This window comes from Amycolatopsis keratiniphila subsp. keratiniphila (genome assembly GCF_001620365.2).
Taxonomy (GTDB): Bacteria; Actinomycetota; Actinomycetes; order Mycobacteriales; family Pseudonocardiaceae; genus Amycolatopsis; species Amycolatopsis keratiniphila.
The window spans coordinates 139028-195356 of the sequence record NZ_LQMT02000012.1 but is presented as its reverse complement, the minus strand read 5'-3'; the positions used below and the strand labels follow the sequence as shown (position 1 = coordinate 195356).

56 protein-coding genes (1 of these 56 only partly in view) are annotated in these 56329 nt (G+C 70.0%); 19 read left to right on the top strand and 37 right to left on the bottom strand.

The window, feature by feature from the left end; all coding sequences use genetic code 11:
* Positions 1-634, top strand: the 3' portion of a protein-coding gene (locus AVR91_RS12565; protein WP_063273777.1) for a TetR/AcrR family transcriptional regulator. 116 nt of this gene lie to the left of the window's left edge; only the last 634 of its 750 coding nucleotides appear in the window; the start codon falls outside the window, past its left edge; the stop codon is at positions 632-634.
* Between the two features lie 84 nt (positions 635-718).
* Here AVR91_RS12565 and AVR91_RS12560 read toward each other — a convergent pair whose 3' ends face one another.
* From AVR91_RS12560 to AVR91_RS12465, 20 genes are all read right to left on the bottom strand, one after another.
* Positions 719-1555, bottom strand: a complete 837-nt coding sequence (locus AVR91_RS12560; protein WP_063273776.1) for a cell division protein FtsQ/DivIB — start codon at positions 1553-1555, stop codon at positions 719-721.
* Between the two features lie 2 nt (positions 1556-1557).
* A complete protein-coding gene (gene murC, locus AVR91_RS12555) occupies positions 1558-2967 on the bottom strand; it encodes a UDP-N-acetylmuramate--L-alanine ligase (protein ID WP_063273775.1) in 1410 nt (469 codons plus the stop codon).
* Positions 2960-4087: an undecaprenyldiphospho-muramoylpentapeptide beta-N-acetylglucosaminyltransferase gene (gene murG, locus AVR91_RS12550; RefSeq protein WP_063273774.1), complete on the bottom strand. Its 1128-nt coding sequence runs from the start codon at positions 4085-4087 to the stop codon at positions 2960-2962. The genes murC and murG overlap by 8 nt, the downstream gene beginning before the upstream one ends.
* On the bottom strand, positions 4084-5562 hold the full coding sequence (gene ftsW, locus AVR91_RS12545) for a putative lipid II flippase FtsW (protein WP_063273773.1): 1479 nt from the start codon (positions 5560-5562) through the stop codon (positions 4084-4086). The genes murG and ftsW overlap by 4 nt, the downstream gene beginning before the upstream one ends.
* Positions 5549-6952 carry a UDP-N-acetylmuramoyl-L-alanine--D-glutamate ligase gene (murD, locus tag AVR91_RS12540; protein WP_063273772.1) on the bottom strand — a complete coding sequence of 468 codons (1404 nt, stop codon included), beginning with the start codon at positions 6950-6952 and terminating at the stop codon, positions 5549-5551. Before murD ends, ftsW begins: the two co-directional genes overlap by 14 nt.
* Positions 6953-6955: 3 nt before the next feature.
* Positions 6956-8041, bottom strand: a complete 1086-nt coding sequence (gene mraY / locus AVR91_RS12535) for a phospho-N-acetylmuramoyl-pentapeptide-transferase (protein ID WP_016332673.1) — start codon at positions 8039-8041, stop codon at positions 6956-6958.
* The gene (locus AVR91_RS12530; protein WP_063273771.1) at positions 8038-9558 is read right to left on the bottom strand and encodes a UDP-N-acetylmuramoyl-tripeptide--D-alanyl-D-alanine ligase; all 1521 of its coding nucleotides are present in this window, start codon (positions 9556-9558) and stop codon (positions 8038-8040) included. The genes mraY and AVR91_RS12530 overlap by 4 nt, the downstream gene beginning before the upstream one ends.
* Positions 9555-11060 carry a UDP-N-acetylmuramoyl-L-alanyl-D-glutamate--2,6-diaminopimelate ligase gene (locus AVR91_RS12525; protein ID WP_063273770.1) on the bottom strand — a complete coding sequence of 502 codons (1506 nt, stop codon included), beginning with the start codon at positions 11058-11060 and terminating at the stop codon, positions 9555-9557. Before AVR91_RS12525 ends, AVR91_RS12530 begins: the two co-directional genes overlap by 4 nt.
* A gap of 533 nt (positions 11061-11593) precedes the next feature.
* Positions 11594-13522, bottom strand: coding sequence for a peptidoglycan D,D-transpeptidase FtsI family protein (locus AVR91_RS12520; RefSeq protein ID WP_063273769.1), 1929 nt, complete (start codon positions 13520-13522; stop codon positions 11594-11596).
* Positions 13522-14229 (bottom strand): hypothetical protein, encoded by a 708-nt coding sequence (locus AVR91_RS12515; protein WP_063273768.1) that lies wholly within the window; start codon positions 14227-14229, stop codon positions 13522-13524. The genes AVR91_RS12520 and AVR91_RS12515 overlap by 1 nt, the downstream gene beginning before the upstream one ends.
* Complete coding sequence (gene rsmH, locus AVR91_RS12510) at positions 14226-15185, bottom strand: 16S rRNA (cytosine(1402)-N(4))-methyltransferase RsmH (RefSeq protein ID WP_063273767.1); 960 nt, start codon at positions 15183-15185, stop codon at positions 14226-14228. The genes AVR91_RS12515 and rsmH overlap by 4 nt, the downstream gene beginning before the upstream one ends.
* A 203-nt stretch (positions 15186-15388) precedes the next feature.
* Positions 15389-15820: a division/cell wall cluster transcriptional repressor MraZ gene (gene mraZ, locus AVR91_RS12505; RefSeq protein ID WP_005156436.1), complete on the bottom strand. Its 432-nt coding sequence runs from the start codon at positions 15818-15820 to the stop codon at positions 15389-15391.
* A 618-nt stretch (positions 15821-16438) separates the two neighbouring features.
* The gene (locus AVR91_RS12500) at positions 16439-17017 is read right to left on the bottom strand and encodes a hypothetical protein (protein WP_228709193.1); all 579 of its coding nucleotides are present in this window, start codon (positions 17015-17017) and stop codon (positions 16439-16441) included.
* Positions 17010-18068: a WXG100 family type VII secretion target gene (locus tag AVR91_RS12495; RefSeq protein WP_063273766.1), complete on the bottom strand. Its 1059-nt coding sequence runs from the start codon at positions 18066-18068 to the stop codon at positions 17010-17012. The genes AVR91_RS12500 and AVR91_RS12495 overlap by 8 nt, the downstream gene beginning before the upstream one ends.
* On the bottom strand, positions 18065-18388 hold the full coding sequence (locus tag AVR91_RS12490; RefSeq protein ID WP_063273765.1) for a type VII secretion target: 324 nt from the start codon (positions 18386-18388) through the stop codon (positions 18065-18067). The genes AVR91_RS12495 and AVR91_RS12490 overlap by 4 nt, the downstream gene beginning before the upstream one ends.
* On the bottom strand, positions 18385-18903 hold the full coding sequence (locus tag AVR91_RS12485; protein WP_063273764.1) for a YbaB/EbfC family nucleoid-associated protein: 519 nt from the start codon (positions 18901-18903) through the stop codon (positions 18385-18387). Before AVR91_RS12485 ends, AVR91_RS12490 begins: the two co-directional genes overlap by 4 nt.
* Before the next feature lie 51 nt (positions 18904-18954).
* Positions 18955-19707: an ESX secretion-associated protein EspG gene (locus AVR91_RS12480; protein WP_063273763.1), complete on the bottom strand. Its 753-nt coding sequence runs from the start codon at positions 19705-19707 to the stop codon at positions 18955-18957.
* Positions 19704-20282 (bottom strand): PPE domain-containing protein, encoded by a 579-nt coding sequence (locus AVR91_RS12475; protein WP_063273762.1) that lies wholly within the window; start codon positions 20280-20282, stop codon positions 19704-19706. The genes AVR91_RS12480 and AVR91_RS12475 overlap by 4 nt, the downstream gene beginning before the upstream one ends.
* Positions 20283-20290: 8 nt before the next feature.
* Entirely contained in the window at positions 20291-20824 is a 534-nt protein-coding gene (locus AVR91_RS12470; protein WP_076857333.1) for a DUF3558 family protein, read from the bottom strand.
* Positions 20825-20828: 4 nt separating this feature from the next.
* Positions 20829-21182 carry a hypothetical protein gene (locus tag AVR91_RS12465; protein ID WP_037343168.1) on the bottom strand — a complete coding sequence of 118 codons (354 nt, stop codon included), beginning with the start codon at positions 21180-21182 and terminating at the stop codon, positions 20829-20831.
* A gap of 271 nt (positions 21183-21453) precedes the next feature.
* Here AVR91_RS12465 and AVR91_RS12460 point away from each other — a divergent pair, with 271 nt between their 5' ends.
* The 3 genes from AVR91_RS12460 to AVR91_RS12450 are packed head-to-tail and all read left to right on the top strand — an operon-like array spanning position 21454 to position 26339.
* The gene (locus AVR91_RS12460) at positions 21454-22533 is read left to right on the top strand and encodes an AAA family ATPase (protein WP_063273761.1); all 1080 of its coding nucleotides are present in this window, start codon (positions 21454-21456) and stop codon (positions 22531-22533) included.
* Positions 22534-22554: 21 nt separating this feature from the next.
* Entirely contained in the window at positions 22555-23829 is a 1275-nt protein-coding gene (locus AVR91_RS12455; protein ID WP_016332661.1) for a DUF58 domain-containing protein, read from the top strand.
* Positions 23826-26339 (top strand): transglutaminase family protein, encoded by a 2514-nt coding sequence (locus AVR91_RS12450; RefSeq protein WP_063273760.1) that lies wholly within the window; start codon positions 23826-23828, stop codon positions 26337-26339. Before AVR91_RS12455 ends, AVR91_RS12450 begins: the two co-directional genes overlap by 4 nt.
* Positions 26340-26481: 142 nt before the next feature.
* Here AVR91_RS12450 and AVR91_RS12445 read toward each other — a convergent pair whose 3' ends face one another.
* The 3 genes from AVR91_RS12445 to AVR91_RS12435 all read right to left on the bottom strand — a co-directional run bounded on the left by AVR91_RS12445 (position 26482) and on the right by AVR91_RS12435 (position 29197).
* Complete coding sequence (locus tag AVR91_RS12445; protein WP_016332659.1) at positions 26482-26898, bottom strand: DUF3040 domain-containing protein; 417 nt, start codon at positions 26896-26898, stop codon at positions 26482-26484.
* A 197-nt stretch (positions 26899-27095) separates the two neighbouring features.
* Entirely contained in the window at positions 27096-28313 is a 1218-nt protein-coding gene (gene dinB, locus AVR91_RS12440; RefSeq protein WP_063273759.1) for a DNA polymerase IV, read from the bottom strand.
* 149 nt (positions 28314-28462) lie between these two features.
* A complete protein-coding gene (locus tag AVR91_RS12435) occupies positions 28463-29197 on the bottom strand; it encodes a methyltransferase domain-containing protein (protein WP_016332657.1) in 735 nt (244 codons plus the stop codon).
* 109 nt (positions 29198-29306) lie between these two features.
* Between AVR91_RS12435 and AVR91_RS12430 the strand changes: the two genes are divergently transcribed.
* The 4 genes from AVR91_RS12430 (at position 29307) to AVR91_RS12415 (ending at position 33068) form a co-directional block, all read left to right on the top strand.
* Positions 29307-30164, top strand: coding sequence for a ParA family protein (locus AVR91_RS12430; protein WP_063273758.1), 858 nt, complete (start codon positions 29307-29309; stop codon positions 30162-30164).
* Positions 30165-30170: 6 nt separating this feature from the next.
* A complete protein-coding gene (locus AVR91_RS12425) occupies positions 30171-30974 on the top strand; it encodes a DNA-formamidopyrimidine glycosylase family protein (protein WP_063273757.1) in 804 nt (267 codons plus the stop codon).
* Between the two features lie 123 nt (positions 30975-31097).
* Entirely contained in the window at positions 31098-32147 is a 1050-nt protein-coding gene (gene add / locus AVR91_RS12420) for an adenosine deaminase (protein ID WP_063273756.1), read from the top strand.
* Positions 32148-32507: 360 nt separating this feature from the next.
* Positions 32508-33068 (top strand): GNAT family N-acetyltransferase, encoded by a 561-nt coding sequence (locus AVR91_RS12415; RefSeq protein ID WP_063273755.1) that lies wholly within the window; start codon positions 32508-32510, stop codon positions 33066-33068.
* Here the strand turns inward: AVR91_RS12415 and AVR91_RS12410 are convergent.
* On the bottom strand, positions 33065-33967 hold the full coding sequence (locus AVR91_RS12410; protein WP_228708337.1) for an SDR family NAD(P)-dependent oxidoreductase: 903 nt from the start codon (positions 33965-33967) through the stop codon (positions 33065-33067). The genes AVR91_RS12415 and AVR91_RS12410 overlap by 4 nt on opposite strands.
* A gap of 46 nt (positions 33968-34013) precedes the next feature.
* Here AVR91_RS12410 and AVR91_RS12405 point away from each other — a divergent pair, with 46 nt between their 5' ends.
* Positions 34014-34607, top strand: coding sequence for a TetR family transcriptional regulator (locus AVR91_RS12405; RefSeq protein ID WP_228709192.1), 594 nt, complete (start codon positions 34014-34016; stop codon positions 34605-34607).
* A 29-nt stretch (positions 34608-34636) separates the two neighbouring features.
* Positions 34637-35686 (top strand): quinone-dependent dihydroorotate dehydrogenase, encoded by a 1050-nt coding sequence (locus AVR91_RS12400; protein WP_063273753.1) that lies wholly within the window; start codon positions 34637-34639, stop codon positions 35684-35686.
* Here the strand turns inward: AVR91_RS12400 and AVR91_RS12395 are convergent.
* The 4 genes from AVR91_RS12395 to AVR91_RS12380 form a co-directional block, all read right to left on the bottom strand.
* A complete protein-coding gene (locus tag AVR91_RS12395; RefSeq protein WP_063273752.1) occupies positions 35646-37280 on the bottom strand; it encodes an amidase family protein in 1635 nt (544 codons plus the stop codon). The two genes, AVR91_RS12400 and AVR91_RS12395, sit on opposite strands and share 41 nt — an antisense overlap.
* Positions 37281-37676: 396 nt before the next feature.
* Positions 37677-38660, bottom strand: coding sequence for a phage shock envelope stress response protein PspM (gene pspM / locus AVR91_RS12390; protein ID WP_063273751.1), 984 nt, complete (start codon positions 38658-38660; stop codon positions 37677-37679).
* Between the two features lie 73 nt (positions 38661-38733).
* Positions 38734-39576 (bottom strand): PspA/IM30 family protein, encoded by an 843-nt coding sequence (locus tag AVR91_RS12385; protein WP_007029352.1) that lies wholly within the window; start codon positions 39574-39576, stop codon positions 38734-38736.
* Between the two features lie 194 nt (positions 39577-39770).
* Positions 39771-40652: an RNA polymerase sigma-70 factor gene (locus AVR91_RS12380; RefSeq protein WP_063273797.1), complete on the bottom strand. Its 882-nt coding sequence runs from the start codon at positions 40650-40652 to the stop codon at positions 39771-39773.
* Between the two features lie 174 nt (positions 40653-40826).
* Between AVR91_RS12380 and AVR91_RS12375 the strand changes: the two genes are divergently transcribed.
* Entirely contained in the window at positions 40827-41306 is a 480-nt protein-coding gene (locus AVR91_RS12375) for a carboxymuconolactone decarboxylase family protein (protein WP_063273750.1), read from the top strand.
* Positions 41307-41362: 56 nt separating this feature from the next.
* On the opposite strand, the gene AVR91_RS12370 is transcribed toward AVR91_RS12375, so the two are convergent.
* The 4 genes from AVR91_RS12370 to rimO form a co-directional block, all read right to left on the bottom strand.
* Complete coding sequence (locus AVR91_RS12370) at positions 41363-41812, bottom strand: helix-turn-helix domain-containing protein (RefSeq protein WP_043847994.1); 450 nt, start codon at positions 41810-41812, stop codon at positions 41363-41365.
* A gap of 101 nt (positions 41813-41913) precedes the next feature.
* On the bottom strand, positions 41914-42375 hold the full coding sequence (locus AVR91_RS12365; protein WP_063273749.1) for a CinA family protein: 462 nt from the start codon (positions 42373-42375) through the stop codon (positions 41914-41916).
* A complete protein-coding gene (gene pgsA, locus AVR91_RS12360) occupies positions 42372-43013 on the bottom strand; it encodes a CDP-diacylglycerol--glycerol-3-phosphate 3-phosphatidyltransferase (RefSeq protein WP_063273748.1) in 642 nt (213 codons plus the stop codon). The genes AVR91_RS12365 and pgsA overlap by 4 nt, the downstream gene beginning before the upstream one ends.
* Positions 43010-44458 (bottom strand): 30S ribosomal protein S12 methylthiotransferase RimO, encoded by a 1449-nt coding sequence (gene rimO, locus AVR91_RS12355; protein WP_063273747.1) that lies wholly within the window; start codon positions 44456-44458, stop codon positions 43010-43012. The genes pgsA and rimO overlap by 4 nt, the downstream gene beginning before the upstream one ends.
* A gap of 88 nt (positions 44459-44546) precedes the next feature.
* Between rimO and AVR91_RS12350 the strand changes: the two genes are divergently transcribed.
* Positions 44547-45074, top strand: a complete 528-nt coding sequence (locus AVR91_RS12350) for an amino-acid N-acetyltransferase (RefSeq protein WP_063273746.1) — start codon at positions 44547-44549, stop codon at positions 45072-45074.
* Here the strand turns inward: AVR91_RS12350 and AVR91_RS12345 are convergent.
* Positions 45071-45598, bottom strand: a complete 528-nt coding sequence (locus tag AVR91_RS12345; RefSeq protein ID WP_063273745.1) for a CGNR zinc finger domain-containing protein — start codon at positions 45596-45598, stop codon at positions 45071-45073. The genes AVR91_RS12350 and AVR91_RS12345 overlap by 4 nt on opposite strands.
* Before the next feature lie 58 nt (positions 45599-45656).
* Here AVR91_RS12345 and AVR91_RS12340 point away from each other — a divergent pair, with 58 nt between their 5' ends.
* A complete protein-coding gene (locus AVR91_RS12340) occupies positions 45657-46502 on the top strand; it encodes an alpha/beta fold hydrolase (protein ID WP_063273744.1) in 846 nt (281 codons plus the stop codon).
* 11 nt (positions 46503-46513) lie between these two features.
* Positions 46514-47155, top strand: a complete 642-nt coding sequence (locus tag AVR91_RS12335; RefSeq protein WP_063273743.1) for a nitroreductase family protein — start codon at positions 46514-46516, stop codon at positions 47153-47155.
* Positions 47156-47276: 121 nt separating this feature from the next.
* On the opposite strand, the gene AVR91_RS12330 is transcribed toward AVR91_RS12335, so the two are convergent.
* The 4 genes from AVR91_RS12330 to AVR91_RS12315 form a co-directional block, all read right to left on the bottom strand.
* Positions 47277-47738, bottom strand: coding sequence for a hypothetical protein (locus AVR91_RS12330; protein WP_063277178.1), 462 nt, complete (start codon positions 47736-47738; stop codon positions 47277-47279).
* 44 nt (positions 47739-47782) lie between these two features.
* Positions 47783-48358, bottom strand: a complete 576-nt coding sequence (locus AVR91_RS12325) for an RloB family protein (RefSeq protein ID WP_083737523.1) — start codon at positions 48356-48358, stop codon at positions 47783-47785.
* The gene (locus tag AVR91_RS12320) at positions 48355-49596 is read right to left on the bottom strand and encodes an AAA family ATPase (RefSeq protein ID WP_063277187.1); all 1242 of its coding nucleotides are present in this window, start codon (positions 49594-49596) and stop codon (positions 48355-48357) included. Before AVR91_RS12320 ends, AVR91_RS12325 begins: the two co-directional genes overlap by 4 nt.
* An 85-nt stretch (positions 49597-49681) precedes the next feature.
* Positions 49682-52009, bottom strand: coding sequence for a DNA translocase FtsK (locus AVR91_RS12315; protein WP_063277179.1), 2328 nt, complete (start codon positions 52007-52009; stop codon positions 49682-49684).
* 297 nt (positions 52010-52306) lie between these two features.
* On the opposite strand from AVR91_RS12315, the gene AVR91_RS12310 reads away from it, so the two are divergent.
* The 5 genes from AVR91_RS12310 to AVR91_RS12290 all read left to right on the top strand — a co-directional run bounded on the left by AVR91_RS12310 (position 52307) and on the right by AVR91_RS12290 (position 56295).
* Positions 52307-53116 (top strand): lysophospholipid acyltransferase family protein, encoded by an 810-nt coding sequence (locus AVR91_RS12310; protein ID WP_063277180.1) that lies wholly within the window; start codon positions 52307-52309, stop codon positions 53114-53116.
* 48 nt (positions 53117-53164) lie between these two features.
* A complete protein-coding gene (gene wrbA, locus AVR91_RS12305) occupies positions 53165-53779 on the top strand; it encodes an NAD(P)H:quinone oxidoreductase (RefSeq protein ID WP_063277181.1) in 615 nt (204 codons plus the stop codon).
* Positions 53780-53849: 70 nt separating this feature from the next.
* A complete protein-coding gene (locus AVR91_RS12300) occupies positions 53850-54140 on the top strand; it encodes a hypothetical protein (protein ID WP_063277182.1) in 291 nt (96 codons plus the stop codon).
* Positions 54140-55675, top strand: a complete 1536-nt coding sequence (locus tag AVR91_RS12295; protein ID WP_063277183.1) for an alpha/beta hydrolase — start codon at positions 54140-54142, stop codon at positions 55673-55675. The genes AVR91_RS12300 and AVR91_RS12295 overlap by 1 nt, the downstream gene beginning before the upstream one ends.
* A 71-nt stretch (positions 55676-55746) precedes the next feature.
* Positions 55747-56295 (top strand): hypothetical protein, encoded by a 549-nt coding sequence (locus tag AVR91_RS12290; RefSeq protein WP_063277188.1) that lies wholly within the window; start codon positions 55747-55749, stop codon positions 56293-56295.
* Positions 56296-56329: the final 34 nt, after the last annotated feature.

The following is a 56329-nucleotide window of genomic DNA, read 5'->3' as shown; positions in this document are numbered from 1 at the left end:
GCTCGCCGACCGGGCGGGCGAGGCGACCGTGTCGATGAGCCAGATCGCCAAGGAACTCGGCGCCGGCACGATGACGCTCTACACCTACGTCCCCGGCAAGACGGAACTGCTCGATCTCATGGTCGATTCCGTGCTCGCCGAACGGAACCTTCCCGGCCCCGGCGATCCGCGGCCGGACGGCTGGCGCGAGCAGGTGCGGCTCTACGCCGAGCGCACCCTGGCCGTGTTCCGGGCGCATCCGTGGCTGCGTTCGACGTCGATGGTGCGGCCGGTGCTCGGCCCCGGGCTGATGGCGGGCCAGGAGTACGTGATCGCGGCGGTGTCGGATATCGGGCTGGAGCCGCGCAAGGCGGCCGCGGCCGCGAACAGCATCGAGATCTACGTGCAGGCCAACGCGACACTCTTCGCCGAGACGGCGCAGGTCGAGCAGGAGACCGGGGAGTCGACGGACGCCTGGTGGGGGCAGCGGTCGGTGTTCTGGGAGAAGTACTTCGACGTGGCGCGCCATCCGGCGATGACCCGGATCTGGGAGAGCGGCGGCTACGACGCGGACACCTGCGAAGCCGCCGACGAGACCTTCGCGTTCGGCCTGGAACGCATGCTGGACGGTATCGAAGCCCTCGTCACCCGCTGAGCGCGCCCCGAAGTGTCATGAAAGGGTCGTTCAGGACAAAAGATGTCCTGAACGACCCTTTCATGACACTCGCGCGACAGGGAGTCAGGAGACGGTGGGCAGATCGGGGGCCGAGACGTCGAAGACCTTGCCCTCGCGGGTGAGCAGCGCGGCCAGGACCTTCGCCTTGCGCTCGGTGTCGGCCGAGGTCCCCCACCGCACGGTCTTCCCGTCGGCCAGCACGAACTCGACGCTGCCGGGGGTCTTCGCCGTCGCGGTGGTGACCTGCTTGAGCAGCTGCTGCGGGATCACACCGAGGACGCCGGTCACCGCGCGGGTCACCGGGTCGTCGGCCGACACCAGCGGCAGCTTGAGCTCGGGCAGCCCGGCGGGCCGTTCCTTGACGGTCTTGAACACCACTCCCCCGCCGTCGACGAGGTGCACGCCGTCGCCGCCGGGCCCGCTGTCGAAGAACGCGATCGCGTTCCGTTCGGTCACGGTGATCTCGAGGGTGCTCGGCCACGACCGCGAGACGTCGACGGTGGCGATGCCGGGCATCTGTGCCACCTTGTCCCGGATCTCGTCGGTGTCCAGGCGCAGCATCGGCTTCTGGTCCGGCACCGCCGCCGCGGCGCGGATCTGGTCCGCGGGCACGGAGTTCGACCCGACGACGTCGACCTGCCGCACCCCCAGCATCGAGCTGAACCACAGCAGGTAGACGAGGGCGACGGCGGTCAGCACCGAGAGCAGCGCGACCCAGCGCCGCCGCAGCTCCTTGTGCCGGTTCGGCCGGGCGGTGCGGCGGCGGTCGTACACCGACCGCCTGCCGCGCCGTTCCTTCAAGCGCTGAGTCCGTTCGGCCCTCGGAGTCCGCTTGACCCGTTCGGTGCGCGGACGCCGACCGGGTTCGGCCGGGCGGCGGCGTTCCCCGGTCTGCGTCATGACTAGCCTGCCCGCCGGTCCAGTTCGGCCAGGATCTCCGGGCCGAGCTGCGTGACGTCGCCGGCGCCCATGGTCACCAGCAGGTCGCCGGGTTCGACCAGATCCGCCGCGAGCTTCGCCGCGACGTCGAACGCGGGCTGGTAGTGCACGGGGACACCGGAGATCCCCTCGGCGATGAGCGCGCCGCTCACGCCGGGCTCCGGCTTCTCGCGCGCCCCGAAGACGTCCAGCACGACGACCTCGTCGGCCAGCGACAGTGCGGCCGCGAACTCCTTCGAGAACGCCTTCGTGCGCGAGTACAGATGCGGCTGGAAGACCACGACGACCCGGCCGGAGCCCGCGGCTGTCCGCACCGCGCGCAGCTGCGCGTCGACCTCGGTCGGGTGGTGCGCGTAGTCGTCGTACACGCGGACGTCGCCCGCCCGGCCCTTGAACTCGAACCGTCGCCGGACGCCGCCGAACGCGGCGAGCCCCTCGGCCAGTCCCTCGACCGGCGCGCCGAGCTCGATCCCGGCCAGCAGCGCGGCGATCGCGTTCAGCGCCATGTGCTCGCCCGGCACCGCGACCCGGAGGACGATCTCCTCGCCCTGCAACGAGATCCGGACGACGCCGCCGTCCGGCGCGGGGGCGTAGTCGAGCACCTTCGCGTCGTCGGCGCCGGTGACCGAACGCCCGTAGCGGCGGACACGGATGCCCTGTTCCGACGCCCTTGCTCCCAGATCCGAGGCGCCCTCGTCGTCACCGCAGACGATGAGCAGCCCGCCCGGCACGATCCGGCCGAGGAAGTCGGCGAACACCGAGACGTACGCCTCGGCCGTGCCGTGGTGGTCCAGGTGGTCCGGCTCGACGTTGGTCACCACGGCCACCGACGGCGAGTACGCCAGGAACGACCCGTCGCTCTCGTCGGCCTCGGCGACGAAGACGCCGCCCTCGCCGTGGTGCGCGTTCGCGCCCGATTCGTTGAGGTCGCCGCCGATGGCGAACGACGGGTCGAGACGGCACTGCTGCAGCGCGACGGTCAGCATCGACGTCGTCGACGTCTTGCCGTGCGTCCCGGCGATACAGGCGACGCGGTGCCCCTCCATCAGCCCGGCCAGCGCCTGCGCGCGGTGCAGCACGGTGATCCCGCGTTCCCGCGCGGCCATCAGTTCCGGGTTGTCGTCCTTGATCGCGGTCGACACGATCACCGAGGACGGCCCCTCGGGGAAGGCGTCGAGGTTCTCGGCGCGCTGGCCGACGGCGATCTCGGCGCCCTGGGCGCGCAGCGAGAGGAACGCGCGCGACTCCTTGGCGTCGGAGCCGGACACCTGGGCACCGCGGGCGAGCAGGATACGGGCGATGCCGCTCATCCCGGCGCCGCCGATCCCGATCAGATGGGCACGCGTCAGCGTGTCGGGGAGTTGATCAGGCACCTGCGGCCTCCAGCACGATCTTGGCAAGGGTCTCGTCGGCCTCGCGGTGACCGAGGCCGACCGCGGCCGCGCTCATCTTCGCGATCCGGTCGGCGTCGGACACCAGCGGGATCACCAGCTCCGCGACCTTGGCGGGGGTGAGGTCGGCGTCGTCGACCATCAGCCCGGCACCGGCGTCGACCGCGGGCCGGGCGTTGACCGCCTGCTCGCCGTTGCCGTAGGGCAGCGGGACGAACACCGCGGGCAGGCCGACGGCGGACACCTCGGCGACGGTCATCGCGCCGGAACGGCACAGCACCGCGTCGGCGGCGGCGTATGCGAGGTCCATGCGCTCCAGATACGGCACCGGCACGTACGCGGGCCGCCCCGGGAACTCCTGGACGACCAGAGTGTTCTTCGGCCCGTGGGCGTGCAGGACCCCGACGCCGGCGTCCGCGAACTCCTTGGCCGCGCCGGAGACTGCGCCGTTGATCGACACCGCGCCCTGAGAGCCACCGAAGACCAGCAGCGTCGGGGCGTCGGGGTCGAGCCCGAAGTGCTCGCGGGCTTCGGCGCGCAGCGCGGCCCGGTCGAGCGAGGTGATGGAGCGGCGCAGCGGGATGCCGATGACCTCGGCCTTCGCCAGCGGCGTCCCTGGGACGGCGACGGCGACGCGGACGGCGAACCGCGCGCCGACCTTGTTCGCCAGACCCGGCTTCTCGTTGGCCTCGTGCACCACGATCGGCGTGCGGCCGCGCGCGGCGAGGTACGCCGGAAGCGCGACGTAGCCACCGAAGCCGACGACGACGTCCGCGCCGACCCGGTCCAGGACCTCACGGGTGCGCTTGACCGCGTCGCGGACCTTCAGCGGCATCTTCAGCAGCTCGGGCGTCGGCTTGCGTGGCATCGGCACCGGCGGGATCAGCTCCAGCGGGTAGCCCCGCGCCGGGACGAGCTTGTTCTCCAGACCGCGCTGGGTCCCCAGCGCGATCACCTTCGCGTCGGGACGCAGGCGCATCACCGCGTCGGCGAGGGCGAGTGCCGGTTCGATATGCCCGGCGGTCCCACCGCCGGCGACCACGACCACCGGCGCTTTGCCGGCGACCTCGCCTGAAGCGCCACCTCTGACGGGGTTGTTCACCTATGACCTCTCCGGTTTGCGGTACCCCGTTTCGCGGTACCGCGGTTCACCGCCGTTCGCGCGGCCGTCCTCCTGCCGGGCTCCCGTACCGAACGGCGCCGCTCCTGTGCGGGCGAAGGCCTCGCCGTCCTCGGCGCGGGCCTCGCCGCCTTGGCGGCGCCTCCCCTGGCCGCGCCGCCCTTGCGCTTGGCTGGCGGGCGGTACGGCTCGGGCGCGGGAAGCCTCAGCAGGCGTCCGAATTTACCTGGCCCCTGCGAGCGCAGTGCGGCCACCGCCTCCGGTTCGTGCCGGGCGGCGTTGGCCAGGATCCCCATGATGAGCATGGTGATCACCAGCGACGTCCCGCCGTAGGAGATCAACGGCAGCGTGACCCCGGTGACCGGCAGCAGGCCGACGACGTAGCCGATGTTGATCCCGGCCTGCGCGACCAGGAACACGGTCAGCGTGCCGGCCACGATGCGGATCCACGGGTCGAGGTTGCGGGTGGCGATCCGCAGGCCGACGACGGCGACCCCGGCGAACAGCCCGAGCACCACCGCGCAGCCGATGAAGCCGAGTTCCTCGCCGATCAGGGCGAAGATGAAGTCGTTCTGCACGTTGGGCAGGTAGCCCCAGTTGGACTGGCCCTGGCCGAGGCCCTTGCCGAGGAACCCGCCGTCGGCGAGCGCGAGTTTCGCCTGGTTGGCCTGGAAGCCGTCCGCGCTGGTGTCCGGGTCGCCGGAGACGAACGACATGACCCGCGCCAGCCGGTACGGGGCGATGATCGCCAGCACCAGGATCCCGGCCAGGCCACCCGCGAGGATGACGCCGAACAGCCGTTTCGGCGCGCCCGCGAACCACAGCAGGGCCATCAGCACGACCGCGAGGGTGATCGTGCCGCCGAGGTCGGGTTGCATCATGACCAGCGCGAACATCAGCAGCGCGATCGGCACGACCGGGACGAGCAGATGGCGCCACTGATTGATGATGTTGTACTTGATCACCAGGATGTGCGCGCCCCAGAAGGCCAGCGCGACCTTGGCCGCCTCGACCGGCTGGAAGGCGAACCCGCCGAGCCGGAACCAGCCCTGCGAACCGTTGACCTCCGAGCCGAGCGGGGTCAGCACCAGCACGAGCAGCCCGAGGCAGATCACCGTCACCGTCGCCGACAGCCGCCGGACGCGTTCCAGCGGCACCCGCAGCCCGATCCAGAACACCACGGCGCCGATCGCGACGAACATGAGGTGCTTGCTGAACTGGGCGTACACGCCGGTGCCGGTCTTGGGGTTGTACGAGGCGACCGAAGACGCGGACAGCACCATCACGATGCCGATCACGGTCAGCACGCCGGTGAGCGCCAAGACCAGGTGGAACGAAGCGAGCGGCCGCGAAAGCCAGGCCGTCAGCGCGGTGCGGAAGGCGACGAACGGGCTTTCCTTGCGTTCACGACGCTTGCGGGGCGCGGGCTCGCGCTTTCTTTCCTCAACCGCCGTCACTGGTCTCCTCCGCACCGTCGCGCAGGACACGGACCGCGCTCGCGAACGCGTCGCCGCGTGCGCCATAGCTCGAGTACATGTCCAACGACGCCGCGGCGGGGGCCAGCAGCACCACATCTCCAGGGCGCGCCAGGGCGCGGGCCGCCTTCACCGCCGCAGTCATGGTGTCATCGTCACCCGAAGGGAGGCTGTTCACCGGGACATCCGGCGCGTGTCGCGCGACAGCGGCGGCGATCACGGGTGAATCCACGCCGAACAGCACGACTCCGCGCAGCCTTCCGGCGATCGAGCCGACGAGTTCGTCCACGGAAGCGCCCTTGAGCTGGCCACCGGCGATCCAGACGACGTTCAGATGCGCGCGCAGCGAACCGCTCGCCGCGTGCGGGTTGGTCGCCTTGGAGTCGTTGATGTAGCGGACGCCGTCGATCTCGCCGATCTCCTCGGCCCGGTGCGGGGCGGGCCGGTATTCGCGCAGGCCCTTGGCGACGTCCTCGCCGGTGACGCCGTACGCGCGGGCCAGCGCGGCCGCGGCGAGCGCGTTCGAGACGTTGTGCGGACCGGCGGGCCGCACGTCGGCCAGCGTGCCGAGTTCGTCGGCGCTGGTCGCCGGGTCGGCCACGAAGGCGCGATCGACCAGCAGGTCTTCCACGATCCCGAGTTCGCCGGGACGCGGGGTGTCCATCCCGAAGGCGACGCGGCGGGCGTCCGCGGGCGCGTGCTCGTCGGCGAGGCGGATGGACCACTCCTCGTGGAGGTTGTGCACGACGTTCCGGGAGTGGGTGTGGACCCGGCCCTTCGCGGCCGCGTACTCCTCCATCGAGCCGTGCCAATCGAGGTGATCCTCGGCCAGGTTCAGCACCACCGACGCGAGCGGGGCCAGTGTCGACGACCAGTGCAGCTGGAAGCTCGACAGCTCCACGGCGAGCACCTCGTGCCCGGCGCGCACCGCGTCGAGTACCGCGAAACCGACGTTCCCGCAGGCCACGGCGTCGACCCCGGCGGAACGCAGGATCGACTCCAGCATCCCGACCGTGGTCGTCTTGCCGTTGGTGCCGGTGATCGCGAGCCACACCGGCGGCTTGTCGCGCAGCTGTCCGACGCGCCACGCCAGCTCGACGTCGCCGATCACCTCGACACCGGCTTCGGCCGCCGCCACCAGCAGCGGCGACGTCGGCTTCCAGCCGGGGCTGGTGACGACCAGCTCGACGTCTCCGGGCGGCTCGGTCAGGCCCGCCACCAGGTCGGCGCCGAGCCCTTCGAGCTCCGCCAGCCGCTCGGCGTTGCCGTCGGTGACGGTGACCCGCGCGCCCAGGTCCTTCAGGACCGGGACGATGGACTTGCCGGTGACCCCGGCACCGGCGACGAGGACGTGACGCCCGGCCAGCTCCACCGCTTAACCCCCGAGACCGAGCTGCTCGCTGTAGAACAGGCCGAGACCGAACATGCAGCAGATGGCCGAAAGCAGCCAGAAGCGGATGATGACGGTGGTTTCGGCCCAGCCCGCGAGCTCGAAGTGGTGATGGAACGGGGCCATCCGGAACAGCCGCCGCCTGGTCGTGCGGAACACGGCGATCTGTGCGACCACCGAGATCATCTCGACCATGAACAGACCGCCGATGACGATGGCGAGCAGTTCGGTGCGGGTGGTCATCGACAGCCCGGCGACGAGGCCACCGAGGGCCAGCGAACCGGTGTCACCCATGAAGATCTTCGCCGGGGCCGCGTTCCACCACAGGAAGCCGACACAGGCGCCGGTCGCCGCGGCGGCCACCACGGCCAGGTCCAGCGGGTCACGGACGTCGTAGCAGGCGGCCTGCGGGGTGACCGCGCACGAGAGGCGGGTCTGCCAGAAGGCGATGACGACGTAGGTCGCCAGCACCATCGCCGCGGTGCCGCCGGCGAGGCCGTCGAGGCCGTCGGTGAAGTTCACCGCGTTCGACCAGCCGGAGATCACGATGTAGCAGAAGATCACGAAGAACACCGACGGGAAGGTGATCAGCGCGAGGTCCCGCACGTAGGACAGGCTCTCCGACGCCGGGGTCAGCCCGCGTTCGTCGGCGAACTGCAGCGCCAGGATCGCGAAGGCGATCGTGACCACGAGCTGGCCGACCAGTTTCGCGGTCTTGTTCAGCCCGAGGTTGCGCTGCTTGCGGATCTTGATGAAGTCGTCGAGGAACCCGACGAGCCCGAGGCCGACGGCCAGCAGGAGGACCAGCAGCCCCGAGGCGGACGGGCCGCCGGTGCCGTTGCCGCCGCTGAGCGCGCTGATCAGATGCGCCACGAAATACCCGACGACCATCGCGACGATGATCGCGACACCACCCATCGTCGGGGTACCGCGTTTGGATTTGTGTCCCTGCGGTCCTTCCTCCCGGATCTCCTGGCCGAAGCCCTGCCGGGAGAACACCCGGATCAGATAGGGAGTGAGGAGGATGGAGACCAGCAGGCCCGCCGCGGCCGCGATCAGGATGCTGATCACGCGTCACCACCGTTCGAGCGTTCGTGAGAGGGGGAAAGGGATTCAGCGTCGGTTACGGGAGCGGCGAGCACGGCGTCGGCCACCCGCCACAGAGCGGCGGCCTTGGACGCCTTCACCAGCACCACGTCTCCCGCGCGGAGCTGATCATGCAGCAGGGCGATGGCGGCGTCGACGTCGGGTACCAGTACCGACTCCTCGCCCCAGGAACCCTCCTGCTGCGCGCCCTGATGGGTGGCCGCGGCCGCCTCGCCGATGACCACGAGCTTGTCGATGTTGAGCCGGACGACGAGCCTGCCGATGCCGTCGTGCGCCTCGACCGAGTTCTCGCCGAGGTCGCCCATCACGCCGAGCACGGCCCAGGAGCGGCGGTTCGCGCTCATCGACGCGAGCGCCTTGAGCGCGGCCCGCATCGACTCGGGGCTGGCGTTGAAGGAGTCGTTGAGGACCGTGACGCCGTCGGCCCGGGTCGTGACCTCCATACGGCGTTCGGAGCGCCGTTCGAGGCTCGACAGGCGGGCGGCGACCTCTTCGACCGTCGAGCCCATCTCCAGTGCCACGGCGGCCGCGCTGAGCGCGTTCGCGACGTGGTGCTCGCCGTAGAGCGGCAGCTTCACCGGTGCCTCGCCGTCCGGGGTGACCAGGCGGAACGACGCGCGCGCTTCACCGTCGAGGGTGATGTCGGCGGCGCGGACCTGCGCGGACTCGCTCTCACCGACGAACACCACGCGGGCCTTCGTCCGGCTCGCCATGGCCGCGACGTACGGGTCGTCGAGGTTCAGGATCGCGACACCGCCGTCCTCGGCGCTCGGCAGCGCCTCGACGAGTTCGCCCTTGCCCTTGGCGATGCCCTCGCGCGAGCCGAACTCGCCGACGTGCGCGGTGCCGACGTTGAGCACGACCCCGATCCGCGGCGGCGCGATGGCCGCCAGTTCGGCGATGTGGCCTGGCCCGCGGGCGGAGAGCTCCAGCACGAGCTGCCGCGTCGAGTCGTCGGCCCGCAGCGCCGTCCAGGGGTGGCCCAGCTCGTTGTTGAACGAGCCCGGCGGCGCCACCGTCGGGCCGAGCGGCTCCAGCAGCTGGGCGATGATGTCCTTGGTGGAGGTCTTGCCCGCCGAACCGGTGACCCCGACGACGGTCAGGTGGTCACCGGCGAGCTTCTGGATCACGTGCCGGGCGATCTTGGCGAGCGCGGCCAGCACCGCGGCGCCCGCGCCGTCCTTGTCCGAGACCAGCGCGAACGCCCGCTCGTGCCCCTCGCCGGCCGCCAGCGGCGGCACGATCACGGCCGGCGCGTCGACCTCGCGGGCCGCGAGCACCGCGACGGCGCCCGCCTCGACGGCTCGCGCGGCGAAGTCGTGGCCGTCGACCTTCGCGCCGGGCAGCGCGATGAACAGCCCGCCGGGAGTGACCTCACGGGTGTCGAATTCGACGCTTCCGGTGACCTGGGCGGTCCCGTCGGTCCGATGCAGCCGCCCGCCGACGATGGCGGCGATCTCGGCCAGGCTGAGCACGATCACTCTGTCTCCAGACGTCTGCGGATGGCGGAGGCCAGCTCTTCGGCGTCGGAGAACGGGTGCACGACACCCTGGACCTCCTGGCCGGTCTCGTGGCCCTTGCCCGCGATGAGCACGATGTCGCCGGGCCGGGCCAGCTCGACGGCGTGGACGATGGCTTCCCGGCGGTCGGCGATCTCGAGGATCTCGCCGCCCAAGGCCGGCCCGGCGTTGCGGGCACCGGCCAGCATCGCCGCCCGGATCGCGGCCGGATCCTCCGACCGCGGGTTGTCGTCGGTCACGATCAGCACCTCGCTGCGGCGGACCGCCGCCTCGCCCATGACCGGGCGCTTGGCGGTGTCGCGGTCCCCGCCGCAGCCGAGGACGGTGATGATCCGGCCCTCGGTACGGGCACGCAGCGCGTCGAGCCCCTGCGCGACGGCGGCGGGCTTGTGCGCGTAGTCGACGACGGCGGTGAACGGCTGGCCGAGGTAGACCCGCTCCATCCGGCCCGGCACCTCGACCGCGGCGAGCCCGGCGACGATGGCGTCGAGCGGGACACCGGCGGTGTTCAGGATCGCGGCCGCGAGCACGGCGTTCGCCACGTTGAACTCACCCGGCAACGGGATCTTCGCCGCGGCGGTGAGGCCGTCGGGGCCGTGCAGGGTGAAGGTCTGCTCCCCCGCCGGGGTGGGGCTGAGGTCGGTGGCGCGCCACAGCGCGTCCGTCCCCGGCTCGGTGGACACGGTCACCGTGTGCGGGGTGAGGAGTGCCTGGCCCCAGGCGCTGTCGACGACGACCACCTCGGCGGTGGACCGGCCGTCGAACAGCAGCGACTTGGCGGCGAAGTACTCCTCCATGTCCTTGTGGAAGTCCAGGTGGTCCTGGGAGAGGTTGGTGAAGGCGCCGACGGCGAAACGCGTGCCGTTGACGCGGCCCAGCGACAGCGCGTGGCTGGAGACCTCCATCGGGACGTGCGTGACTCCGCGCTCCACCATCACCGCCAGGAGCGCCTGCAGATCCGGCGCCTCGGGGGTGGTGAACCCGCTGGCCAGCCGCTCGCCCGCGATCCGGGTCTCGACCGTGCCGATCAGCCCGGTGGTGAGCCCGGCCGCCTTGAGCCCGGCGTCGACCAGGTACGACGTCGTGGTCTTGCCGGACGTCCCGGTGATCCCGAGGACGGACAGCTCCAGCGACGGCTCGCCGTAGATCCAGGCGGCGATCTCGCCGAGGGCGGCCCGCGGGTCGGGGTGCACCAGGATCGGCACGCCGGCGTCGCGGAGCACCGGGCGCTCGGCACCGGCCTCGTCGGTGAGCACGGCGGCCGCGCCGGCCGCGATGGCCTGGTCGCTGAAGTCCGCGCCGTGGGCGCGGGCACCGGGAAGCGCGGCGAAGAGGTCACCGGGGAGGACATGCTGGGCGCGGAGCGTGCTGCCCGTGACCGTCAGCTCGGCCGCGGCCGGGTAGTCGTCGCCACCCACCACGAGCCGGGCGCCCGCCCTGGCGAGCAGCGTGCCCAGCGGCATCGGCTCGATCCTGGCCGGACGAGGGGGTGCGGCGACGGCCTTGACCGGGCTGTCCGGGACCTGGGCAGCCGTCGCGCCGGACCCGCTTTCGACGGCGGGACCGCTGCGGGGATCTGAAGTAGGCACCGACACAGCCAAGGAGGTTACCGGCGCGGCATTCGGGTGACTGAAGCGGTGCGGGGTGTGAGCGCGGCGATCATGCTCGTGGTAATGGGTTTCGCGGGCTCTCCTTGGCACGCAAGGGCTTCCGACTGTCGCTTGAGGACTTCGGACCCCACGGGACCGGCGATTCCGGACGGCGCCCGGCGCGCAGACCCGTTCACGCACAGCGACGACTGCGGTCCGGTGCGGCGCCGTGGTGACCGAAGCCGGAACTCGCGTGCCCGGGGCCGTAACTCGCGTGATTGAAGCCGGAACTCACGTGACTCCGGGCGGATGTGCGAGTTACGCCTTAAATCACGCGAGTTACGCCTTAAATCACGCGAGTTACGCCTTGAATCACGCGAGTTCCGGCTCCAAGCACGCGTGTGACGTCAGGAAAGCACCAGCGGCACCTGAGGCGAAGGACCGTCCGACAGCGGGATCTGGAACCGCTGCGCCAGGTACGCGGCCACCGAGTGGAACAGCGGCGCGGCCGAGAGTCCTTGCTGCAGGGTCGCGTCCGGCGCGTCGAGGCGGATGCCGACCACGAAACGCGGGTTGTCGGCGGGCAGGATCCCGGCGAAGGTGATGTTGTACAGATGGTCACTGTACGTCTTCGTCTTCGGGTCGACCTGCTGGCCGGTGCCCGTCTTGCCCGAGATCTGATAGCCCTCCAGCGCCGCCTTCGGCCCGGTGCCGCTCTGCTGCCCGCGGCCCTTCTGCGTCACCGCGCGCATCATCTCGCGTACGGTCTTCGCCGCCTGCGGGCTGATGACCTGGACGGTCTTCGGCGCCGGTTCCGGGACGAGGGTCCCGTCCGGATTGATCTTCGCCTTGACCACGCGGGGTTCCACCCGCAGGCCGTCGTTCGCGATGGCCTGGTACATCCCGGCCATCTGCACGACCGTCATCGAAAGTCCCTGCCCGATCGGCAGGTTTCCGAAGGTCGTGGCCGACCACTGGTTGCGCGGCGGCACGACACCCGGGCTCTCACCGGGGAGACCGAGCCCCGTCCGCTGGCCGAGACCGAACTTCTTGAGCAGATCCGCGTACCGGTCCTCGCCGAGTTTCTGCGCCAGCAACAGGGTGCCGACGTTCGACGACTTCGCGAAGATGCCGGTGGTGGTGAACTGCTGGGTGCCGTGGTGCCAGGCGTCCTTGACGATCTTGTCCGCGACCTGCAACGAACCCGGCACCGGCAGGGAGGCCTCCGGCGTGGTGATACCCGCGTCGATCGCGCCCGCGGCGGTGACGATCTTGTTCACCGAACCGGGTTCGAACGGCGTGGTCACCGCGCGGTTGTTCAGGTTCTCCGTCTCGCTGCGGGAAGCGGGGTCGTTGAGGTTGACGGTCTTGTCGTTGGCCAGCGCGTAGACCTCGCCGGTCTTCGAGTCCAGGATGACCGCCTGGCCGCCCTTGGCCTTCGACTTGGCGACGTACTCGCTCAGCTGCCGCTGCAGTTCGTACTGCAGGTCGGTGTCGATCGTGAGCTGCAGATCCGAACCGGGGACGGCGTTCTGGATGTCCCGTTCGGTACCCGGGATGACGAGGTTGTCGTTGCCGTTCCGGGTGTTGACGATCTTGCGGCCAGGCGTTCCGGCGAGGTCGTTGTCCCGCGAGGCTTCGAGACCGTAGCCACCGTGCAGGTTGTGCTTGGAGACGTCCTTGTCGTCGGTGCGCCAGTTCGCGTAGCCGACGATGTTCGCGCCGACCGAGTCACCGGGATACTCGCGCTTCGAGCGCTTCTCGACGCTGATCCACGGGTATTCCTTCACGATCGCCTCGGCGACCGACGGTTCGATGTCGTGGACGAGGTAGGTGAAGCCGTCCGGCTTGTGGAACTTGTCCAGCAGTTCCTGCTCGGTGATCACCCCGGGCAGCTTGGCCGCGATCAGCTTCGCCGCGCCCGCCACCTCGGACTCGAAGTTCTTGCCCTTGGTCGGGTTCTTCGCGGCGAAGTCGTCCATCGTCTTGTGGAGCCAGTTCAGGCTCACCGCGAGCGTCCGCACTTCGACGCTGAACGCGATCTTCGTCCCGTTGCGGTCCAGGATGGAGCCGCGCTGCGCGGGACTTTCGATCACCGACGTCCGCTGCCGTTCCGCCGCCTCGGACAGCGCACCGGCCTCGAACCACTGCACCTGCACCAGTTTGAGGCCGGCGAGCACCATCACGACGATCAGCAGGATCCGGACGCCGGTGAACCGGCTCCGGTTCCCGCCGTTGCCCCGGCGGGCGGTGGCACGGCGGGTCCCGGCGGCGTAGGTCCGCCGCGCGCTCCCCGCCGACCGGGCCCTGGCCTGCGCCGGACGGCCGGGTGACATCACTGACCTCCCTGCGCCGGGGCCGTGTTCTCCTGGGGCACCGCGGGCTGGTCGCCCTCGTACGGCGTGCCCTGCTGCGTGCCCTCGGCGGGCGGAGGCGCCGTCGATTCGGCCGGGGCGGCGGGCGCCTCGGCTTCGGCCTTCTTCGGCTCACCGACCACAGTGGACTGTCCATCCGGGCCGACCACGATATGCGCGGGGTCGCCGCCGGGCACCATGCCCAGTTCCCTGGCCTTGGGCGCCAGCGAAGCGGGCGACTCGGCCTTCGCGACCTCGCGCTGCAGCCGCTCCTTCGCCTCGGCGAGCCCGGCATTGGTCGTGCGGAGCTGTTCGAGCCGGTACGAATCGGCGATGGCCTGCGTGGTCAGCCACAGCGTGCACGCCACGCCGACGGCCAGCATGCCCATCATCATCAGCACGAACGACGCGCGCGAACGCGGCCAGCGCAGCTTGAGCTTCTTCTTCGGCTCTTCCTTGCCCGCGCCGCCTTCCGCGTCGGGACGGTTGCGCTGCTGGTCTCGCTGCAGCAGGTCGGCGCGCTGGGCACGGCGGGCGTAGGCACGCTCGGCCGCCGACGTCCGGCCACGGGAGGCGCGGGACGTCGTGGTCTCGGTGGTGTCGGGTGCCTGGTCGGCCGTGGCGGCCGCACGGGCACGCCGTCCGGGCGGCGGTGTCCGGCGGCCGCGGGACTTCGCGGGAGCGGTCATCGTGCTCGGTCTCCGATCCGTTCGGCGGCCCGTAGCCGCACGGAGGCGGCCCGCGTGTTCTGTTCGGTCTCCGCCTCGCCGGCCTTCTCGGCCCCTCTGGTGAGCAGTTTCAGTTCCGGGCCGTGGCCCGGCAGTTCCACCGGAAGCCCTTCCGGCGTCCGGGATTTCGCCAGTTCCGCGAAGGCCTGCTTGACCAGCCTGTCTTCGAGGGACTGATAGGACTCCACGACGATGCGGCCGCCGACGGCGAGGCAGGACAGCGCCCTCGGCATCGCGCGCCGCAGCACCTCCAGTTCGCCGTTGACCTCGATCCGCAACGCCTGGAAGGTGCGCTTCGCCGGATGCCCGCCGGTGCGCCTGCTCGCCGCGGGGACGGCGTCGTACAGCAGTTCCACCAGCCGCCCGCTGCGCGTGAAGGGTTCCTTCTCCCGTTCCGCCACAACGGCTTTGACGATCCGCTGGGCGAAGCGTTCCTCGCCGTAGTCGCGCAGGATCCGGATCAGCTCGCCGGGGGCGTAGGTGTTGAGCACGTCGGCCGCGGTGAACCCGGTGGTCGGGTCCATCCGCATGTCGAGCGGGGAGTCCTTGGAGTAGGCGAATCCGCGCTCGGCACGGTCGAGCTGCATCGAGGAGACCCCGAGGTCGAACAGGATTCCGTCCACTCTGGACAGACCGAGGCCCGCCAGCGCGGACGGCATCTCGTCGTAGACGGCGTGCACGAAATCGACACGATCACCGTGCCGCGCAAGCCGTTTCGCGGAAAGTTCCAGCGCGTTGGGGTCACGGTCGAGGGCGACCAGGCGCAACGAGGGGAACGCGGTGAGCAGCGCGTCGGAATGACCGCCGAGCCCGACGGTCGCGTCGACCAGCACGGCCTCGCGGTCGGAGAAGACCGGCACGAACAGTTCGACGATGCGCTCCAGCAGCACCGGGACGTGCTCGTGTTCGTCTGCCATGTCTTCCCCCTTTCCTGTAGTGCCGGGGAAGATGCCGGATGCCGTCAGGTCCCTGTCCGCCCGCCTGCTGACCTGGTACCGGGGAAGGTGTACCAGGGCCACTGAGCGGACAGAGGCCTCACGGCATCCGTGTGGACGGTTCCCGGCGTGCCCGAAGCGTGAACCCGCGCCCCCCGACGGCGTGGGTGCTTCCTCGGCCACGTCTAGAAGACGCCCGGCAGAACTTCCTCTCGAGCCTTCGCGTAGCTGTCCTCGTGTTCGTCCAGGTAGCCCTGCCACGCTTGGGCGTCCCAGATCTCCAGCCTGGTGATCGCCCCGATCACCACGCACTCCTTGTTCAACCCGGCGTAGCGCCGGAGCTCGGACGCGATCGCGATACGTCCTTGCCCGTCCGGGCGTTGTTCGTCCGTCCCGGCGAAGAGATAACGCTGATAGGCCCGGACCGCCTCGTTCGTGAACGGGGCGTCGGCGACCTTCCTCGCCATCTGCTCGAACTCGGCCCGGGGAAAGACGAAGAGACAGTGGTCCTGTCCCTTGGTGACCATCAGCCCACCGGCGAGCGCGTCGCGGAACTTCGCGGGCAGCGTGAGCCGCCCCTTGTCATCCAGTTTCGGGGTGTGGGTGCCGAGGAACACCGGCTCCACCTCCCTACCGATCCTGGCTGCGAACAACCAAGCCCGGCCACGGGGCTCCCTTCTGCCCCACTGCGCACCACCGTACCCCACTTTTCACCACAGTCAACGCGGCAAAAGCCGCCACCACTCCGTCGTGTCAGGCGTTTTCGCTGGTCAGCCAGGTAGGGCCTGGTGGGGGCTCGGTGGGGGACGGTGGCCAAGATCCCCCTGGGCGGGTATCGAAGCAACCTCATCCATGCCTGACACGTCCGGATATCGGCCGCCGGAACCCTGTTGTGGGGCGATATGGGGGTGAAAGTGGGGAATCCGGTGGGGACGGGTGGGACGCCCGAAGGACACAGTGGAGGGTGGCGTCGGGTCATCCCATGATCGGGGTCGACAAAGGACGGCCGTCTTGGCTCCCGTGGGCTCGGCGATTCGGGTTCTGACCACTCACGAGGACAGCACCGGGCGATGTCACGTGACCGACCGGACGACACGCGTGATTGGATGGATGACACGAGCGCGGCCGGGTTTCGCCGAGAGCCGTCCGCCGGATCACGCGTGTCGTCCCTCCAATCACGTGTGTCGTCCGTCCAGTCATGCGAAAGCGTCACCCGCGCACCGGCAGAACGTAGGTCAGCGGCGGCCGCGCTTGCGGCGGCGGCCGTTCATCCCCGACGCGGCCCGACGGCTGACACCGCGCCAATCCTTGGGTTGCCCGGTCGGTTCGGGCAGGAGCCTGCCGAGACGGCCGCCCACCCAGAACCCCGCGACCCAGCCGGGGATCACGCTGACGAAGACGAGAAGGATCCACCAGCCGTCGGCCACCGGCCACATCGGCCGGTCGACCGGGACCACTGAAGACCCGCCTCGTGAGCTGTTCTTCTTCCGGTACTTGTACTCCTCCACCGGCACGCTGCCCGAAAGTGCCGAAATGGAGGTGATCACCGTGGCGGAGACCTGTTCTCCACCCTCGGGAACGTTGTGCCACCGGACTTCCGCCTCGCACGAGTACGTCATCCACAGGTGGATCGCGTTCCGCTCGCATCGCTCGACCTGAGCGGTACCGGCTCGGGTGAGCGTGCCCCAGGGCTCGAACCCGACCACCCACTGCAGGGAGAACATCGACCACACCGTGAGGATCACGCCGACGGCGCCCATCACGCCCCGGGGCCACCACCGCGTCCGGCCGGTACTCGCCGAGCGATCAGTCATCGTCGTCGAGCGAGCCGCTGATCCGGCCACTGGCGGACGGTGTGATCCGGCCGCGTTCGGAAGAGCCGCCACTGTACTGGTTGAAGTCCGCGGCGGCCGCCTTTCCCGCTTCTTTGGCGACCTTGATGCCGGTGTTGTCGGCGATCTTGCCCAACGTCGTGTTCTCCATGCGGTCTTTCGCGCCACGCAGGTACTTGAGGTTGTCGCCTTGGAGACCGTCCAGTGCCTTGTCGCTCGACTTGATCGCCTTGTTCGCCTCCCGCCCCAGTTCGGAAGACTTCCGGCCCAGCGCCCGCGCCGCCTCGCGGGCACGCCCACTCGATCCTTCGAACCGTTTCACGAACCTTTGGATCGCGGCGAGCAGTTTGCCGAGCTTCTTCTGGATCTTCGCCATCACCTTCACGGCGTCGGCGAAGACGCTCGCGGTGAAGGCCGCCACCGAGCCACCCAAGGTGAACCACGACGACGCGAGCGCGAGCAGCGCACGGGTGATCACATCGCTGATGAAGGTCGCGATGATGTCGAAGATCAGTGCCCGCGCGGTGGCCACCACCATGCCGCCGGTCGTGATCCATTGCGCCGAGTCTTTCGCTTCGGCTGCGACGTCACGCAGCGACTGCGTGTATTGCAGTGCGATACTGCGGTAGGCGATGGCCGCGTCGCCATCCCAGCCGGACGTCGTGGAGAGCGCGCCCTCGTAGTCACCGGCCACGGCTTCGAGCTCGGCGGCGATGTTGTTCCAGGTCTGCGCCGCCTGCTGGACCAGATCGGGATCACCCGTCAAGATCTCCAGCGGTTCGCGGATGAAGTCGAGATTCTCCATCAGCCAGCCGACGCCGGCCTTCACCAGCTCACCGAGCGGGTTCAGGACCATCGAAAGGACGTCCAGTCCGAAGGAGACCCCGTCCATCGCGACCGCGAACGCGTCGAGATCTTCGCCCTTCGCCCCCTTGAAGATGTCACCGACCATGCTCGAACCGCTGTCGAAAACGCCCCCACCCTTGAACGGCTCGGACTTGTCCTCCTTCTTCGCGATCAGGTCTTCGCTCACAGCTTCTTCCCCAGGTCCCGGCTGAGCTGCGCCGCGTCGTCGTCGACCTTCGTGTAGTCCGTGGCCGCCTTCCTCAGCGCGTCGGACAACGCGTCGCCGAGATTCGCCGCGCTGGTCATCAGCTCGTCCGCGTCGCCCTGGGCCAGCTGCAGGACCCCGCCGACGGGCACCGCGCACAGCAGGCCATAGCCCTGGAAGCCACCCATCCCGACCTGGTTCGCAGCAGAGGCCGCGCCGCGGATGCGGTCGGCAAGGTCGGAGATCTGGTCCGCGTGCGCTTTGAGACGCTCGGGCGAGACGCCGTATCCCGGCCCGCTCACGAGCGGCCGGTCCAGTCGACGTGCTGGAAGTCCTCGCCGTCATCCTCATCGGACACAGGACGGGGTGGCCGGGGTTTGGCGGGCGGCGGTTCGGCCGGGACGCCGAAGCGTGCGGAATCGTCCGATTCCGGAGCGGGCTGCGTTTCTTCCCGCGGCGGCAGGGTGCTCTTGATGAAATCCACCGCTTCGGAGTCTTGGCCGGTCAGCCCGGCCATGATCTCCAGCGTCCGGTCGGCCGCCCGCGTCGTCGCCTTGCGGTAAGTGCTCATGATCAGCGACGCAAGCTGGGCAGGCGGCCGTTCCTGCGCCTGCGGTGACAACGAGAGCGACGTCAGTCCCCCACCGGGGTTGACCGTCACGGTCACCAGCCGATCCGGGCTGCTCAGCGTGACGACGTTGTTCTCCAGATCGGCCTTCGCCTGCTCCGCCTTGGCGAGCAGGGCGGCGCTGCGCCGCTCTTGTTCACGCATCCACTCCCGCGGATCCCGCACTTGACCACCGAACGGCACGGTCATTCCGAAACCCCCATTCCCGAAGGCCCCCTCAGGCTTTCGACTCGTCACAACCTAGCGGTCCGGGTCCAGCAACGAGGCCAGCCGCGCGGCCAGCCGGGGACCGTCCACAGGGGACACATTCACCCACGCCTGCCCGCCGCGCCCCTCGGTCCGCGCCGCGCAGTACGCGCCGACGTCGGTGTCGAACCAGGTCAGCCCACCGGCCCGGTGCGCCCGGCCGTCGCGGTCGCGGGTCCGCACGGTGAACTGCCCCGCGCTGTAGACGGGCCGAGCCTGGATCGCGAGCACCTCGCGCAGCTGACTGTCCGAAGCCGACGATCGCCCGCCGTCGCCGAACACCGGATCCTCCAGCGCGTCGCCGAAGCGCGCCGCGGGCAGGCTGATGCCGTAACCCGGGCCCGGCCGCAGTTCCGGCAGGACGTCGACGATCGCCGCGAACACCTCGCCGTCGCCGATCCCGGAGAGCGCGATGGTCTGCTCGGGCTGTGTGGCCAGCACGCCGTGCCGCCCTCGCGCGGCCGCGACCGCGCGGAACGGGGCCTGAGCCGTCATGTCGGCCAGCGCCTCGCATTCGACGTAGACCTCGGCTCGCGCGAGCAGGTCCAGCCGCGCTTCCAAGGCGGCGTCGAGCCGGTCCCCGTCATAAAGGCCTCGTTCGGCGAGGTTTTCGTAGACCGCGTCGCGGATCTCGGCGCGTTCCGCTTCCGTGACGCCGACACTGCGCACGGACAGCGGCCATGGCGGGGCCGCGTGGCCCAGATCGGACCAGAGGACGTCGAACGCCGACGCGGAAACGCGGATCAAGACCGCCCCAGCTCGGGCGGCTTCCCGAAGGAGACCCGCGGGGTCAGCGAACGCAGTGAGGCATCGCGGGTGTTCATGACGTCGACGGCCTTGCGGCGGGCCTCCTCGGCTTCCGCGTGCTTGGCCTCCATCTCGTCGGCGAGCGCGGCCAGGAACGCGAGGTTCCCGCCCGCCGCGGCGCCGCGGATCATCGCGCCCGGGTCGTAGTGCACCGGCGGCGGCATGTCGGCACGGGCCCGCGCCGCCGCCTCGGCCTGCCCGGACACGGCCTTCCCGAGCGAGGACGAGAGGTCGGCGGACCAGGCCAGCCAGCCGGACGCCGTGGTCAGCACCCCGCGCAGCGCGTCGCCCGCTTCCCCGCGCCAGTTCTCTTCGCTGCTGCCGATCAGCCCGGCCAGTTCGGACGTCGCGTCCTGCATACGCCGCGCGAGCGCTTCCCAGCCGGCGCCGATGCCGCCCGCGGTCTCGGGGTCGTTACCCGCTTCGACCTCGGCGGCCAGCGCCTCGTGGCTGTACGCCTCGTATCGCGTGGCCGCGACCGGGACCTCGCGTCCCGGCGTCTCTCCTTCAGGCACTGTTTCTCCTAAGGCAGCTTGGGTTCGGCCAATCCCGCCACCGTCACCGCGCGCTCGCAGGCGAGCGGGGTGTCGGTGAAGTTCGTGTTGCTCACGTCGATCTGGACGCTCGCCTTCTCCCCCATGCCGAGCAGGACCGCGCAGGTCCCGTCGGCGGCCTTCTTGTCGGCGACCTTGAGCGCCTCCCGGCCGCCGACCTCGGTCTTGGTGGCGGTCTTGCGCGCGACCTCGAGATCGGCCAGGCCGTTCTTCTCGTCCACGGTGATGGTGACGCCGAAGGTCGCGGGCACCGTCCAGTCGCAGGCGCGGGCGCCGTTGATCTCCTTCGCGACGCCGAGCACGTTGATCCCCGCCGTCGACCGGTCGTTCGGGTCGAGCAGCGTGCACGGATCAACGCCGCGATCCGGCGCGGGCGCCGAGGACGAGGGCGCTGGAGCCGGACCGTCGGCGGCCGGCATCCGCGCCTGCCCCGCGGCCCCTTGCCCGCAGGCGGACACCGCGAGGACGACGAGGAGGCCGAGCGCGACCAGGCGGGACTTCATGGGATCAGCCGCCGACACAGTCCACGTCCGCCGCCGCTTGTTCATCCTGTCGGGTGTACTTCGCCAGCGCCTTCTCGATCCGGTTCTTGAGCGCCTCGAGTTCCTTGCCGAAGGCGGTGAGCGCCTCGACCGCGGAGCCTTCGGCGCCGATCCCGTACTGCGCCATGAACTTGCCGACCTCGTCCGCGTATCCCCCGCCGAGGGGAACCGTGCGGCCGAGGACCTTGGCCTCGCGGACCATCTGGCCGACCACGTCTTGCAGGGCGGAGATCTTCACGTGGGCGTCGGCGGCCAGCTCCGGCGCGACCGCGAACCCGCTCAGATCGAACCGGGGTTTGGCGGTACTCACCTCGCTCATATGCGATTACGCCTCTCCGTAGTCGAGCGACCTCGCACCGGAGCATACGACAAAACAAGGTGTCAGCGGGAGCACCCGAAAACGCGCTCACCTCACCCGATCGAGGTAAGGTCTCCGGTTGCACAGAGTCATCGACTGGGGTTGGCGGGGTTCCCCCCACGAGTTCGCCCGAGTTTGACACACTTCGTGGGAGGCTGACCGCTGCCCGGGGGACTGAACGGTCCGGCAGAGGACCCAGCGGAAATCCAGCCACGCGGCATCAGGAGGTCGAGTGACGTCGAGAATCCAGTCTGCGACGCCCGGCGAACACCAGGGCGAGCAGGCAACCGGGCAAGCCCCGTACCCCACGGGCGCCGCCTCGGTCAGCGGCCGGCAGAACGGCCGTGAAGCCCCAGCGTCGCTGGACGAACTGCACGAGACCGCGCGGCGGATCGCCGCCAACGTGGAGCGGGTACTGGTCGGCAAACCCGACGTCATCCGCATCGCGCTCGTGACCCTGCTCGCCGAAGGCCACCTCCTCGTCGAAGACGTCCCCGGGGTCGGCAAGACCTCGCTGGCGAAGGCGCTGGCCCGCTCCATCGACTGCACCGTCAGCCGGATCCAGTTCACCCCCGACCTGTTGCCCAGCGACGTCACCGGGGTGTCCATCTACAACCGGCAGAGCGGCGAGTTCGAGTTCCGTCCCGGTCCGGTGTTCGCGAACATCGTGGTCGGCGACGAGATCAACCGCGCCTCGCCGAAAACGCAGTCGGCCCTGCTCGAATGCATGGAAGAGCACCAGGTCACCGTCGACACCTCGACGTACCACCTCGAAGAGCCGTTCATGGTGATCGCCACCCAGAACCCCATCGAGATGGAGGGCACCTACGCGCTGCCCGAGGCCCAACGGGACCGGTTCACCGCGCGGGTGTCCATCGGCTACCCCGACCAGCAGGCCGAGCTGGCCATGGTCGACGAGCACGCCGGGCACAACCCGCTGGCCGATCTCGAGCCCGTCTCCGACCGCGAGTCGGTGCAGCGGCTGATCGAGACGGTGCGCTCGGTGCACATGTCGCCGGAGATCCGCCGGTACGCCGTCGATCTGGTGGCCGCGACCCGCCAGATGCCGGAGATCCGCCTCGGCGCCTCGCCGCGGGCGACCCTGCAGCTGGTCCGCGCCGCCCGCGCGCAGGCCGCGCTCTCCGGCCGCGAGTTCGTCGTCCCGGACGACCTGCACACGGTCGCGGTCCCGGTGCTGGCCCACCGCATGGTGCTCACCACCGAGGCGCACGCCGCCCGCCGGTCGGCCACCGACGTGGTCCGCGCGATCCTGCACCGCGTTCCCGTTCCGCAGGGCTCGAACCACCGCTGACGAAGGAAATAGGGAACAGCCATGCTGCGTGCGCTGTCCGGCCTGACCACACGCGGCCGCTGCCTCCTCGCCGCCGGCGTCGCCGCGGCGGCGTGCTCGTTCGTGCTCAACGAACGGGATCTGCTGCGGGTCGCGGTGTTCGTGATCGCCCTGCCGCTGCTGGTCGCCTTCTTCATCTCGGCGACCCGGCTGCGGCTGGGCGCGGCCCGTTCACTGCGCCCCGAGCGGGTCTCGGTCGGCTCGCCGGGTGAGGTCCAGCTCGAACTCTGGCGCAACGGCAGGCTCCCGGCGGGCGAGGTGCTGCTCGAAGACGGCGTGCCCTACGCGCTCGGTTCGCGGCCGCGGTTCGTCGTCGAACGTCTCCCCCACGACCGCCGGGTCGCGCTGCGGTATCCGCTCCAGCCGGTGCTGCGCGGGATCCAGCAGGTCGGCCCGCTGCGGGCGACGATCACCGACCCGTTCGGGCTGTGCGAGTTCGAACGCGAGCTGATCGGGCATTCCCGGCTGGTCGTCGTGCCGAAGGTGGCAGGCCTCTGGGGTCTGCCCAGCGGCGCCGGGATCGGCGCGGGCGACGACGGCAGCATCCGCCTGCACGCCGGGCAGGGCGAGTCGGACGTGATCGTCCGGCAGTACCGCCAGGGCGACGACCTGCGGAAGGTCCACTGGCGCTCGACCGCGCGCCGCGACGAGATCATGGTCCGCGTCGAGGAACGGCCGTGGCGCGGCGGCACCACGGTGCTGCTGGACCACCGCGCGGCGGCGCACCACGGCACGGGCCCCGCGGCGAGCCTCGAATGGGCCGTCTCGTTCGCCGCTTCCGTGGCGCTGCATCTGCGCCGCTCCGGCCACCGGGTCCGCCTGATCACCGAACACGGCCAGACCCTGGCCGACACCCCCGGCGAGGGTGGCGAGCACTACGACAACGTCGTGCTCGACGTCCTCGCCGCGCTCCAGCCCGCGCATCAGCGCGACATCACCCTCGGCCACGACCCGGCCGAGGGACAGGAACTCATCGCGGTGCTCGGCACCGTCAGCAACGAATCCGTGCACGAGCTGTCCCGGTACCGCCCGCGCGGGATCCGGAGCCTCGCCGTGCTGCTCGACACCCCCGGCTGGTCGTCCGGCGTCAACCGTCCCGAGAACCGGGCCGCCGCCACCGAGGAGTCGGTGGCGCTGCTGCGAGCCGCGGGCTGGGGCGTCGTCGTCGCCGGTCCCGGTTCGCCCATGCCGCAGGTCTGGGCCGAGCTCTGCCAGACGGCCACCCGCCGGGGCACGCTGATCGGAGGCGGCCTGTGACCGCGACCGCGCCGCCCCTGCCGCACACCCCCAAACCGCGTCCCGCCGCCCCGCCACCCGTCTGGACGAGCAGCGTGCTCGCGCCGATCGCCGCCGGGCTCGCCACGTTGTTCGCCTCGACCTCGCTCACCGGCGTGGTCTCCGGCTGGGCGTGGTTCGGCTATCTGCTGGTCGCCGTCGTGCTGATCGCCTCGACCGGCCTGGCCCTGCGCTCGCTGCGCGCGCCGACCATCGTCGTCGGGCTGGCACAGCTGCTGGTGCTGCTGTTCCTGGTCACCGGGGCGTTCACCACCAGCGGGATCCTGAAGATCTTCCCCGGCCCGGACGCGCTCGACGAACTGCGCGGTGTCCTCGCCGCGGCGGCCGAGCAGATCCGCGTCGGCCTGCCCCCGGTCGAGGGCACCCCGCCGATCCTCTGCCTGATCACCATCGCGATCGGCTTGGTCGCGGTCCTGGTCGACACGCTGGCCGTGGCCGCCGCCGCGCCCGCCGCGACCGGTCTGGTCCTGCTGTGCGTGTACGCCGTCCCGGCCGCGCTGGCCGAGGACATGCTGCCGTGGTGGACGTTCCTGCTCGGCGCGGCCGCGTTCGCCGGGCTGCTCGCCGTCGACGGCAACCACCGGCATCGCCGCTGGCGCAACCGGGACGCGCCCGGGCTGGGCAACTCGGCGAGCACGTTGTCGGCCCCCGTCGGCGTGGTGGCCGCCGCGATCGCGATGGGCCTGGTGATCGGCACCGCCGTCACCGGTATCGGCACCGTAGGCAGCCTTCCCGGCGGCCAGGGTTCGGGCCGCGGTGGCGCGGGCGGCTTCGGCGTCGAGCCGTTCACCCAGCTGCGTGGCCTGCTCGACCGGGGCGAGAACGTGGAGCTGTTCAAGGTCTACGGGCTGGGCGCGGACAAGCGGCTGTTGCGCGCGTTCACCCTGGACACCTACACCCCGAACAAGGGCTGGGGGCTGGCGCAGAACGGCCGCGCCCAGCAGGGGGTGCAGGCCAACAAGGGGCTTCCGCCCGCTCCGGGTGACGACGGCGCCGGGCCCGGACGCGAGATCCGGATCGAGCCGACGAACTGGGTCGACAACTGGCTGCCGATCTACGGCGCGCCGAGGGCGCTCAACGGGCTGGCCGACAACTGGCTGTACGACCCGGTCGGCGGGGCCGTGTTCACCACGACCAAGCAGAACGCGCCCGCCTACACCGAGACCGCGTCCATCAAGGAACCGTCGAAGGACGAACTCCGCCTCGACGACGCCCGCCTGGCCGAGGTGCCGCCGCAGTTCACCCAGGTCGACCGGGTCGATCCCCGCGTGGTCGCGAAGGCCAAGCAGCTGACGGAGAACGAGTCCAACAACTTCGACAAGGCGCAGGCGCTCTGGTCGTTCTTCACCGCGCAGAACGGCTTCGTCTACGACACCAAGACCGCCGACGCCACCGACTCCGACGCGCTCGCCGACTTCATCCTCAACGGCAAACGCGGGTTCTGCGAGCAGTTCGCGTCCGCGATGGCCGTGATGCTGCGGTCGGTCGGCATCCCGTCGCGGGTCGCCATCGGCTTCACGTCCGGGACGCCGAAGGGCGATCACGTCTCGATCAGTTCCGAAGACGCGCACGCGTGGGTCGAGGTCTACTTCCAGACGAAGGGCTGGGTCAGCTTCGACCCGACCCCGCTGGTCGACGGCCGCGCGGTCGTCCCGCCGTACCTGCAGAACGACGCGGGCAGCTCCACGACCAACGACACCCAGGAAGTGCCGAGCGCGCCCGCGTCGAGCGCCCCCGCCACCGGTACCCCCCGTGACCAGGGCGAGGACCTCGGTGCCGACGGCAGCACCGGCCAGCAGGAGGAAGAGCCGCTGTGGCCCGCGATCCTCGCCGGGATCCTCGGTGGGCTGGCGGCCGCGCTGACCGTGGTCGCGATCGTGCGGTCGCGGTTGAGATACCGGGCGCTGATGCGGCCTTCGTCGCGTTCCCCGGACTCGCCCGCACCGGAACACGGGTTCCTGGACAACCAGAACGTGACGAACTGGCTGCCGCTGATCGCGATCGCGCTGTGGGTGGCGGCGTTCGCGTTCCTGGCGGCGTGGGTGTCGTGGTGGTTCGCGCTGGCGCTCGTGGTCGTCCTCGGCGGGCTCGGCACGCCGACGGCGATCCGGGAGATCAAGCGACGGCTGAGGCTGCAGAAGATCGCGTCCCGCTCCCCCGCCGCGGCGGACGCGGCGTGGCGCGAGCTGATGGACGAGTGCGCGGACCGCGGCCTGCCGCTGTCCGGCGGCGACACGGTGCGCGTGGCGGGCCGGAAGGTCGTCGAGAAGCACCGGCTGGACGAGGAGGGCCGCTCCGGCCTGCGGACGGTCATCGGTGTCGTGGAGCGGTCCTGGTACTCGGACAAGCCCGCGGACGACCGGACGCTGGGCCCGGCCTTCGACGAGGTCCGCAAGAGCCTGAAGCGGAACGCGCCGATGTCGTGGAAGGGCCGCCTGTTCCCGCGGTCGCTGCGGCGGCGGGACAAGTAGCGCTCGTGTGCGCGTGAAGGCCTCCTTCCCTCGGCTGAGCCGAGGGAAGGAGGCCTTCACGCGCTAGAGAGCCCGCCGGGGCAGGACAACGCGAACATGCCGGCAGGGCGTCGCCCTGCCGGCATGTTCGCGTGTGTGAGAGCTATTGCTCCTCGAAGCGCTGGCGGAAGCGCTCTTCCATGCGCTGGGTGAACGAGCTCCGGCGCGTGGACGACTTGCCGCCGCCACCCCCGCCGGCCCCCGGGCCACCGCTGTCCTTACCGCCCTCCGCTTCGGCTCCTTGCCGAATCGATGTGACGGCCATCATGACTCCGAAGAACATCACGAGGAACCCGAGCACGCTGATCACTGGGATCTCGGCCACCCGGATGTTGACCACCACGCCGAGCACCAACAGTGCGACGCCCACTACGAACAGGGCGATGCCCTGCAAACGCCGTCGGCGGGCGGGGCGGCGCAACCGGGTGCCTCGCACCGTGGATGCGAACTTGGGGTCCTCGGCATAGAGCTCGCGCTCGATCTGATCGAGCAGCCGCTGCTCATGCTCGGAGAGTGGCATCTTTCCTCCTCCGGCACAGCTGTCGCGGGCGCCGGGCCGCGCAACGTCATGGACCCAACAGACAACCCCAGGCGGGGTGTCTCTGTCCAGGATACGAGCCCCGCGCTCGTCCGACTACCCGATCCCGTATCCAGAAGGGATCGAATTGGCCGAAACCACCCGACTCGGCTCTCTCGAAGACGACCGAGCCGGCGATGTCACTGGTCACGGGGGGTCAGCAGTGACGCGGGCCGCACCGCGGCGGCACCGAACTTCGACCTCGCGACGTCGGCAGCGACTTCCGCATCCCGCCAACGGGGTTCGGAAGATGCGAAAAGCAGTTGTTCTCCACTACTCTCCGTGTCCAAACCCTCGACTCTTACGCCGATCAGGCGGACTGCGCCCGTCGGCGCGTGCTCGGCGAGGAGCTCGACGGCCGTGCGGTGGATGTCGCGGGCCACATCCACTCCTACGGCGGTTGTCCTCGCGCGGGTGATGGTCTTGAAGTCCGCGAACCGGACCTTGATCGACACCGTCCGCCCGCGAAGGCCCCGTCGGCGCAGTGTGGCGGCGACGCGCTCCGACAGCCGGAGCAGTTCCAGCCCGAGCGCCGCGCGGTCGTGGAGATCGACGTCGAAGGTCACTTCGGCGCCGATCGACTTGTCCGGCGACTCCGGGACGACCTTGCGGTCGTCGTGCCCGTTCGCGAGCGCGTACAGATGCTCCCCCAGTGCCCGCCCGAGCGACCGCCTCAGCCTCGCCAGCGGAGCGGCGGCGACGTCGGCGATGGTGTGGAGCCCCTGCTGCCGCAGGTGCTCCTCGGTGCGCTTGCCGACGCCCCACAGCGCCGAGACGGGCAGCGGGTGCAGGAACGCGAGCGTCTCGGCCGCCGGGACGACGACCATGCCGTCCGGTTTCGCCATCCCGGACGCCAGCTTCGCGACGAACTTGACCTTCGCGACGCCGACCGAGCAGCTGATCCCGAAGTCGGCGGACACCCGCTCCCGGATCCAGGCGCCGAGCCGCGCGGGTGAGGAGTCCAGCCGTTTGAGCGCCCCGCTGACGTCCAGGAAGGCCTCGTCCAGGCTCAGCGGCTCCACCAGTGGCGTCAGCTCGCGGAAGATCCCCATGACGCCCTGGGACACCTCGCCGTAGAGCCCCGGCGTCGGGGTGATGCAGATCAGCTGCGGGCAGAGCCGTTTCGCCGTCGAGAACGGCATGGCCGACCGGACGCCGAACTCGCGCGCCGCGTAGCTCGCGGCCGCGACGACCGACCTCGGGCCGCCACCGGAGACGACCACCGGCTTGCCCGCCAGCTCCGGGCGGGTGCGCAGCTCACACGACACGAAGAAGGCGTCCATGTCGACGTGCAGCAGGCCGCAGCCGGTGTCGTCGGGCCAGGTGGTGGCCCCGGTCGTCACGCGGTAGCGGGCCATCCCTCCGGGCAGTTCGGCGTTTCGTCCCACGGGCAGACGCTAGCCCGGCCCACCGACAGTTTCCCGCTTCGAGTGTCATGAAAGGGTCGTTCAGGACATTTTTCGTCCTGAACGACCCTTTCATGACATCCGGAAGGGCTCCGCGACGATCAGGCCGGCCGGTGGGCCAGCAGGTGCAGCCGGCTGGAGATGTCCCGCAACGGCGGGACCGACGCCGCCGCCAGCTCGAACTCGGCCAGGTCCTCTTCCCGCACCCCGCCGGGCACGAAGTCGGCGACGACGCCGTCGCCCTGCAGCAAGGTCACCTCGAGACCCACCTCGATCAGCTGGGCACGGAGGGCCTCGGCGTCGAAGCGCCGCAGCACGGTCTCCCGGCCGCCGCCGAGCACGCCGCTTTCGGCCGCGAGCAGCTCCCGGGCCTCGCCGAGGCGTCCGGCCAGCGCGCGCTGCAGGATCGCGGCGTTCCGGTTCGCCACCAGCACCGAGACCGCGCCGCCGGGTTTGACCGCGGCGGCCAAAGCTGCGAGCACGAGCGCCGGGTCGTCGACGACCTCCAGCAGGCCGTGCGCGAGGACGAGGTCGGCCGATCCGGCGGCGACGTGGGCGCCGAGCGCGTCGGAGTCGTCGGCGATCACCGTGATGCTGCCGGAGACGCCCTCTTCCTCGGCGCGGCGGCGCAGGGTCGCCAGCGCGTTGGGGTTCGGTTCGACCACGGTCACCAGGCAGCCCGCCGAGGCCAGCGGCACCGCCCAGCCGCCGCTGCCGCCGCCGACGTCGACGACGTGCGGCTGTTGTGCGCCTCGCGCCCGTGCGGCCCGGAGTTCTGCTTCGAGAACCCGGCGAACCGCCCCCGATCCCCGCGTGGCCACGGTGTCCGTCTTCATAAACGCACAGGGTAATGCCCGCCTTCGCCGGCCCGTCGGGTGTAGTCCGATGCGGTGTTCGACACCTTGCCACGGGGCTGCCCCGCCGGCTGCCCGTAGGCTGTATCGAGTGCACACGGTCGCTGTTCTCAGCCTGAAGGGTGGCGTCGGTAAAACGACGGTCGCCCTCGGTGTCGCGTCCGCCGCGCTGCGTAGGGGCGCCCGGACCCTCGTGGCCGACCTCGACCCGCAAGGCAACGCCACCACCTCGCTGGATCCGCCCTTCACCGATCGCACGCTGGCCGACGTTCTCGAGACGCCGGTGCGTTCGGTGCTCGAACGCGCGATCGCGCCCAGCGTGTGGAGCGACCAGATCGACGTCCTGGTCGGCGCCGAAGAGCTGGAGATGCTCAACGAGCCCGACGCCGACAGCCGCCGCCTGGAGAACCTCTCCCGGGCGCTCGACGAGCTGCACACGAACCCGCTGCGCGAGGAACCCTACGAGCTGGTGATCCTCGACTGCCCGCCGTCGCTGGGCAGGCTGACCCGTTCCGCGCTGGTGGCCGCGGACAGCGCCCTGATCGTCACCGAGCCGACGATGTACGCCGTCTCCGGTGCCCGCCGCGCGCTCGACGCGATCGAGAAGATCCGCGAAGAGCAGAACCCGGGGCTGCGGCCGATCGGTGTCGTGGTCAACAAGCTCCGCGTGCGCTCCTACGAGCACCAGTTCCGGGTGGCCGAGCTGCGGGAGAACTTCGGCCCGCTGGTGATGCCGACGGCCATCCCGGACCGGCTCGCCGTGCAGCAGGCGCAGGGCGCGTGCAGCCCGATCCACGAGTGGCACTCCCCCGGCGCGCAGGAGATCGCGCTCACCTTCAACATGGTGCTCGCGAAGGTCCTGCGGTCGAGCCGGGCGGGGCGGCATCGCGTCCGCGGCGAGGAAGAACCCGAAACACCCGCCAAGCTGAGCGACACCGGCACAGGCTGACCTCCGATGCCCGAAGGCGACACCGTCTTCCTCGCCGGCAAGGTCCTCGACAAGGCGTTGGCGGGCAAGACCTTGCTGCGCGGCGAGTTCCGGGTCCCACAACTGGCCACGACGGATCTCGCCGGACGTGACGTGCTCGGCGTCGGCACGGTCGGCAAACATCTGCTGACCCGCCTTTCCGGCGAGCTCACCCTGCACAGCCATCTGCGGATGGACGGCAAGTGGGACGTCTACCGGGCGGGCGCGCGCTGGCGGCATCCGGCGCATCAGGCGCGGGTCATCCTGGCCACCGAGGAACTGCAGGCGATCGGCTTCCGCGTGCACGACCTCGAACTCGTGCCCACGGACGAGGAAGACCGTCTGGTCGGCCATCTCGGGCCGGATCTGCTCGATCCACAGTGGACGGACGAGCTGGCGGGGCGGGCGGCGGCCGCGCTGGCCGCGGATCCGGAGCGCGAACTGGGCGACGCCTTGCTGGATCAGCGGATCATGGCCGGGATCGGGAACATGTACAAGGTCGAGATGTGTTTCCTGCTCGGCGTCACGCCGTGGACACCGGTGTCCGAAGTGGACACGGCGAAAGCGGTCGCGCTCGGCCGCAAACTGCTGAAGAGCAACGCTTGGCGCACCTCCCAGACCACCACCGGCGATCTCCGGCGCGGCCGCGAGCACTGGGTCTACGAGCGGACCAAACAGGGCTGCTTCCGGTGCGGCGGACGGCTTCGCGTCGCACCCCAGGGCGCCGGGCACCAGGCGAGACCGACCTGGTTCTGCCCGAAATGCCAGTCCGGGCCTGCCCCGAGCGGCTAAGCTGACCTCGTGACGCTGTTCAAGCTCCCGCTCTACGGGGCCGACACCGAACGCGGCGACCTCGCTCCCTGAGCCGCCCGCTCCTCCGCACGTCACCCTTCACTTCTCCCAGGGAGCTTTGTCATGCCCGGAATCCTCACGGGCGAGGCGCTGCGCGCGTTCGTGCACGCCCTGCCCAAGGTCGAACTGCACGTCCACCTCGTCGGCTCGGCGAGCCTGCCCACGGTGCTGGAACTGGCCCGCCGCCGCCCGTCCGCGGGCGTGCCCACCGAACCCGCGGCGCTCGCCGAGTTCTTCACCTTCCGCGATTTCCCGCATTTCCTCCGCAACTACCTGGCGGTGACGTCGCTCGTGCGCGACGCCCGCGACATCCACACCCTCGTCACCGGGCTGGCGGCCGACCTGGCCGCGCAGAACGCCCGGTACGCCGAAGTGACCGTGACGCCGTACAACCATGTCCTCGACGGGATGCCGTCCGACGATCTCCTCACCGGGCTCGCCACCGGACGGGCGGCGGCACGGAGCGACCACGGGGTGGAACTGGCCTGGTGCTTCGACATTCCCGGCGAGAAAGGGGTCGTCGCCGGCCGCGAGACGGTCGTGTTCGCGCTGCGCGAACGCCCCGAAGGCCTGGTGTCCTTCGGTCTCGGCGGCCCCGAGGTCGGTGTCGGCCGTGCGCAGTTCGCCCCGTTCTTCACCACGGCGAGGGAGGCGGGGCTGCACAGCGTCCCGCACGCGGGCGAGACCACCGGGCCCGCCACCGTCTGGTCGGCGGTGCACGATCTCGGCGCCGAGCGGATCGGGCACGGTGTCGGCGCGCACACCGATCCGGCGCTACTGGAATACCTTGCCGTGCAACGGATCCCGCTGGAGGTCTGCCCGACTTCCAATATCCGGACCGGCCAGTTCCCCTCGATCGCGGCGCATCCCGTGCGACGGCTGCTCGACCACGGCGTGCTGGTCACGCTCAACACCGACGACCCGCCGATGTTCGGCGCCACCCTCGACGGCGAGTACGCGGCGGTGGCCGAAGCCCTGGGCCTGACGGCGGCCGAAATCGCCCTGTTCGCGAAGAACGCCGTGGAAGCCTCTTTTCTGCCCTCGGCGGACAAGATCGTCCTGCTGCGGGAGATCGACGAAATCTTGTTGCAGGACCCCGAACTCCTCGCATAGCGTGGCGGTACACGAGAGAGGAGGTGGTCCAAAGTTGTATTCCAACAGGACTCGTGAGGTGGCTGTCCGCTAGCGGACCCCACGCGTAGGACTTCAGAGCAGCGATACAACGCAAGTTGGAGCCACCTTCGGCTCGTCGTCTCTGCTTCGCGTGATGCCTGCTAGCGAATACCAGGCAGTCACCGGGCCCCCGAGGTTCCCGAGCACCGGTCCGGCTCGGGCCCGGACGCCGATTCCCGGCGTCCGGGAGCCGCCTCGGGGGTACCCCTATTTCCGGGGCAGGAGGACCATCCGCCGCCCCGAAGGACCGTCCGCCGCAGTTCCGCCCCGGGAACCCCGCAGACTGGATAGCCTGACGCCATGCTGAGGCCCGATTTCCCGATCATCACCCAGCGACTGACCCTCCGCGCCTTCACTCCCGCGGATCTCGACGAACTCAACTCCTTCCAGTCCCGTGCCGACGTCGCCCGCTACCTCTACTGGGGGCCGCGCAGCCGGGCCGAATCCGCCGCCGCCCTCGCCAAACGGGTGCACAGCAGCAGCCTGTCGAAGGAAGGCCAGCTCCTCGCGGTGGCCGTGGAGCTGACCGAGACCGGGCAGCTGATCGGCGACCTGAACCTCGAATACCTCAGCAGCGAGCACCGCCAGGGCGAGATCGGGTTCGTCTTCCATCCCGATCACCACGGCAAGGGCTTCGCCGCGGAGGCCGCCACCGAACTGCTGCGGCTCGGCTTCGAAGAACTGGGCCTGCACCGGATCATCGGCCGCTGTGACGGACGCAACACCGCGTCGGCAGCGCTGATGGAGCGGCTCGGCATGCGCAAGGAGGCGCATCTGCGCGAGAACGAGGTCGTCAAGGGCGAATGGACCGACGAACTCGTCTTCGCGATGCTCGAAGACGAGTGGAAGGCGAGGCGCTAGAGCCGGTCACCGCACACCTTTTCGCAGAGATCCCAGATCACCCCACGAGTGGTTTCGTCCTGGACGGCCTCGGGCCAAGGAACACGAACGGCCTTGCTGCTGAAATAGGCCCCGGTGACTTCTCGGACCTCGGGGCTGGAGGCGAGATGGACACTCGACCTCGTCGCCTTGCGCACCGCGCGGTGGCCGTAGAAGACGGGCATGAGCAGCCGGAGCAGCGGCACGATCGGGCGGGCGGGCGGCGGGTAGGCGTCGGCGCCGAGGTCCTTGTTCATCGAGGTGTGGGCATGACCGGGATACGCGACGTTCAGTGTCACGCCGGTCCCTTCGAGCCGCTTCGCGAAGGTATGACTCATCGCCATCTGGGCCAGCTTGGTCTGGTTGTAGAACGACAGTCCCACATACGATTTCTCTCCCTGCAGGTTGTCGAGGTCGATCCGTCCGCGCGGGATGCCCCCCGTGATGTTGACGACGCGAGCCGCCTCCGACCGTTTCAACGCGGGCAGCAGCCCATGCGTCAGGCTGAACGGCGCCACGACGTTGACCGCGAAGGCGGTTTCGATTCCGTCCTCGGTCAGTTCACGCCGGGCCCGGGCGGCCCCGGCGTTGTTGATCAGCACGTCCAGGCGATCCACCCGGCCGGCGACCTCTTCGGCGAGCTCGCGCACGTCACGGAGCCGGGACAGGTCCGCGGTGATCGCGTCGACCTTCGTGTGCCCGCTCGATCGGCGTAGTTCCTTCGCGGCGGCCTCGGCTCGCGCCTTGTCGCGGCCGACGAGGATCACCCGTGCCCCGAGCGAGGCGAGCCGCCTGGCGCTCTCCTTGCCGATGCCACCGGTACTCCCGGTCACGAGCACCGTCTTGCCGTCCATCGTCATCATCCGCCTCCAAAATGTCACCTGGTGTCAGAATAGACACTACATGACGCAAAGTAGACTGCGGTGCATGCCGGAAGGACTACGCGAACGAACACGCCGCGCGGTGCGGGCCGAACTCGCCGAAGTGGCCATCGACCTGTTCGCCCGTCAAGGCTTCGAAGAGACGACCGTCGACGAGATCGCCCGCGCGGCGGGGCTGACCAAACGCAGCTTCTTCCGCTACTTCCCCACGAAGGAAGACGCCGTCTTCGACAGCATCGACGTCACCGGCGAAAACGTGGTCGCCGCCATCGGCGCTCGCCCCGCCGAGGAAGATCCATGGACCTCTCTCCAGCACGTCCTCCGGCACTGGCAGGAAGAGATCCACGCGAGTGAACGAACACTGGCGACGCACCGGCTCATCGAAACGACTCCGGCGCTCGGCGGACGACTGCATCAGCGGCGGACCGAATGGCGGAGGCGGGTGAGCGACGCCCTCCGCGACCGGCCGGGTGCCGGTTTGGACGCGTTCACCGCGGACCTGCTCACCAACGCCGCCACCGCCGTACTCGACGCCGTGTCGGCCGAATGGCTGCGATCCGGGGGCACGGCGGACCGCGTCACCCTGCTGGACCGGGGATTCTCCCTGGCCCGCGTCCGGCTCGTCGAACTCGGCGACTGACTCCGGGATCCACCAGGCATGATGGGGCCGTGCTCTTCGACAAGATCGTCCGCCCCGCTCTCTACCGGGTCTCCGGCAGCGACCCCGAAACCGTGCACGAACGCACCATCGGTTCGCTCGCCAGGCTGAGCCGGGTCTCCCCCGCGCTCGCCGCGCTCGGCCGCGTCTACCGGACGGACGATCCGGTCACCTTCCTCGGCCTGCGTTTCCCGAACCGGGTCGGCCTCGCCGCCGGGATGGACAAGAACGGCCGCGCGCTGCACGCCTGGCCCGCGCTCGGCTTCGGCTTCGTCGAGGTCGGCACGGTCACCCGGTATCCGCAGCCGGGCAACGACAAACCGCGGCTGTTCACCCTCGCCGAGACCGACGCGGTGATCAACCGGATGGGCTTCAACAACGAAGGCGCCGAAGCACTCGCCGCCCGGCTCGCCGCGACCGGGAAGCCGCCGGTGCCGCTCGGCGTCAGCATCGGCAAGTCCAAGGTGACCCCGCTCGACGAAGCCGTCGAGGACTACCGGTTCTCTTTGAGGGCTTTGTACCCGTACGCCGACTACTTCGCGATCAACGTCAGTTCTCCGAACACCCCGGGATTGCGCGCGCTGCAGGACAAGTCCGCGCTGGCCGAACTGCTCGCCGAGCTGCGCAAGACCTCGGCCGAGCTCGCCGGCGACGCGAAGCCGACGCCGGTGCTGGTGAAGGTCGCGCCCGACCTCACCGACGAAGCCCTCGCGGAACTGCTGGAGGTCTGCCTCGACCACGGCGTCGCCGGGCTGATCGCGACCAACACGACGCTGTCGCGCGAAGGGATCGCGCCGCCCGAGGCCGCGATCGGCGAGCAGGCGGGCGGGTTGTCCGGCCGCCCGCTCACCGCGCGCTCGGTCGAGGTGGTGCGGTTCGTGCACGGCGAAACCGGCGGCAAGCTGCCGATCATCGGCGTCGGCGGGATCTTCGACGCCGGCGCCGCCGCACGGATGCTCGACGCCGGCGCCGGTCTCGTCCAGCTCTACACCGGGTTCGCCCTGCACGGTCCCGGTCTGGTCAAGCGGGTCGCCCGAGGTCTCGCGGCCCGGCCGTACTGACGAACCTGAGGTAGGCACGCCAGCACTGGTACCGCGTCAGCTCCGGCGCCGTCGCCGTGGCGGCCTGGTCGCACAGGACGGCCAGCGGCGTTTCCCCGTTCTCCAGCCGGATCCGGCCCAGGACGAACGGGGCGGGCAGCGTGGCGGCGAAGGCGCCGAGAGCGGCGGGCGAAAGCCGCCAGCGTTCACCCGAAAGCATCGTGTGCTCGCCCGTGGCGCTCACCGGCACCACCCCCGGCTGGGGCGGATCGGTGGGCAGCAACACCATCCGGTAGCCCTCACCGGTCTGGACCGGTCCGGTGAACCGCGCCCCGGCACGGACCAGGCTTCCGTTCAACGGCTGCCCGCGCAGATGCGCACCGAACACCACGAGATCCGCACCCGGTGCGGGATAAGGGAAATCGGCCTGTTCGTCGGTGAGCACGGCGGCCAGGTCGATGGCGACCTGGTCGTCGAACGGCCGCACCACCACCGAAACCCCGTACGGCCCGAGATCCGACGGCGACGCCGGAACCGTGACAGCGGCGAGATCGAGCAGGTTGACGAACGCCGTGAAGCGTTCCAGCCGCTTCGAGACACCGTCCGGATCGGACAACGCCTCGGCGACGTCGGGATGGTCAGCGACGGTCGGGAGCACGAGGGCGTCGTACTCGGACAGCATCCGGAGCGCGAGCATCCCGGCCTCGGCGACACGATGCCTGTCGGCGGTGAAGCCGTCGTCGTGGATCAGCTCGCCCACCTTCAGCAGAGCCGAGACCTCCACGGTCTCCACGAGGGCGCCGGACGCCCTCAGCGCCGAAACCGCGCCGAGGAAGGCGGATCGGGACTGCAGCGAAAGGCCGGTGAGCGTGTCGGAGCCCGGGATCGCCACCCGCGGCCGGTCGCCCGCCGACAGCCGGACGTCCGGGGGCCAGTCGCGGGCGAGCGGGTCGATCCCGTCGGGACCGGTCATCAGCCCCAGCGCGCGCTGCCCCAGGGTCAGGCTGCGGGCGAACAGGGCGATCCCGCCGCACGGCGCGGCACCGGTCTTCGGCACGAGCCCCAGCGTCGGCTTCAGCCCGACGATCCCGTTGAGCGAAGCGGGAACCCGGCCCGCGCCGGCGGTGTCCGTGCCGACGCCCAGATCGACGAGACCGAGCGCGACGGCGACGGCCGCACCGCTGCTCGCGCTCCCGGAGACCCGGGCGGTGTTCAGCGCCGCGCTCACGGCGCCGTACGGGCTGCTGGCGTGCTGGAGATCGCTGCCGAACCGGTCGCAGTTGGTCTTGCCGAGCACGACCGCCCCGGCCGCGGTCAGCCGGGACACCGACGTGGCGCCGGTGGCGCGGATCTCTTCCCCCGCCGTGGGAAGACCGGCGACGTCGATCACGTCCGCGACCGCGACCAAGGTGCCCGCGAGCGGCAGGTCCGCGCCCGCGCGCAGCCGCTCGTCGACGGCTTTCGCGTCCACGAGGGCGTCTTCGACCGGGCGGAGGGTGATCCAGACGTCGGGGCGGTCGACTTCGGAAATCCGGTCGTAGGCGGCTATGACGCGCTGGTACGAGCTGGGAGGCGGGACGGGGGTCGGCTCTGGTTCCGGGGGGAGCGTCGTCACTGGGCGTCCTTTCCTCGGTGGGGACGAGAAAGACCACTGCGCGAGATCCACTGTGTCCGGTCCGCCACCCTGGGACGCCCGCTCACGCGGGCTGGGTTCAGGCCCGGGCTGGGATGAGCACTGCGTGCATGTAAGGAACGTTAAGCACCGCGGGTCGCCGTCACCAGCGGATTCGGGTCACGCGAGCGTTTCGGTACCACACAGTGAGCAGGTCGTTACGCAATGGAGTATTAGCGACGACGAATGAGACGATGGTCCAGGAAAGCGCCTGCTCAGGCACCGTGCGGCTGGGCGTGACTCGCGTGATTGAACGCCGATCTCGCGTGATTGGAGACGGAACTCCATGATCCGCCTTCAATCACGCGAGTTACGCCTCCAATCACGCGAGTTTCGGGTTCAGGAGAGTTCGCGCAGGGCCATGGCGAGGCCGGCGAGCTTGTCAGTCGCGTCGGACAGGGACTCCTTGGACGACGTCATGCCGTCCGAGCTCGCCGCGACGGTGTGCCCGGCGGCCGCGACGAGACCGCCGTAGCCGTCGAGGCCGTCTTCGAGTTGCTCGCGCAGTTGCTTGATGGCGGCGTCGAGGGCGCCGCGTTCCCGCTCGGGCGCGGCGTCGCGGCCGCGTTCGATGGCTTGGATCCGGCCCGCGAGGCCGCGCAAGGCCTGCGCCGCCTCGGCGGCCGTGGTGCGAGCGTCCGCGACCGCGATCTCCGAAACCGGCATGGTGCCGAGCGACGTCGGCTGCGAAAGCTGGCGAAGCAGCTCCGCCAGCGAAGCCTCGCTCTCGGCGAGGCGTTCCATCGGCTCCCGCGCGACCGACCGCGCCGGGGGCAGCGGCGGCGGAGCGGCAGGGGCGGCGGGCAGCACGGTGCGGTTGAGCGTCCGCAGCCGCAGCCCCGACTTCACCCCGAAAGTCCCGAAGATGACGGCGAAGGCGCCGCCCGCGATGGCCTGGAGGACTTCGGCCTGACCGTCCTTCAACAGGCCGGTGCCCGCGACGACGGCGAACAGTCCACAAAGGAAGGTGAGGAGGATCCAGAACGTCAGTGCCCGCGAGGCCCGGCGTTTGCGTCGCTCCAGTTTGGCGGCAGGTTCGTTCCAGCGCGCCCATTTGGCCTTCGCGTCGGCCACGACCGGGATCTGCCCCGCGGCCATCGACGTCAGCTGCTGCGAGATCTTCGGCATTGCGGGCATCTGCGGCATCTGCGGGCGGGGCCGCGGCGGCGCCGGCTGAGCGGGCCGCGAGGAACCCTGCTCGGAAGGCGGGATGTAGCGCTGCAGCTTCTCCTGCGCGCGCTGGGCGTAGTCGGGCAGCTTCTCGATGTGCTTCTCAAGCTTGGCGGTGAACTCCCCGAAGTCCTTGCGCCTGCCCTGCCCCATGCCCTCTCCCCTGTCTTCTGGTGAGACCGGTCCCGCACCCGCGCGGGGTGCGGGACCGGCTCCAGTTGGTGTGTCAGGCGGGGTTCTTGCCCTGTTCGGCCTGAACCCGTGCCTGGATCTCACGCTGGATGTCCGCGGAGCTCGACGCCTTCGGCGCGGCGGCGGTCTTGCCGTCGGTCACCTGAGCGACGGAGTCACCCTTCATGGACGCGCGGATCTGCTCGAGGCGCGAGTGCCCCGCGAGCTGCGTAGTGGAGGCCTGGACCTCCATCATCCGGCCCTGGACGGAGTTCTGTGCGAGTTCGGCCGAGCCGAGCGCGGTGGTGTAGCGCTTCTCGATCTTGTCGCGAACGTCTTCCAGCGACGGCGTGTTGCCCGGCGCGGCCAGCTGGCTCATCTGGTTCAGCGAAGCGGAGACCTGCTCCTGCATCTTCGCCTGCTCCAGCTGCGAGAGCAGCTTGGTGCGCTCGGCCAGCTTCTGCTGCAGCATGGTCGCGTTGCGCTCGACGGCCTTCTTCGCCTGCTCCGCCGCCTGAAGCGACTGGTCGTGCAGGGTCTTGAGGTCCTCGATGCTCTGCTCGGCGGTGACGAGCTGCGCGGCGAAGCTCTCCGCCGCGTTCTCGAACTCGGTCGCCTTCTGCTCGTCGCCCTTGGCACGCGCCTCGTCGGCGAGCACCAGCGCCTGGCGGGTCGAAGCCTGCAGCTTCTCCACGTCGCCGAGCTGGCGGTTCAGCTTCATCTCCAGCTGACGCTGGTTACCGATCACCGAGGCGGCTTGCTGGGTCAGCGCCTGGTGGTTGCGCTGCGCCTCCTCGATGGCCTGCTGGATCTGTACCTTCGGGTCGGCGTGCTCGTCGATCTTCGACGAGAACGCCGCCATCATGTACTTCCAGAACTTCACGAACGGGTTGGCCATCTCCTCCGCCTGCCTTCTCGCATCCCACGGGCTGTTACCTCGAGGTGGGGCGTCCCCTCTGTGATGTTGCAACGTCCCGACCCCGGCGTTGAGTTCCATCGTGTCAGGTCGGCGTCCCGCGTTCCAGGCGACCCCGACGGAATTCAGGGATCCCCCTGACTGTGATGTCCACGACGTTTCGGGTTCACCCTCCGTCAGCGGCGCAGCGCGGTCTCCTCGTGCAGGCGTGACAACTTCTCGGGGTTGCGCACCGCGTAGAGCCCGGCGATGAGTCCGTCTTCCACTCGCAACGCGACGACCGTGTCGACCTCCCCGCCGAGCCGGAGGATCAGCGCGGGATGGCCGTTGACCTGCGCCGTGGCCATCGTCGCCGCCTCGTCGCGGACCGGGCGGCTCGCGGCCAGCAACGGCGCGACCAGCGCGGCACCCACCACCGGCTCCAGCACGGCCTGCACCATTCCGCCGCCGTCGCCGAGGAAGACGACGTCCGGTGACAGCACGTCGAGCAGTCCCTGCAGGTCACCGGTCCGGACCGCGCGGTGGAACGCGTCTAGCACGTCCTTGGTCTCGCCGGGGGACGCGGCACCGCGCGGCCGCCGGGCGGCGACGTGCGCCCGCGCCCGGTGGGCGATCTGGTGGACCGCCGCCTGGGTCTTGCCGACGGCTTCGGCGATCTCGCCGTAGGGCACGTCGAACACCTCACGCAGCACGAACACCGCGCGCTCGGTCGGAGTGAGGGTCTCCAGCACCAGCAGCATCGCCATCGAGACGCTGTCGGCCAGCTCGACGTCGTCGGCCACGTCGGGGCTGGTCAGCAGGGGTTCGGGCAGCCAAGGACCGACGTAGGACTCCTTGCGGCGGCCGAGTGTGCGCAGCCTGCCGAGCGCCTGGCGGGTGGTGATGCGGACGAGGTAGGCACGCGGGTTTTCCACGGTGCCGAGGTCGACGCCCGACCAGCGCAGCCAGGTCTCCTGGAGGACGTCCTCCGCGTCGGCGGCCGAACCGAGCATCTCGTAGGCGACGGTGAACAGCAGGTTCCGGTGGGCGACGAACGCCTCCGTGGCGATGTCGGACATGGACTCGCTCCTGTTCTCGGCGACGGCGTGGTCCACACCAGACGCCGCGTCCCGTCGCTTTCTGACACGTCGACGCCGTGGCGCTCGTCACGCCCCGGGCCTGTCAGCGGGGCCGGGCCGCCGGCATCTGGTGGTCGTCAAGTCCGGCACACGACCACGAAAGAGGACGACATCATGGATTCCCGTTTCGACCTGAACGGCACCGAGCTCGGCGCCAAGCTCGGCAAGCGCTTCGCCAACGTGAGTGTGGGCATCAAGGGTTCGCCCCTGCCCAAGGTCACCCAGGAGCTGGTGTCGTTGCGGGCCAGCCAGCTCAACGGCTGCGGTTTCTGCGTCGACGCCCACGCCAAGGACCTGGCGGCCGCCGGGGAACCCGCGGTCCGGGTCAACCTGGTCGCCGCCTGGCGCGAGTCGACGGTGTTCACCGAGGCCGAGCAGGCCGCGCTGGCGCTCGCGGAGGAGGGCAGCCGGATCGCCGACGCGCACCCGGGCGTCTCCGACGAGACCTGGGCGCTGGTGCGGAAGCACTACGACGACGATCAGGTCGTCGCGCTGATCTACCTGGTCGCGATGATCAATGCCGCCAACCGGCTGCTCGTGATCACGCACACCAAGGGCGGCTCCTACCAGGCGGGCACGTTCGACGCGAACTGACGCCGAAAAGGCCCCAGGCGGACTGCCTGGGGCCTCTTCGGCGTTCACGACCTTTGCTAGGCGGCGACCATCTTCGGTGCGGAGATCGTCGTCCGCAGCGTGGGGCTCATCCGCGGCGGCGGCGAGATCCGCAGGTCGGCCAGATCGTTGCCGATCAGCTCGGACACGAGACGGCCGCCTTCGAGCTCGCCCGCTTCGGCGCTTTCCCGCTCCGGAGCGCGCCTCTTGCCCGCTTCGACCTTCTCGTCCACCGGGGCGACCTCGACGTTGTCCATCGCCGAGACGTCCGCCGCGACCTTGTGCAAGAGTTCACCCAGCGGAAGGTCCAGGGCCTCGCAAATGGACGCCAGCAGCTCGCTGGACGCCTCCTTCTGCCCGCGCTCGACCTCGGACAGGTATCCGAGGCTCACCCTGGCGGCGCGGGAGATGTCCCGCAGCGTTCGACGCTGGTTCGTGCGGGCGTGTCGGAGCCGGTCGCCGATCGCCTCGCGCAACAGCACGGTCATCACGCGCCTCCCTTCCAGGACTGACTACCCCCTACGTTACCCAGAGCGGTGCCCTGGGCGCAGGTGTTGACACGGCAATACGCCAAGGGCGAACGCGGCGATCATGCGAGATGTTCCCCCAGCAGGGCGAACGCGCCGGAGACGGCACCGGCCCTGACCGAGGCTCGATCACCGCTCAAGCCCAGCGTACGGACGGTGAGGACGTCCGTCCCGGCGAGCCCGACGTGGACGACGCCGGGCGCGACGCCGTCCTGTCCGTCCGGACCCGCGACGCCGGTGAGGCCGAGGCCCCAGGTGGCGCCGCACCGATCCCTCGCGCCGGCGGCCAACTGCGCCGCGACCTCGGGATGCACGGCGCCGTGGGCGGCGAGGAGGTCTTCGTCGACCCCGGCCAGCTTCGCCTTGAGGTCGGTGGCGTAGACCACCAGCCCGCCTCGCACGACGGCACTCGATCCGGGGACCTCGGTCAGCGTCGCGCAGACCAGACCGGCGGTCAGCGACTCGGCCGTCGCCACCGTCTCCCCGCGCTCGATCAGGTGAGTGATCAAGGTCTCAGGTTTCATGCTCCGGCGGCACGCCTTCCGGCCGCGCGCAGCCGGACCGCGCGCACGACGTAGTCGAGCCCGGTCACGACGGTCAGCGCGAGCGCGAGCCCCATCAGCACCCAGCGCACCGGCTCGGCCGACGCGGGCAGTGGCAGCAGGTATGCGGTGATGGCCGCGATCTGCGCGAGCGTCTTCGCCTTGCCGCCCCGGCTGGCCGGGATGACGCCGTGCCGGATCACCCAGAACCGCAGCAGCGTCACGCCGATCTCGCGGACCGCGATGACGATGGTGACCCACCAGCCCAGTTCGCCGAGCACGCTCAGCCCGATCAGCGCGGCGCCGATCAGCGCCTTGTCGGCGATCGGGTCGGCGATCTTGCCGAAGTCGGTGATCAGCCCGTACTTGCGCGCGACCCAGCCGTCGACCTGGTCGGTGAACGACGCGATCGCGAACAGCGCGGTGGCGATCGCCCGCCAGAACGTGTCCTCCCCGTCCCCGGCGAACAGCGCCAGCACGAACAGCGGCACCAGCACCAGCCGCGACATCGTCAGCAGGTTCGCCAGGTTCAGGGTCGGGACCGGGGTGGCCTCGGGCACCCGGGCGGACTCACCGCCCGTCCCCTCACCGGCCCCGGCGTCGCTCGGGGCGGCATTCACCGGTCGGCCTCGGGCGGCGCGGGCCGCACGATCAGGTCGACGCCCTCGGAGTCGACGACCTCGCAGCGGACGAAGTCGCCCACCGCGAGCTTGGGCAGGTCTTCGGTCTCGATGAGGACGCATTCGCCGTCGACCTCGGGGGCCTGGTGCGCGGCGCGGCCGATCGGGTCCTCGCCGTCCTCCGCCTGCTCGATCAGGACGTCGACGAAGTCGCCGATCCGGTCTTCGGCCCGCTGCGAGGTCAGCTCCTCGACCAGCGCGGAGATCCGCGCGACCCGCTCGGCGACCACGGACTCGTCGAGTTTGCCGTCGAAGGTCTCGGCCTCGGTGCCGTCCTCGTCGGAGTACCCGAAGACGCCCACCGCGTCGAGCCGCGCGCCATTGAGGAAGCGCTCCAGCTCGGCGAGGTCCTCCTCGGTCTCGCCGGGGAACCCGACGATGACGTTGGTGCGGATGCCGGCGTTGGGCGAGAGCTCCCGGATCTGATCGCACAGCGCGAGGAACGAGTCCGTGGAGCCGAAACGGCGCATACGGCGCAGCACGGTCTCGCTGGAGTGCTGGAAGGACAGGTCGAAGTAGTCGGCGACGCCCTGGGTGGTCGCGATGGCCTTGACCAGGCCGGGGCGCGTCTCGGCGGGCTGCAGGTACGAGACGCGGACGCGTTCGATACCGGGCACCGCGGCCAGGCGCGGCACCAGCAGCTCCAGCGCGCGGGCGCCGTCACGGCCGAAGTCCTTGCCGTACGAGGTGGAGTTCTCCGAGACGAGGAAGACCTCCTTGACCCCGTTCTCCGCGAGCCACATCGCCTCGGCGACGATCTCGTCCGGCTGCCGCGACACGAAGGAGCCCCGGAAGGACGGGATCGCGCAGAACGAGCAGCGACGGTCGCAGCCGGAGGCGATCTTCAGCGCGGCCACCGGCGAGGTGTCGAGCCGCGTCCGCAGCACGCGCGGGCCCCAGCCGTGCTGCGCGTGCCCCGGCACCTCGACCGACTCGGCGGCGGTCGGGCGCTGGACCGGGCTGATCGGCAGCAGCTTGCGGCGGTCGGACGGCGTGTGCGACTCGACCTTGCGGCCGGCCACGACGTCGTCGAGACGCTCCGCGAGGTCTGCGTAGTGATCGAAGCCCAGGACCGCGTCGGCCTCGGGCAGGCTCTCGGCCAGCTCGTTGCCGTAACGCTCGGCCATGCAGCCGACCGCGACGACCTTCTTGCCGGTGTCGGAGGCCGCGAGCAGCGTGTCGACGGAGTCCTTCTTCGCGGACTCGACGAAGCCGCAGGTGTTGACGACCACGACGTCGGAGTCCTCGGGCTCGGCGGCGAGCTCCCAGCCGCCCGCCGCCAGCCGTCCGGCGAGTTCCTCGGAATCGACCTCGTTGCGGGCGCAACCGAGGGTCAACAGGGAAACGCGACGGGTGGCGACAGGATCAGTGGTGGGAGAAGGCACGTGCCTTAGGGTAGCTGGCCTGTTCGCGGGGTCGGCGATCGCTCGCTCGGGCGAGCCCTCGACCGGGCCGGGCGCCGGGGATGGCTTAATGGTGGACGTGCCCTCAGACCCTCTCCCGCGCCGCCGCCCCACCGTCCGCCGGGCCAGGATCGCGGACGTCCGCAAGATCAAGGCGCTGGTCGACTCCGACGCCGGGACGGTGCTGCTGGAGAAGGAACTCGTCACCCTCTACGAGAGCGTCCAGGAGTTCTGGGTGGTCGAGGACGGCGACGACGTGCTCGGCTGCGGCGCGCTGCACGTGCTGTGGGAGGACATCGCGGAGCTGCGCACCATCGCGGTCGACAAGGACTCCCGGGGCCGTGGCATCGGGCACGCGCTGGTGGGGCAGCTGATCGACTTCGCGCGCGAGATCGGGCTGAAGCGGCTGTTCGTGCTGACCTTCGAGACGCACTTCTTCGCCGGGCACGGGTTCGTCGAGATCGACGGGACGCCGGTGACCCAGGAGGTCTACGAGGAGATGCGGCGCTCGGCCGATCCGGGGGTCGCGGAGTTCCTGGACCTGCCGTACGTGAAGCCGAACACCTTGGGCAACAGTCGGATGCTGCTGGAGCTTTAGCCCTTCGCGGCGTGGCGCGCGACCCGGACGCGGTTGCCGCACAGCGACGGCGTGCACCACACCCGGCGGCTGTTGGCCGCCACGAACAGCATCGAGCAGTCGTGCGCGCCGCATCGCCGCAGCCGGGCCGCGCGCGGTCCGGACACGAGGTCGATCGCCGCGACCGCGACGGCGGCGAGCGCGATCTCGCCGCCGTCCTCGCCGTGCCAGCACGTCTCCGCTCCCCCGGCGGTAAGCCGTGGACTGGTCGGGACGGCCGCGGCGGCCGCGTTCACCCGCTCGACCGCCCAAGCCTCGGGCTCCCGCGCGGCCACTGTCGCCTCCAGCAGTTCACGCACCGCCGAACGCAGCCGCCTCGTCTGCTCGGCCGAAGGCGCCCGGGCACCTTCGGGCAAAGCTTGAGTCGCCCAGAACTTCGCGTGCCCGTCGTCGAGCAGGTCGATCGACGGCGAGACGGCCAGCATGACCGTGTCGGCGAGGTTCACCGCGAGATCGTCACCGGGAAGCGAGTCGAGATCGAGCATGCCTCGACACTATCAGGTACTAATGGTTTGAGACAGTTTTAACCATTAGGGAGTGCTCATGGCGACCATCCGGCACCGTTCCGTCAAGCTCGGCGACGTCGAGGTCTTCTATCGCGAAGCCGGCGACCCCGACGCGCCCGTGCTGCTCCTGCTGCACGGCTACCCGACGTCTTCGCACCAGTTCGTGCGGCTGATGCGCCGTCTTGCCGGACGTTGGCGGCTCATCGCCCCGGACCTGCCCGGATTCGGGCAGACCGTCACTCCCGAAGGCTTCACGTTCACCTTCGACCGGCTCGCGGAGGTCGTCGGAGACTTCGTGGACGCGCTGGAACTGCGGCGGTACGCGCTCTACGTCTTCGATTTCGGCGCTCCGACGGGTCTTCGGCTGGCCGTCTCGCGGCCGTCCCAGATCACGGCGCTCATCACGCAGAACGGCAACGCCTACGTCGAGGGGCTCGGCCCGGCGATGCCGGACTTCCCTTCCCTGACCGACGAAACCGAGGCGCGGCGCGGATTCGAGGCGATCCTCGAACCGGAGCAGATCCGGTACCAGTACACCGGCGCGCGCGATCCGGAGGCCATCGATCCCGCGAACTACCTGCTGGACGAGTACTTCCTCGGCCTGCCCGGCCGGGCGGAGGCGATGCTGGACCTGTTCTGGGACTACCGGAACAACCCGCCCGCGTATCCGAAGTTCCAGGCGTGGCTGCGTGAAGCCCAGCCGCCCGTGCTCGCCGTCTGGGGTCGCAACGACCCGTTCTTCGTCCCGGCGGGGGCCGAGGCTTTCCGGAATGATGTCCCCTCGGCGGAGGTTCACCTCTTCGACACCGGGCATTTCGCGCTGGAAGAGGACCTCGAACCGATCAGCGAGCTGATCGACCGCTTCCTGGCGAAGCATCTGTAGAAGGGCGGCATATGGACACCTCGGTCACCGATCATCTGCTCAGCACGACGCGAGCGGTCCGCCGCAAGCTCGACCTGGACCGGCCGGTGGAACCCGAGGTGCTCGACGAGTGCCTGCGGCTCGCGCTGCAGGCGCCCACACCGGGCAACCAGCAGGCGTGGCGATGGCTCGTCGTGCGGGATCAGGGCGTGAAGGACCGGCTGTCCGAGCTGTTCCGGCGGGTCGGGAAGGCGTACCTGGAGACGAACGCCGCGGCGCTGGGCGAGGCGATCACCGAGCCTTCGGTGGCGCGGGCGTTCGCTTCGGGACAGCACCTGATCGACGTGATCGACCGGGTGCCCGTGTTCGTCATCCCGTGCCTGACCGGCAGGCCGAGCGGCGACAACGCGGCCGACGCCGCCTTCTACGGCGGGATCTTCCCGGCGGTGTGGAACTTCCAGCTGGCGCTGCGGTCACGCGGCCTCGGCTCGACGCTCACGACGTACCACCTGACCCACGAGGCGGAGGCGGCCGAAATCCTCGGCATCCCCGCCGACGTCACGCAGGTCGGGCTGCTGCCGGTCGCCTACACGACGGTGCCGGATTTCAAACCCGCGGCGCGGGTGCCGCTGTCCGAAGTCGCGTATCTCGACGGGTGGGGCAACGCGCTCTAGGCGCTGTCCTGTGAGTCTGTTCGATGGGCTTCGTGATCCAGGTGGTCCCTGACGGTGCGGGCGGATCGGCCTCGTACCGGGTCGTACTCGGCCGNNGCGAACAAGACTTGCAGGACAGCGCCTAAGCCTTGGACACCCGCAGGGTGACCTGGTCGCCCCCCCCCGAACTCACGGCGACCAGGTCCACCCGGCAGGCGGCGAACTCGACGGACTGCCTGCCACCACGTCCGGTGGAGGCGAGGGGCGCCGTCGTCCGCTCACCGCGTCCCGGTTCGGCCAAGGTCAGCTCGACCACGGCCTCCCCTTCCCAGACGCAGACCATTCCCGTGGCGCAACGGGAATCGGACACCAGTCGAGCGAAGCGGATGCTGACGTCCTTCGACGCGACCTCGGTCGTGTCACCGGTCTTGAGGACGACGGTCTCCCCCAGCTCGACGCTGTTCTGGGCGTCGCGGGCGGGCTGGGGCCGTTGCACCGGCGCGGACTGGGCAGGCGCGGGTTGTTCGCGCGCGGCGGAGCTGCCGGCCCCGCAGGCGAGGCCGACCAATGCGCAGAGGACGACGAGCAGCTTCTTGAGGTCCACGGGTCATGGACGTAGCGGAGGCTCCGGTCCGTTGCACCGGTCGTTCAATTGATCTTTTCGACCAAGGCCCAGACGCCGGTGGACGGGTTCCGACCGTGCTCGAAGCCCAACTCGACGTTGTGCTTCTTCGCGCGCAAGACAGCAGCCTCGATCCCGCTCTCGTAGTCCGCGAACCGCAGGGCCGACTTGCTGAAGCCAGGCACGTGCTTGACCAGGCGTTTCGCCACGTCCCCGTAACAGGTCAACGGCGCCGAACAAGCCTCGAAATGAAGCAGCAACCAGAACTCGAAGCACGGATTCGAGATCGCCAGATTGATCCGGAGCCTGCCGGCCGTCGCCGCGGCCTTGTCGAGGTCGAACTCGTCGACGTCGACCACGCACCACACCTCGTCGTGCGTTCCCTCAGCACGATCGCGCATTCCCGCCGCGTACCTGACCACCGTGTCCGGGTCGCCGCGCTTCGCCTTGATCTTGATGGTGACGGCCGGATTACGTCGTGCCCGTTTGAGCCCCTCGAAATACGCGGGCTCCGTGGCCTCGGCACCGCAGACGACGAGGATCGACGTTCGCTCCTCCCTGAACGCCGACCGCCGTCGGCCACTGTTCTCCCGGCGAGTCATCTGCCCAGCACTGCCTCGGTGAAATCACCCAGAACCGGAACAGCCCCATAGCTACCGGCGAGATAACGCCGTTCGGTGTTCTGGTCTTTGCGCGGTTTGAAGTCCGTGAGCGGGTAGAGCTCGCTGGCGCCCTCGGCGTTCTTGTCGACGAACCAGACTTGGTCCCGGTCCAGCACGTTGTCGCCGAGCATGGTTCCCAAAAGGCTCGTGTCGTGCGTGGTGAAGATGAGCTGGGCGCCGTGGGGATTGGTCTCCTCGGACTGGAACAGACCGACGAGCTTCGCGGTCAACATCGGGTGCAGGCTCGAGTCGATCTCGTCGACCAGAAGCACCTGACCTCCGTCGAGCACGTCCAGAACGGAAGGGATGAGCTCAAGCCAGTTACGCGTGCCCGCGGACTCGTCATCCAGTTCGAACAGAGTGCGGCTGCCGTGGTGCTGGAACGTCAGTCGCCACCGCTTTCCCCGTGGAGGTTGAGACGGGCGGCGGAGGACGGGCCTTCCCCGGCGGAGCTGAAACTCGCCACGGATACCCCCCTGTACCAGCTCAGCGGAGAGGTCTGTGATCCCGACATCCGCAACCGACAACAAGGTCACCAGCCGCTGGGCATTGCGTGGATCGCGCTGGAGGTACTCACCGACCCGATCCGCGAGGCCGTCCGTCGACCAGGACAGATCGGACTGCATGATCCACAACTCCGCCTCGAACCATCGGAATACGGGCATCAGCGGTCCCAGGTCCAGACTGGAACCGAAGCTCAGCAGGAGCACACTCGGGCGGATGAGTTCTTCCAAGGCCCCCAGTTTGCTCGCCAGCTCGGTCGTGGTGGAGCCGAACTTGACGCCTTCACGGAGCCGCTCGAACACCACTCGCCGACGCTTCTCCGGATAGGAGTAGAGCCATTCTTCCGAGATCGCGCCGTCGTCGATCGAGAAACCGTAGGTGTAGCGGACGCCTTCCGTGACGAGTTCGATCACGAAGGTCGACGCCCGCTCCGCGTCGTGCTCACCCAGCCGGAAGCCTTCCCGGTCGGCGAGGCCACAGGATTCCGGCGCGACGACGAGTCCGCACATGAATGCGAGGCCGTCGAGCAAGTTCGACTTTCCGGAGGCGTTCGCCCCGTAGATGGCCGCCACGGGAACCGCCGCGCGCTCGTCCCCCGGCATAGCGGGCATCAGGAGCAACTCCTGCTCGTCGCGAAAAGAGCGATGGTTGCCCAACCGGAAGCTTCGAAGCACCCTGATCACCTCCCTGGCAAAGTTTCAGGCCGTTCTGTGCCAGTAAACCGCACAGAACGGCCTGAAGCATCATCCACGGTCTGGTTCAGTCGTCGGAGACGTCGCCGCCTCCTCCATCCCCGCCGCCGCGGATCATGAACAGCACCGACTCCAGCTCCTCCGGCTTGATCAGCACGTCCCGCGCCTTCGAGCCCTCCGAAGGACCGACGACCCCCCGGCTTTCCAGCAGGTCCATCAGGCGCCCGGCCTTGGCGAAACCGACCCGCAGCTTCCGCTGGAGCATCGACGTCGAGCCGAACTGCGAGGTGACGATCAGCTCGGCGGCCTGCAACAGCACGTCGAGATCGTCGCCGATGTCGGAGTCGATCTCCTTCTTTTCGCCCGCCTTCGCCGCGGTGACGCCGTCGGTGTAGTCCGGCTGCGCCTGCTCCTTGGCGAAGTTCACCACCGCGGCGATCTCTTCGTCGCCGACGAAGGCCCCCTGGATACGGACCGGCTTCCCGGCCCCCATCGGCAGGTACAGCGCGTCACCCATACCGATGAGCTTCTCCGCGCCCGGCTGGTCGAGGATGACCCGCGAGTCGGTGAGCGACGACGTCGCGAACGCCAGCCGCGACGGCACGTTGGTCTTGATCAGGCCGGTCACGACGTCGACCGACGGGCGCTGGGTCGCGAGCACCAGGTGGATACCGGCGGCACGCGCCTTCTGGGTGATCCGGACGATCGCGTCCTCGACGTCGCGCGGGGCGGTCATCATCAGGTCGGCGAGCTCGTCGACGATCGCCATGATGTACGGGTACGGCGCGTACACGCGCTCGCTGCCCGGCGGCGCGGTGATCTCGCCCGAGCGCACCTTCTTGTTGTAGTCGTCGATGTGCCGGACCTTGTTGACCTGCATGTCCTGATACCGCTGCTCCATCTCCTCCACCAGCCAGGCCAGCGCGGCGGCGGCCTTCTTCGGCTGGGTGATGATGGGCGTGATCAGGTGCGGGATGCCCTCGTACGGGGTGAGCTCGACCATCTTCGGGTCGATCAGGATCATCCGGCATTCTTCCGGCGTCGACCGCGCGAGCAGCGACACCAGCATCGAGTTCACGAAGCTCGACTTACCGGAACCGGTGGACCCCGCCACCAGCAGGTGCGGCATCTTCGTCAGGTTCGCGGTGACGAAGTGGCCTTCGATGTCCTTGCCGAGCCCGATGACCATCGGGTGGTTGTCCTTGACCGTCGACGGCGCGCGCAGCACGTCGCCGAGGCGCACCATCTCGCGGTCGGAGTTCGGCACCTCGATGCCGACCGCGGATTTGCCGGGGATCGGCGCCAGCAGCCGGACGTTGTCGGTCGCCACCGCGTAGGCGATGTTCTTGGTCAGCGCGGTGATCTTCTCGACCTTCACGCCGGGGCCGAGTTCGACCTCGTACCGGGTGACCGTCGGGCCCCGTGTGAAGCCGGTGACCTGCGCGTCGACGTTGAACTGCTCCAGCACGCCGGTGATCGCCTCGATCATGGCGTCGTTGGCCTTGCTGCGGGACTTCGGTGCGTCGCCGAGCTTCAGCAGGTCCGGCGGCGGGAGTTTGTAGTCGCCCTCGACGGTCCTGGTGACCGACAGCGGAGCCTCGGCCTTCTTCGGCTTCTTCTCTTCGACAGGCTTGGGTGCGGGCTTCGGCGCACGCAGCGGCGTCGGCGCCTCGGCCAGCGCGGCTTCGATGTCGAGTTGCTCGCCCTCGTGGTCGCCCGAGGCCTGGCGGCGCCGCGACGGCTTCCGCAGGCGGACCGATTTCGGGTCGGCTTCGGTGACGGCGTCGCGTTCCTCGTGGATGGCCTTGCGCTCGGCCTCGGCCTCCTCGATCTCCTCGGGGTCGAGGCCCCAGGTGCGCAGGCGGTGCGGGATCTCACGGACCGGGGTCCCGGTGAACACGAGCGTGCCGAACAGCAGCGCCAGCACCAGCAGCGGCACCGCGACCCAGGTGGTGACCCCCATGGTCAGCAGGCCGCCGGAGAACGCGCCGATCACGCCACCGGCGTACATGCGGCCGTCGTTGGTCTCGGGCAGCGCGGTGAAGATGTGCAGCAGGCCGAGCACCGCCAGCACCACCAGCAGGGTGCCGATGACCATCCGCGGCCGGGCCTCGGGCACCGGTTCCGACCGCATCAGCGCGACGGCCACCACGGTGAGGACGAGCGGGAGCGTCACCGCTCCCGCGCCCAGCAGCGAGCGGGTGCCGACCTCCACCCAGCCGCCGATCGGGCCGGCGGCCCGCCACCACACGCCGAACGCGATCACCAGCGCCAGCGCGATGAGACCGAGGGCGAGACCGTCGCGACGGTGCTCGGGTTCCAGTTCGCGGCCGCGGCCGACCGTCCGCGCGAGGGTGCCGAGGCCCTTCGCGAGCAGGTTCCAGGTGCCGCGCACGCCTTTGGCGAACGTGCCGGACGAGCGCTTCCGTGGCGCGGGACGTCGTGGAGCGGGCTTCCTCGCAGCCGTTGACCTGGGCTTCGCCGGGGTACGCGGCTTTCGCGCCGGCCCCTTGCTGCCGCCGCTTCGCGCCGTACTCCGCTTCCTGGTCGTCGACCCGCTAGCCATGTCTCCACGGTAGCCGCCGTGACCCTCCAGCCCCGGCCGCCACTCGGAGCACATCCGGAACATTCGTCTCAGGTCACAGCTTGAGCGGCCATCCGGGTGAAAAGCGGTTCATGACATGCTCTGCCCATGTTCGCGCTGCATCAGGATGAGAATTCGGCTCGCCGCGCCCCGGCCATCTGGCGCACGATGCTGAACATCGACCGGGGGCTGGTCAACTTCGTCGGCAAACTGACCGTGACCGGCGGTGTTTCGGCGGAACTGCGACGGCGGCCCCTGCTCATGACGGCCAACCACATCGGCGTGTTCGACGCGTTCGTGCTGATGGCGGCCTGCAAACGGATCGGCATCAACCCGCGGTTCATGCTGGCGGGCGGCATCCTCGACGCGCCGGTCATCGGGCCGGCGCTGCGGGTCAGCGGTCACCTGCGGGTCGACCGCAAACAGGCGTCGACGGCCATCGGCCAGTTCGCCGAAGCCGCCGAAGCGCTGCGGACCACGCGCGACCCGCTGATCGTCTACCCCGAGGGCCGGATCAGCCACGATCCCGGCCTGTGGCCGGAGCGCGGCAAGACCGGCGCGGCGCGGCTGGCGCTGGCCGCCGGGGTGCCGGTGATCCCGATCAGCCAGTGGGGCGCGCACGAAGCCGTCTATTGGGGGACGGAGACCGTCAACGGCCCCGCCGATCTGGTGCCGCTCGCCAAGTCCGGGCTGAGCGCGCCCATGCGGCGGCCGCGGTTCAAGGTGCATTTCGGCGAGCCGGTGGACCTGTCGGAGGTCGAGCCGGAGCGGCCGGGCGCCGGTGTCCGCGCGCACGCCAAGATCATGCAGGCGATCACCGACGGCCTGGTCCCGCTGCGCCGCGACGAACTGGACAAGCCGCGATTCCACGACCCGACGCGGCCGACGGACACCGTCAGCCCCTGGAAGAAGCACTGAGTCCCGGATCCTGAGACGGGGGCTCACGCTCGCCTAGGGTCGGCGGACGTGAGCACCCGCATCCTCGTCGTCTACTACAGCGCGACCGGCAACACCGCGAAACTGGCGTCGGCGCTGGCCGACGGCGCCCGCGAGGCCGAAGCCGACGTCCGCGTCCGCACGGTTCCCGAAACCGCCCCGCCCGGTGCGGTGGCGAGCAATCCGCGCTGGCAGGCGTGGGTGGACGCGGGGCCGCACCACGAGACGGCGACGCTGGAAGACCTGGAGTGGGCCGACGGTTTCGCGGCGGGCAGCCCGACCCGGTTCGGCGGCCCGGCCGCGCAGCTGAAGTCCTTTTTGGACAGCACCGGTGGCCTGTGGGCCAAGGGAAAGCTCGTGAACAAGGTCGCGACGTCGTTCACCACCGCGTCCACCGCGCACGGCGGGCTCGAATCGACCGTGCTGGCGACGAACAACATCTTCTACCACTGGGGCGCCATCGTCCTGCCGCTCGGCTACACCGAACCCCACCTGCTCGAATCGGGCAATCCGTACGGCGGCTCGTTCGTGTCGCGCAAGTCCGCCGAACCCGACGACCTCGCCCTGGACGCCCTCCGGCTGCAGGGGCGACGGCTCGCCACCGTCTCGCGCTACATCGCCGACGGGCTTTACAAGGACGGGTGAAGGGAACCGCGCGTCCGTCTCCCGCGTCGTAGTGTGGTCACACAGCGTCACGCTACGGGGAGGAAGCGGGATGACCGGCGGGTACGAGGTGGCCTTGGCGTCGATCGGCGCGGCGTCAGGCGCGGCGAAACGGGCTTCGGCCGACGTCGGGAAGGTGGACCTCGCGGCCACACTCGCCGGTGTCGCGACCGGTTTGCCGGGTGGCGTCTCCGGTGAAGCGGCCCGGCTGCTCGCGGACGCCTGGGGGCGCGCGGTGCCCGGGTGGGCGCGGAACACCGCGGACTACGCCGAACGGCTCGACGCGGCGGCCGTCCGCTACCGCGCCGACGAACTGGCGGCGTCACGGGAACTCGCCGTCTGATGCTCACCTGGGGCGAGGTGCGCCGGTGGGATCCGGCCGCGATCGGCCAGGTCGCCGACGCGCTCAACGACGGTTGCACCCGGATCATCGCCGCGAACGACGACGTCGAAGCCATGGCGCGCTTCACCGGCTGGACCGGTGACGCGGCCATCGCCGCGTCGACGCGGGGCGAATCGCTGACCTCCACCCTGGAGGGGCTCGTCGCCCAGGCGGCCGCGGTCCGGCGGGGCGCGCACGAGGTGCAGATCGCGCTGGACCGGATCGTCGCGTTCGTGCGGGAGACCGACGAACTGGCGCGGCGGAACGGACTGGCCATAGGTCCCGGCGGCGAGATCACGCCGGCGGGTACTCCGTCGCCCGACCAGCCCCGCGTGCTGGCGGAACTGGCGGACCGGGTCGAACAGGGCCTGCGCCGCGCGACCGACGTCGACGCCGATTTCGCCGAGATCCTGCGGCGGGCCCTTCGTGGCGAGATCACCGAACAGGGTGGCGGCACGCTCGCCCAAGCGGCCGACGCCGGAGCCGCGCAAAGCGGCCTGTCGATCATCGGGCCGCCGGAGAACGGCACCCCTGGTGACAACAAGGCGTGGTGGGCGAGCCTGTCGGACACGGCGAAAGTCGCTCTGCTGCAAGGAAATCCAGGTCTCATCGGGAATCTCGACGGTATCCCGGCGGCCGACCGCGACGCCGCCAACCGCGCCGTCCTCGCCCGCGAGATCGCGCGGCTCCAAGGCGATCCCAAACTCAGGGGTCTGGAAGCCATCCGACAGCGGCTGGACCGGTCGGACCCGCAGGCGTTCCTGCTGGGGCTGGACACCGGCGGCGACGGGAAGGCGATCGTTTCCGCGGGGAATCCCGACACCGCGGTGAACGTGGCGACGTACGTGCCGGGGACCGGCTCGGAGCTGTCGAAGATCGGCGGCGACCTCAATCGGTCCGACAAGATGTGGGCCGCGGCGACCACTTCGGGTTCCCCGTCGACCGCCGTGATCACCTGGCTCGGCTATGACGCGCCGAACGAGATCACCGATGCCGCGAGCGCCGAGTACGCCGACGGCGGCAAGGCGGCGCTCGCGCAATTCCAAGACGGGCTACGGGAAACGCATCAAGGACCGCCCTCGCACAACACGGTGATGGGACACAGCTACGGCACCACCGTCGTCGGGCACGCCGCCGTCGACGGCGGCCTCGCCGCGGACGAACTCGTCTTCGTGGCGAGCCCCGGCGTCGGTGCGCACGACGTGAGCGAACTGCATCTCGACGGGGTGAATCAGGACGAGATCGGCAAGCACGTGCACGCGACGGTGGCCGAACACGACATGATCAACCTGGCGAACCTGGAGATCGCCGGGTACGACCCGATCCTCGGCCAGGACCCGGCCGAAGCGGACTTCGGCGGGCAGGTGTTCACGTCTGCGCCTGGCACGGACGGGTGGGGTGGGTACAGCAAGGAAGCGCACAGCGAATACTGGGAAGACAACAACCCGTCGTTGAACAATCTCGGCCAGATCATCGCCGGGAAACCGACGACGTGAACCGGGCCTTCACATTCATCCTCGCCTCGCTGATGTTCTCGGCGGCCTGTTCCCCTGGAGGTGGGGACGACATGGAATCGACGATCACCGAACAGCAGGCTCGCGACAAGGTCGAGCAGTACATCCAAGGCGCGCTGTCGGCGTTGCCCGCCGGTGCCGAGTTGAAGCCGTTCACGCGGAACCGTTCGGAATGCACGGACCCGACGGACAAAGGCCCGCTGGGACGCTTCGAGATCTCCGCGACCTACGAGATCATCGGCCTGGACTCCGCGCGGTTCGCCGAGCACTTCACGGCGATCACCCAGTGGTGGGAGTCGCACGCGTTCAAGATCCTGACCGACTCCCGGCCGACGGATCAGTACGTCTTCGCCCGCAACACCGGCGATGCCTTCGACATGTCGATCAAGGCGAACGATCTCGGCAAGTTCTACATCGGTGCCACTTCCCCCTGCGTCTGGCCGAACGGCACCCCCGAACCCCAGGCCCTCGAAGCCACCGAGCCCGAGCAGCCGGTCGCCGCTCCCCCGGAGCCGGAGCCCGTGCGCAAACCGCGTCGCGCCCCCGTGGACGACGAGGACTTCGCCCAGACGAACTGGACCGACGGCGGCACCTCCTTCTGACCGCCCCAGCTCCCCAGTACGTGAAGGCCCCCTT

What these genes read in the sequence shown, in the direction of transcription:
- AVR91_RS12560 (WP_063273776.1), bottom strand. Translation starts at nt 1,555, where the DNA reads ATGACGCAGACCGGGGAACGCCGCCGCCCGGCCGAACCCGGTCGGCGT.
- AVR91_RS12525 (WP_063273770.1), bottom strand. Translation starts at nt 11,060, where the DNA reads ATGCCGCTGGGCACGCTGCTCGCCAGGGCGGGCGCCCGGCTCGTGGTG.
- AVR91_RS12520 (WP_063273769.1), bottom strand. Translation starts at nt 13,522, where the DNA reads ATGTCACCCGGCCGTCCGGCGCAGGCCAGGGCCCGGTCGGCGGGGAGC.
- AVR91_RS12515 (WP_063273768.1), bottom strand. Translation starts at nt 14,229, where the DNA reads ATGACCGCTCCCGCGAAGTCCCGCGGCCGCCGGACACCGCCGCCCGGA.
- rsmH (WP_063273767.1), bottom strand. Translation starts at nt 15,185, where the DNA reads ATGGCAGACGAACACGAGCACGTCCCGGTGCTGCTGGAGCGCATCGTC.
- AVR91_RS12500 (WP_228709193.1), bottom strand. Translation starts at nt 17,017, where the DNA reads ATGACTGATCGCTCGGCGAGTACCGGCCGGACGCGGTGGTGGCCCCGG.
- AVR91_RS12485 (WP_063273764.1), bottom strand. Translation starts at nt 18,903, where the DNA reads ATGACCGTGCCGTTCGGTGGTCAAGTGCGGGATCCGCGGGAGTGGATG.
- AVR91_RS12470 (WP_076857333.1), bottom strand. Translation starts at nt 20,824, where the DNA reads ATGAAGTCCCGCCTGGTCGCGCTCGGCCTCCTCGTCGTCCTCGCGGTG.
- AVR91_RS12465 (WP_037343168.1), bottom strand. Translation starts at nt 21,182, where the DNA reads ATGAGCGAGGTGAGTACCGCCAAACCCCGGTTCGATCTGAGCGGGTTC.
- AVR91_RS12455 (WP_016332661.1), top strand. Translation starts at nt 22,555, where the DNA reads ATGCTGCGTGCGCTGTCCGGCCTGACCACACGCGGCCGCTGCCTCCTC.
- AVR91_RS12445 (WP_016332659.1), bottom strand. Translation starts at nt 26,898, where the DNA reads ATGCCACTCTCCGAGCATGAGCAGCGGCTGCTCGATCAGATCGAGCGC.
- dinB (WP_063273759.1), bottom strand. Translation starts at nt 28,313, where the DNA reads ATGGCCCGCTACCGCGTGACGACCGGGGCCACCACCTGGCCCGACGAC.
- AVR91_RS12435 (WP_016332657.1), bottom strand. Translation starts at nt 29,197, where the DNA reads ATGAAGACGGACACCGTGGCCACGCGGGGATCGGGGGCGGTTCGCCGG.
- AVR91_RS12425 (WP_063273757.1), top strand. Translation starts at nt 30,171, where the DNA reads ATGCCCGAAGGCGACACCGTCTTCCTCGCCGGCAAGGTCCTCGACAAG.
- add (WP_063273756.1), top strand. Translation starts at nt 31,098, where the DNA reads ATGCCCGGAATCCTCACGGGCGAGGCGCTGCGCGCGTTCGTGCACGCC.
- AVR91_RS12415 (WP_063273755.1), top strand. Translation starts at nt 32,508, where the DNA reads ATGCTGAGGCCCGATTTCCCGATCATCACCCAGCGACTGACCCTCCGC.
- AVR91_RS12405 (WP_228709192.1), top strand. Translation starts at nt 34,014, where the DNA reads ATGCCGGAAGGACTACGCGAACGAACACGCCGCGCGGTGCGGGCCGAA.
- pspM (WP_063273751.1), bottom strand. Translation starts at nt 38,660, where the DNA reads ATGGGGCAGGGCAGGCGCAAGGACTTCGGGGAGTTCACCGCCAAGCTT.
- AVR91_RS12385 (WP_007029352.1), bottom strand. Translation starts at nt 39,576, where the DNA reads ATGGCCAACCCGTTCGTGAAGTTCTGGAAGTACATGATGGCGGCGTTC.
- AVR91_RS12380 (WP_063273797.1), bottom strand. Translation starts at nt 40,652, where the DNA reads ATGTCCGACATCGCCACGGAGGCGTTCGTCGCCCACCGGAACCTGCTG.
- AVR91_RS12375 (WP_063273750.1), top strand. Translation starts at nt 40,827, where the DNA reads ATGGATTCCCGTTTCGACCTGAACGGCACCGAGCTCGGCGCCAAGCTC.
- AVR91_RS12370 (WP_043847994.1), bottom strand. Translation starts at nt 41,812, where the DNA reads ATGACCGTGCTGTTGCGCGAGGCGATCGGCGACCGGCTCCGACACGCC.
- AVR91_RS12365 (WP_063273749.1), bottom strand. Translation starts at nt 42,375, where the DNA reads ATGAAACCTGAGACCTTGATCACTCACCTGATCGAGCGCGGGGAGACG.
- AVR91_RS12350 (WP_063273746.1), top strand. Translation starts at nt 44,547, where the DNA reads ATGGTGGACGTGCCCTCAGACCCTCTCCCGCGCCGCCGCCCCACCGTC.
- AVR91_RS12345 (WP_063273745.1), bottom strand. Translation starts at nt 45,598, where the DNA reads ATGCTCGATCTCGACTCGCTTCCCGGTGACGATCTCGCGGTGAACCTC.
- AVR91_RS12340 (WP_063273744.1), top strand. Translation starts at nt 45,657, where the DNA reads ATGGCGACCATCCGGCACCGTTCCGTCAAGCTCGGCGACGTCGAGGTC.
- AVR91_RS12335 (WP_063273743.1), top strand. Translation starts at nt 46,514, where the DNA reads ATGGACACCTCGGTCACCGATCATCTGCTCAGCACGACGCGAGCGGTC.
- AVR91_RS12325 (WP_083737523.1), bottom strand. Translation starts at nt 48,358, where the DNA reads ATGACTCGCCGGGAGAACAGTGGCCGACGGCGGTCGGCGTTCAGGGAG.
- AVR91_RS12310 (WP_063277180.1), top strand. Translation starts at nt 52,307, where the DNA reads ATGTTCGCGCTGCATCAGGATGAGAATTCGGCTCGCCGCGCCCCGGCC.
- AVR91_RS12300 (WP_063277182.1), top strand. Translation starts at nt 53,850, where the DNA reads ATGACCGGCGGGTACGAGGTGGCCTTGGCGTCGATCGGCGCGGCGTCA.
- AVR91_RS12295 (WP_063277183.1), top strand. Translation starts at nt 54,140, where the DNA reads ATGCTCACCTGGGGCGAGGTGCGCCGGTGGGATCCGGCCGCGATCGGC.
- AVR91_RS12290 (WP_063277188.1), top strand. Translation starts at nt 55,747, where the DNA reads ATGGAATCGACGATCACCGAACAGCAGGCTCGCGACAAGGTCGAGCAG.